The organism is Legionella gratiana, assembly GCF_001467695.1.
GTDB lineage: Bacteria > Pseudomonadota > Gammaproteobacteria > Legionellales > Legionellaceae > Legionella > Legionella gratiana.
Map to the genome: position 1 here is coordinate 7,118 of NZ_LNYE01000029.1, position 52,774 is coordinate 59,891.

A 52,774-nucleotide genomic window follows, 5' to 3' on the forward strand; every position below is an offset into this window, starting at 1 on the left:
CGATCGGGATGCTAATGCATTGGAAAATGACTTATTACAAGCAGTAAAGCTTCAACCCAGAAAAATAATAGTTTTGACTCATGTTCCTCCCTTCAAGGAGGCTTGTCAGCATATGGGGCAGGTCAGTGATGAGAACTATCTACCCTATTTCAGCTCTAAAGCTATCGGTGATGTACTGATGCCTTATGCTCTTGAGAATCCTTCAATCGATTTTTTGGTGCTTTGTGGGCACACGCATAGTGATGCTGAATATCAGCCTCGGACTAATCTAGTTGTGAAAGTTGGTAACGCTGAATATTACAAACCTGCGATACAAGAAATAATAACTTTATAAAAAAATTAATGATGTTGATCGAACGCTATCAAAATGAGCTAAACAGGGAGATGTATGGTAATTTTTAATTATATTGTTGGTCTTAGTTCTGTCATAGCCTTATATATAACTTATCGTTCAGCCAAACGTACAAAAACAAGGAAGATTAATTGTCACTCCTTATTAAATTTAGATGACGGTGCTCGTGCCATAATTAAGATTACAAATACGGGAGCTCCAAATATTACAATTGAAAATATTGCCTTATCTTTAATAAGCTGGGAAAACAAACCTTGGTTTCAGTTGAGAGGTTTAAATGCAATTCTTCAATTAATTGAAAAAATATGGAATTATCAACAAGATCATTTTTATGTTAGTCAAAGCAAAATACTAAAACCATCAATAGAAACTTTTCCAATAACTTTAACAGAATCACAGTATGTTGAAATTTCTATTGATCTAATTGATACCATTAATGCATTTAAAAGGCATTGCGATTTTTTAGATAGAAAAAATTATATTTGGCGTATGTTCTATAGTTTGGCCATTGATGTTGTATGTACACACAAGACATACAAGTTAAAGCCTCATAGAGAAATTTGGCATTATATGCTTTCACAATATAGATCCATTTTTCAATGAAAATATAGTCTCAATCAAGAAATGAAAATGGTATTGCCCAGAGATTATCTCCAAATGACAAACATTTATCTCCATTATAGAGAACGATCCCGCTTACCCAATTTTCATCAGCTAAACTGGCCAGTTTCCTCAAACCACGGAAATCTTGATTAAGAATAGTTTGACTTGCTTTAACTTCAATACCAATAATCTTGCGTGCATGATTTTCAAGAATAAAATCCACTTCTACTTGGTCTTTGTCACGATAATAATAAATATTCCATGGCTCATTTGCTAGAGTGCACATTTTCAGTAATTCGCTATATACCCAAGTTTCTAGCAAAGCTCCAAAAGAAGATTTATCTTTTTCAATGCTTTCGATGGTAACTCTGTTCAGGCATGCCAAAAGACCACTATCAATAAAATGAATTTTGGGTGTTTTAACTATCCTGCTTAAGGTATTGCCATGCCAAGGTCTTAATTGATGCACTAAAAATAGTGTTTCCAGTAACCCGACATACTTCTGCGCTGTTTTGGTATCTAAATTTAATTGCCCACCAATTTGAGTAAAATTGGTTAATTTTCCTGATTGTTGAGCCAGTACCTCCAGTAATCGCGGCATTTCCACTAATTTTTCTATTGATGAGATATCTTTTACGTCTCGTTCTACTATTGCTTTGATATAAGATTTAGCCCAAGCATTTCGTCTTTCAAAAGTTGGTCTCGTTAACATTTCGGGATATCCACCAGTCAGAGCCTGTGAAATAATGTCTGATTGCTCTGAACGTGTTGCTTGATTTGGCCAGGATTGATCTAAGGCATATTTTATAAAGTGATTTTCTCTACGTTGGATTTCAGCCAGAGAAAGTGGAAATAAGGTTAATATTTCCATTCGACCAGCCAAGCTATCTCCAATTTGAGGTAATGCTAGTAAATTGGCTGATCCAGTTAATAAAAAGCGACCGGGCTGTCTATTTTCGTCAATTGAACGTTTTATCGCACGTAGTAATTCTGGAGCGCGTTGAATTTCATCTATGATTGCTGTATCGATTCGATTAACAAAGCCTACAGGATCTTGCTTTACTGCATTAAGAATATTGTCATCATCCAATGTGTAGTAGGGTAAGGATGGCGAGTATTCTTTGACTAAAGTGGTCTTCCCTGATTGCCGAGGCCCGTTAATTAAAACAACGGGTGTATCCTTCATGGCAATTTCCATTCGACCTTTAAGTTGTCTTGGAAAATTATTTTTTTTCGTATTCAAGAAGGTGTCCTAAGTTTCGTCTAATATGGATTATGAGTTCGTCCATTATGGATTATACGTCCGTCCAAAATGGATTGCATCTCCGTCTATTATGGAATATAGCCTCGTCCAAAATGGAATGCAAATGAATTTTTCCGATTTATTTAATGCTCATTGGTAGACATATAAAAATATCCGGGACTAATGGGACAGATGGGGCATCCATGTGATTACTGGGCTAAACTCGTCCCTAGCTTATTTGGAACTTTGGGACGTATGGGACACGGATAATTCCTGCACTTAAGTAATAAAACTAAAAGTTATGATAAATTCGCGATTCGCGAATTGCGAATTTATGACATGTTATATTTCATTTTTAGTATCAATCAATATCCTTCGATAACACCTCTTTGAAATTGATCTTTTGTGCTTGACATCCTTTGAGGGAATACGAGATACTTTTTCCAAGCTTAAGGAGTAAGCCCGATGTTCCAACAAAATGTAGGCCGTTGGAAGTCAAAGGATTAGGAGAAAAGAATATCAATCAATTGTTCAGGGTGATACTGGATGATGCGTTGAGTTCTGTTCAAGGAAGATACATCTCGGCATTTGGCTGAGGTGTAAATAACTGAGGAATTTCCTATGACTTTGAAAAAACCATCCCGTTTACATCTATTAAACGAATTTGAATCTGCGCCACATTCTGCGCTTTTTAATCAACAAACAATCGCCGCGGTATTAAGCTGCTCCACCCAGTTACTTGAACGTAACCGTTGGGCTGGTGGTGGTGTTCCCTATTTAAAAATTGGTCGCAAGGTATTGTACCGAAAAAGCGATGTGTTGAATTTTCTCCAACAACAAAAAATTTATTACTCAACCAGTGACGAAGGTCAGTTACAGCTCATTGAGAACGCATAAATTTAAAATTCGTCAGATTGAATTTGCTTCACTCTGATAGTTTGACTGTTGTTTGGAGAATAATGTATGTCACAAAATCATGTTATTGAATTACCCCATACACAAAAGCAGCGTCCAGTTTTTTGCGACTATGCTGGTGGTCGTTTTCGATTAACTACTGAGGGGTTAACCTTTATCGGTATTGATAAGGATGGAAACCCATTGCCACCTCGGTGGATATGCGCGCCATTGTATGTTGTTGCAAAGACTCGAGATGCCCAGAGTGGTGAATGGGGTCGTTTGCTGGAATGGCAAGATGATGATGGAATCACGCATCAATGGGCGATGCCATTGGCTTTGTTGCAAGGTGATGCCTCTGATGTGAGACGAGAGCTGGCACGATTGGGACTGAGTATTTCACCTAATAGGACTGCTCGCGATTTGTTAGCCTCCTATTTACAAGTCTTTCCAGTAGACGCACGTGCACGATGTGTTGATAAACTGGGTTGGCATGGTGATGTCTTTGTAACAGCATCCCAATGTATCGGACAATCAACAGAGAAGATTGTTTTCCAGAATACCAATGCCATTGAATCAGCAACGTCTATCAAGGGAAGCGTTGAAGAGTGGTGCGACTCAATAGGCCGTCTGGCATCAGGTAACTCAAGACTGGTCTTTGCCATATCTGTTGCTCTTGCGCCTGTACTGGCAAAGATTGTAGGTGAGGACTCAGGAGGTTTTCATTTCAGGGGTGCATCGTCATCAGGGAAAAGCACTGCATTGAGTCTCGCTGCCTCAGTTTGGGGAAACCCACAATCTTATTGCCGTTTATGGCGCAGCACCACCAATGGGCTTGAAGGCTTGGCGTCATTACACAATGATGGATTGCTGATTCTTGATGAACTCAGCCAAATGGATCCAAGAGAAGCAGGGGAGGCAGCTTATTTGCTAGCCAATGGTCAGGGAAAAACACGTGCCTCTCGTACAGGTACAGTCAAGCAATCTTCACGATGGTCTTTATTTTTCTTATCTGCTGGTGAAGAGTCATTGACGGCACTGATGGCAAAATCAGGACAGCGCATTAACGCAGGTCAGGAAATCAGGCTTGCTGATATCGAAGCAGATGCGGGCTGTGGGATGGGGATCTTTGAGACAATTCATGATCAACTCAGTCCCGCCAGCATGGCCTTATCGCTTAAGAAATACAGCAGCCGATATCATGGTGCAATCGGTATGGCTTGGTTGAATCAAGTAGTTGCTAATCCACAAACCATCAGCCGATATATTACCGATACCATTCATACTTTTGTAGATGCAGTCATCCAACCCGATGCAACAGGTCAGATCATTCGTGTTGCCAGACGCTTTGCATTAGTTGCTGCTGCCGGAGAGCTGGCCAGTCAATTTGGCCTCACAGGATGGCAAAAAGGCGAATCGTTCCATGCTGCCAAGACTTGTTTCATTGCATGGCAGGATGCTTTTGGAGTTGATGGCCAGCGCGAAGATCGCGCCATTATGGCGCAGGTACGCGCATTCTTTGAATCTCATGGTGCCAGCCGATTTGATAACGTCAATTCACCCAACAATGACAAGATCCTCAACCGAGCAGGATTTTACCATACAGATGGCGAAGGGTTTCGAATCTACATGGTGTTAACCGAGACGTACAAAAATGAACTGTGCAAAGGCTTTGAACAACGCACAGTGACAAAAGTTTTATTACAAGCTGGTTGGTTGAAACCCGCCTCTGATGGTAAAGCCTCACACAAGCCAAGAATCAAAGGGGTTGGCACGCCAAGATTGTATGTTTTTACCGGTAAAATTTGGGGAGGTGAATAAAATTGCCTATACCATCGGTTTTTACGTTGAGCACCGAAGGTGCGAATAAGACTCGTGAAGTTTGGCAACCAGCTCGCTGGTTAGCTAACTTCACCTATCTTGCCCTGTATTTTGAAATTTATTTTGGAACTGCATTTTGGTAATTATTCGTAATTGTTCGTTATATAACGATTAGTGACGAAAATAATCACGAATAAACAAAAATAAATAATAAATTACCGAAAGTTACCAAAAAGGGCGTAGCTAGGTACCTAAAAGGGCGAAAATAAATAGAAATAAACATAAATACCTCTCCCTACGCCCCGCTGCTTGTCCGCGGGGTCCAGAGATCTTGAATAGGGCATATGGATCCTGCGGACAAGCCACAGGACGTAGAAGTTGAGTGAGTAGTTACAAATAAACAATAAACCACAAAGGATTGAATAACCATTTTACGGAGAATCGATAATGAAAAAATCCTTAATAGAAACAGGCATAATTAGGGAACAGAGCCCTAAAAGAACCAAAAGCAAAGTGGAATTTCTAGCCTTGCGAGAAGAAATTTCCGAAGCCTTGGAAAAAGACCATCATATGGGAAACGCTCAGGGATGAGGGATGTTTCACAGCAACTTACAATACGTTCAGGTTATACGTATTGAAATACCTGAATAGTCAATGAATAATACTGAATATTTAAATTTTTTTGTGTTGGGTGAAAAAGCCAACTTTGATAAACAATTATTGAAAAATCTGGGATTGACATTATGAGAGACGTATGGAGTAGACTATTAAATTTTCAGTCACATGATTTAATTAAAAAATTGTATAAAATTAAACATAATAGAACACTTAATGCAAATAAAATCAAACAAATTTCATCGAATTTTATTCAAGCACGAGAATATTTTAGAAATTATGAACAGGCTTCTTATTCTGTTCAACCATTGCTTTTATATTATGGAATTTTAAGTCTTTCAAGGGGGCTGATTCTTTTTTTAGGAGATGGCATAACAGAAGCTGCTATGAAGCAAGGACATGGATTGAATACAATTCAATGGAGTGAAATCTTGTCTAATGGATTAAAAAGCATCGAGAAATTAGAAGTAAAAACTTGTGGTGGAACTTTTTTGGAGTTAATAGAAGCAACTACTAATAAAAGTTATCTTAGACATAATTCTAGCGGTGTGAATAACCATCAACAATACTCATCTCCAAGTGTAGGCCAAATTTTAAATTTAGATGGATTATTAAGAACCGTACCTGATTTGATGGAAGAATACTCTGGGTGGCGGGGTACTCCGCCACTTCTATTTCCTATCTCAGAACTAAAGGATGAAGGTGCTGAATTAAATATTAAAATACCAAATCGAAAATACATCACGGAAGAAAACTTGATGAAACTCTTTGGGCATAATGCACGCATCACAAGCCCGGATCAAAAAAATAATTATTTTACTGTTTCTACTTCAAATAAAAATTTGTATTTGACGCAGAAGTTCATTGATAACTTTCATATTGGTCAAGTATTTATAGGTCAAGGTGTTACAAAGGAGGCTAATTTATCTGTATTATGCACGTTTTTTTGTTTGTCCTACTACTTAGGTATGTTATGTCGATATTTTCCCTCCATTTGGCTTTCATCAGAGCAAACGACACAAGGCGACAGTGTTTATCCTTTAATAAAAAAATCACTTAGCCTAATGTTTAATTATTATCCGATTTTAATAAATGATTTCTTAAATACAGAGCCTTATGAATTTGAGATTTAACTTTTTATACTTAAAAAGTAAAACGATTTTCTAATGTCCATGACTATATAGGGGCAGTTTGATCTGCATATCTTTTCATAACGGACTTGTCAATCCAATAATAAAAAGGATATCTCCAACCGCTCATTTACATATTACCCTTCCAAATATAAAGATTTTTGTGATCGTTTGGCTTTGTGCCAGAATAATAGAGCCCTATTTAATATATCGAACAGTTATTTGTCCCTTATGCCCCACCGTCAATTGATAATTTAGGGATACATGTGTCCCTTTATATATGCGGGTCCCTAGTTGTCCCGCTTGTCCCTTGTAATTTTTATATTTTTTCATTTCTTCAAATAAATTATTATTTTGTTTAGGAACGATGGTTCGATTTACCGTTTGCAAGCAAAGGGTCTACTTCCTGCATAAATAAGTTTTTTGATTGAAGATTAATTTGTAAGGTTGCTAACAGCCGGGCTATGCTGCTGAAAGGTTAAAGGAAAAATCTAACCCAATTTATTCTTGTTATTTTTCCCTAAAATAATAATTTCAGGTTTGATTTTTGTTTCAGAGGATATTTCAAAGTACTTCATTAAAATTTCCGAAGGATTAAAAATTTCTTCTTGACTCAATATAAATGCTGGATAATTGAACTCCAAAGTTTTAAGTTGCTCAACTAACCGGCTTAACTCTTCACACCCCTTTTTTAAAAAAGATGAAAAAAAGACAAAATCAACTTTTAATTGATTTCCAATTGTAATTAAGCTTTTAATTTGTTCACTTTGAAATGCCATATTTGACTTACACTCAGCGATTCCAATTTTACTTCCAACCTTTATAAAGAGATCAATATCTGTTAATTCTTGAGTAGTATGAGCTAATTCATCGAATACTAATATATTGCTCAAGAATTCATTATTTGGGCAACTTATTTCATTTATATAATTCATTAGCAATAATGTTGATACTTGACCTTGGTCAAAAGCACGTACAACTAAATTGTTTAGTTTGAAATAATCTGTTTGGTTATTTGCGTTTATGGGGATTGAAACAGGCATATCACAATCAGGGCAGTAATTTTTTCTTTTTATTCCTTCTAGAGGAAGCCATATCATTCCTGAGCAATGGCTACAAGAAAAATACTTACCTCTGAGTAAAATCTTATTTTTATATAGAGAAGTTAATGTTTGAAAAAACTTTTCTTTTGTTGATTCCGCTGACTTAAGGGATAACAATTGATCTATTGTTTTTATTGTTGGTGTGCGTTCAATAATTCTATTTTCCTCCATATTACCTATTATTGAATTCATCTGATCTAAGTCTTTTTGAATATCAGTTGATTTACTCTTATCATGCTCTAATGACTTTTTAATAGCTTGTTCGACTCTTTTGATTGGTGATAGTTTTTTTATTAGATTGTGAATCTCCTGATTACATATTAATTTTATATTCCCGATACCTTCTAGAGTATTAATTAACTGTTTAAGTAAATAGGACTTATCTGTTTTTTTAAAAATTAACTTAGAGTCTTGAAAAATTTTATTTGCTACCTGTTCAAACGTTATATCGTAAAATTCTGTATAAATGTTCGAGGAAAATGGATTGAATGGAAATGTTGCTATACTTAAAATATTTTGACTAACTCTCATATATTCATGATTATAAAATCCTTCTTTTTCACCATGATGAGAGAAAATTGAGCCTAAACAATACCTCTTGGGTAGATTCCACCATCCTCTCACTTCAATAATACATGGCGAGTTCATGCCTATATCACTAAATGATTTAAATGAAGGATGATTAACCAAGAATGTATTATCACTTTTTGTGATATACGTTTCATGTTCAAATGATTTCCACCTACTTATTCTTTCATTAAAATACAGGCGATTTAGTTTAAAAAGATCAGTGGTCGATTTTTTTTCTCCTATAATTTTTTGTATAGAGTCTCTGATCTCCTCTGTAATATAAATAATTTTATAAGATTTTTTAATTATTGAAGAAAAGTCTGAAAGAAGTTCAATGGGTATCCAGATTAAATCATCATGACTGTATGTTGCTCTAGTATTCCAAAAATATATAAGTGATTGCAGATCTCTCTCGTTTGATACAAATATATGTATTCCTTGTTTAAAATATCCTTCCTTATTAAAATTTTCATGATAAATACTAGAACTTCCTGTAGTAATATCCAAGTGGTTGGTTATAAGACAGAATTTATTATTTTTCTTTAGTAATTGTTTTCTTATATCAGACAAATTTTGGATGGGCTTTAAGTTAATATCTTTAAAAATAGAGCAACTTAAATCCAAGTCTTCCTTATCTTTTTTATACCCAAAATTAATTGAGGCCATAAGGGACAATGGTTCCCAACCTAATTGGCTCGAATAAAAAATTTCTTTAGGAAGAAACTCATCAGATTTGTTAAGCAAAAATGGTTTAGTTGTAAAAGTCCTGATTTTGGTTCCATATTTGCTTAATTTAAAATTATCAGTTTTTGCATTAACCGTTTCTATTTCAAAATGATCTTTAATTAAAGCATCTTCTAGGTTTGAAAAATTAATAATAAAATCAGGATCATGTCTTTTCACAAACTCTATGTTAATCGAAGACCAGATTTCTTTATCATTTAATAAAAAAATATTTTTAAATCCATCGATTTCATCTGAAAGTTCTTCAACTATTGTTTCAAAATGAAGAGTTGAATCTGTGTCTATAATAAATAATTTTCTAATTGGTCTTATTTTGGAAGTTATTAATTCCATTTTCATCAATACAGTTCCCTCTTAAGTTTAATATGTCAAACTATATTAACTATAAGATAAATACGGATTTATACCAAAGGATCTGGAATCGGGAATTAAATATCCTTCGTAATAATCTTTAAGTTTTATTTGAAGACTCAATTACATGCTAAAAATATAGAATTTTTTAGAAAGTATGAAGAACAGACAACAAAAGTTTTTTTGTCATGATGATCTATCTGTTAGCTTATTTGAAGCTACTAAAGAGTACAGCAAAGAAAATTGTTTATTGAATTATTTAAAGTATTTAAAAAGGATTGAAGCCTTTCAATCTGTCTACATTACGTCTACACGACTTTTTCAAACTTTCTAAAACTACTCGTAACTACTTGATTTTATTGGTGGGCCCACTAGGACTTGAACCTAGGACCAACGGATTATGAGCCCCCAGCCTTAAGATTAACTCGTTGATTTTAAAGTAATAATATGTCGCGAGATACCACTACAAATGTCGTACAAAGTATAACAGTGTCGTACTCAAACACGCAAATCTCACGCAAGGATAAATTGGTTAAATCAAACGATTCCGCGTTCGCCTTTATTTTTGTTGTGGAGGCTCTATATGAATCACGTGGGTGGTCTGGTAATTGAACTTTCAGCTGCCATATAATCCAAGGATTCAAAATTAATTTTTATTGATTGAGCTATCAAGATCACTTGATCAAATTAAATGATTCTACTATTCTAGAAGTATGGACATAAAAGAATCTCTAAAAATATTTGATACTCTTTCGCAAGAAACCCGGTTGCAAGTATTTCGATTACTTGTTCAGGCGGGGCCTGAAGGGTTATCAGCAAGCGTAATTGGCGATGAATTAGGTATCCTACACAATACCTTGTCATTTCATTTAAGCCATTTGTCTAATGCTGGGATTGTAACTTCTTGCCGTAAAGGGCGTTATGTTTTTTATTCAGCTAATTTTGAGCTAATGCGCGATTTTATCGCGTTCATGGTTCAGGATTGCTGCAGTAAACAACAAGTAAAAATTCACCAACCTGATACAACAAATTGTCTGGTTATTGAATTAAATAGTTGTTGTCCTTCTACAAAGGAGTAAATCATGAAACGTTTTCATATTCATATTGGCGTTGATAACCTTACTGATAGCATCCGTTTTTATAATGCCCTGTTTGGAACCGAGCCTGCAAAAGTAAAATCAGATTATGCCAAATGGATGTTGGAAGATCCGCGCATCAATTTTGCCATTTCAACACGTGCTGGCAAGCATGGGGTAGAGCACTTGGGTATTCAAGTAGATGATGCTGATGAGTTAGAGACATTAAGGAAACAATTTTCAGAGGCCAACATTTCAACTCATAGCGATGGTGAAACAACCTGTTGTTATGCTAAATCAGAAAAATCCTGGATCAATGATCCAAGTGGAATTGCATGGGAGGCCTATCATACTATGGAGGATGCCCAATTTTTTTCTGGTGAAAACGCAACAGAAGGTTCTTGTTGTATGTTAGAAAAAACCACAGCAACCCCGTGCTGTGATACAAAATCAAAAACAACTGGATGTTGTGGCTGATGAATAACAAGCCGATGAGATTATTATTTCTTTGTACTGGTAATTCCTGTCGGTCTATTATGGCTGAAGCTATAACCAATCATTACTCTAATGGGCGCTATCTGGCTTTTAGCGCAGGTAGCGTTCCGACTGGAAGAGTGCATCCCAAAGCAGTTGAAACGCTTGCCAGGCATGGTATAAAACCAAAAGCACCTCGTAGTAAATCCTGGAATGAATTTAAGTCAGATTCTATTGACTTAGTAATTACAGTCTGTGACCAGGCAGCTCAAGAAAGTTGCCCTATTTTCCCCGGACACCCGAAGAAACTCCATTGGAGTATTCTTGATCCTGCTAAAGTAAACGGCTCTGAAATGCAAATTAATACGGCATTTGAAGAAGTGTTTAGTCAACTGAAATACCGAATAGAAAAGGAGTTGTTGTCATGAGCAGTTGCAGCACCCGAAGACTTTCTTTTTTAGATAAGTATTTAACCTTCTGGATTTTCCTGACCATGGCTACAGGTGTTGGGATCGGTTCACTCTTTACTGGAACACCACAATTTATCAACTCATTATCTATTGGCTCCACCAATATTCCCATTGCACTGGGATTGATTTTAATGATGTATCCTCCCTTGGCACGGGTAAAATATGAAGAATTACCGCTCGTTTTTAAAGATTGGGGCATCTTGGTGTTGTCTTTAATTCAAAATTGGCTTATTGGTCCATTTCTCATGTTTGGGCTTGCTGCTTTATTTTTACATGGTTATCCCGAATACATGACTGGGCTTATTCTCATTGGTTTGGCGCGGTGCATTGCCATGGTGATTGTCTGGAATCAGCTTGCTGAGGGAGATAATCAGTATGTTGCAGCCTTGGTGGCTTTTAATAGCATTTTTCAACTGGTGTTTTTTAGTATTTATGCATGGTTCTTTCTTACAATCTTACCACCACTGGTGGGCATGTCTGGGCAAATAGTTCACATCGATTTTATGACCATTGCAGAAAGTGTCTTTATTTATCTTGGTATTCCTTTTTTTGCTGGATTTCTAACTCGCCTTGTATTGATAAAGCAAAAAGGACTGGATTGGTATGAAACCTATTTTTTACCAAAAATTTCCCCTATTACCCTAGTTGCTCTGCTGTTTACAATTCTGGCTATGTTTTTTTTGAAAGGGGCTATGGTTTTACAACTTCCATCAGATGTGATTCGCATAGCTATTCCATTAACGCTTTATTTTATTGTAATGTTCTTTATCAGTTTTGCGATGGGCAAGCTCATTGGTGTTAACTATGAAAAAACAACCGCAGCGTCTTTTACAGCAGCCAGTAATAATTTTGAATTGGCTATTGCCGTAGCAATTGCGACTTTCGGACTTAATTCTGCCATTGCTTTTACGACTGTCATTGGGCCTCTTGTTGAAGTACCAGTGCTTATTTTGTTAGTCAATGTTGCATTTTGGTTAAGGAAACGCTTGTTTTCAGAAAAATTAATTCAGTAAAAATAATAATTTAAAGATTCTATTCCTAGGACGCAAATTCCCCGCAATTGATTTTTACGGTAATTTTAATATTGAAACCCATTTGACGTTATTGGGTTTTAATATTAAAATTATAAGTATGAAACTAAATAATGAAATTACATTGAAAGATCTGTTTGCAAGACCAGTCTTTTACGCCGCAGAGGCACGTGAAGCAGGTATCCATCCCAGCCGGCTCAGTTATTATGTAAAAACTAATCGGATTGAACGCATTGGTCACGGCGTTTATCGCGGTGTTGAATCCTCTGTTGATGCAGATTTTCAATGGGAAGATCTGATTATTATCGCCAAAAGTATTCCACAAGGCATAGTCTGCCTAGTCTCCGCTCTGGTTCTGTATGAGTTGACGGATGAAATGCCACGAGATCATTGGATGGCAGTTCCTCATTCTACTACGGCACCAAAACGAGATCATACCCGTATTGTTAGAATGCGTGATATGGAAACAGGTAAAACACTGTACCAAATAGGGCGGGAAACAGTTGTCATTTTTGACAGAGAAAGAACGATAATAGACACTTTTCGCTATCTCAGTAAAGAAATTGCCATTAAAGCGCTTAAAGCAGCTGTGAGTGGTAGAGCGACAAAAAAATTGGATATTAAAAAGCTTCAGCAGTATGCGAAAAAATTTGGACTTAATCTTGAGCCTTATATTTTGACGGTGACAACATGAATGAACAAGCCTTAAAAGCACGATTAAAACATATTGGCAAAGAAAAAGGTAAGAGTTTTAATGAGGTCTGGAAGCTATTAGTTCTAGAGCGATTTTTAGCCAGGCTTTCGCGTTCTGAATATTCTGATAAATTCATATTCAAAGGCGGGTTGCTATTATCCTATTACCTGACTATTGGCAGAGAAACCATTGATATTGATCTACTAGCCAGACGGCTAAATGCAGAAAAATCCAATGTGGAATTAGTCATGCAAGAAATCTGTTTACTCAATCTGGATGATGGGTTTCAGATGCAGTTCATCAATCTTGATGATTTAGATCACCAACATACGAATTACCCTGGGTTTCAAGTAGGGATTGCCGTTCAATTTGGGGTGATGAACGATAAATTTTTTGTAGACATTGGTGTAGGGGATGTTGTTGAGCCAGTATTACTAGAGTGGCCATCCTTTAATTACAAAGAAAAGCCATTGTTTGAAGATCCTATTTCGCTGGAAGTATATCCAGTGGAAACTATTTTTGCCGAAAAACTGGAAACCCTCATTTCTCGTGGCGCAGCCAACAGCCGTATGAAAGACTATCATGATCTACTATTAGTATGCCGAGAGAGTAAGCTGATTGATAAAATCCGATTAAAGGATAATATTATCCAAACATTCCAAAATAGGGGAACAGTATTTTTTCTTCCAGTCCAGTTTCAGTCTGATGAAATAGAACGAATGCAGCTTCTTTGGTCTGGGCATTTACGTGTTTTAGGTGTTGATCGAGTACAGGCGATTGGTTTGCCAGAAAAGATAGGTACAGTTATTCATGAACTAAATCAGTGGCTGCTAACAATTTGGCCAGGTTGATTTTCTGGAAAAAAAATATATATAAGCAAAAAATTAATTAAACGGATATTCTAAGTATGGTTAACGTCAATTATGAGGATAGGGCTATATTATTTGTTGATATTCTTGGATGGACAGAGGCGCTAAAAAGAAAATCTGCGAATGAAATTCACTGCATTTTGTCTCCTTTCATCCAACAAGGTAACGAACATAATGAGCACAGATGTGAAGAGATACGACAGAGAGTTGCCGACGACGATGGATTGAGCTCAAATCCATTATACATGAGTGTTCAAGTTTCATTTTTTTCTGACTGCTTTGTTTGTAGTATGCCATCTGAATTTGCTTCGCAGTTATGTAATAGAGCTTCTCATATTATTCGAGATTTCTTATCTGCAGGCTTTTTAGTGCGCGGAGGCCTCTCAGCAGGTAAGCTGTATCATAAGGACCAAATAGTGTTTGGGCCTGCTCTTCTTAGAGCCTATGAAATAGAACATAAGGAAGCGATATTTCCTCGTGTTATTATAGATAGTCTTTTAATTAACTGTTTAAATGAGGATTTTGATGAGCCTGTTATCTTAAAAGACCAACTGGGTAATTATGTTGTTGATCCTTTTCCTATAATCTTTAGACTTTCAGATGCCATCCTGACAGACAACTATAAAATAGATAATATTATTGAGGTGATCAATAGCCATATCAAGAATGCTGAAAATTCTAAAGTACGTGATCTTTGGCGTTTTCAGGCGGCACTTTGTAACCTTTCCCTCAAGAAATATGGCAACCGAGAAATTAGACGGAGAAACCGCTTAAAACGAATTAGCGGATAAAGGAAGCACAGGATCGAGCAACAAATTGCCAGACTAAAGATCCTTGCTATCACTCACATAATTTTTCTTTAATCCAATTATTTTATTGATATTCTGCTATTTAATAGTCTTTATATTACTTTCATCAGCACTATTATTGGGCAATTTGTTGCTCGATCGTTTGCTAAAGATGGTTCTTTAAAAAATTTTCAAGCAGGGGACCAATAGCCCTGATCTTTTAAAATAACCAGTTGGTTTTAAAATAAAAATTTGCATCGGGATACCACTAAAAATGTCGTACTCAAACACGCAAAACTCACCCAAGAATATTTTAACTACTTTATCGGCATTTTATTGGGAAGGCGCGTCGGTTTTCATAAAAATGACTATTTATGAGGTAATGGTGAGTAAGATAAAATGCAAGTAACTCGATACAAATACCCGTTATTTATTTTTAAGTAACGAAATAATGTATCATAATTTAAACTTAATATTATTTGTTATTAGGAAATAAGGATTTTTTTCTTAATTCCGTTATTTGCCCAAATGTTGTTTTGTTAGTGAACTTGAATGTATTTACTCATTACTACCTAAAAAATAAATAGGATGAAGAGGTAAAAGGTTTTTTTGGTCGTCTCTCATTTTAGGATAATACTCAATCCATAGCTCAATAAGTCTATCGAAATCAATTAATTCAATATGTTCTCTGGAGTTAATTGCTTCCTTAATGGCTGGTTTTGAAAACTGACCAGATGTTACAAATATGCCTACATCTGTATTTCTCTTAAGTGTCCCTGAGAGTTTTTGTATGGCATCTGACGCAACTGAATCTAAAGGTCGATGTTTTACTTGTACGATAATTCTTGGCTGTTTAGTTCCTAAAGGATCCGTATAAGCAACTATATCTATCCCACCGTCAGGTCCTCGTTCAGTGATATGAGAAATATGATAACCCATTGCATCTAAAAGAGCTGCGACCAAATCTTGAAATTCATATGGGTTTTTTTTGTAAATAAATTCTCTAATTCCTGCATTAGCGTTTTCTTCATATTGGTCTAAAAGGGCTTTTTGCAGTTGTCCTGTATCTATGCTTACTTGTTCGATTTCTTCAATTTCAGACTCATGATTTTCTGTTTTTCTTACTGCATCCCATTGGCGATAAATTTTGTTAGCGCTATTGAGAAGGTATTCGGGGCCTAATTTAATTGCATCAGCCCCTTCGTTAGTTAAAATCCAGAGCCCTTTATTTTTTCTTAAGTAGCCTGCTTTCATGCAGTCAATTGTATAAAAATGGAGAATTGATTCCCACCTTACATAACCTGTTTTTTCATAAATGTGTTTTTCATAGTCATCAAATTCGACAGTTTCACGAATTTTATCAATAACTTCCTTACCTCTTAACTCACCTCCGGCATTTTTAAGTATGTTGAATGCTGCAAAAATAGTTTTTTCTGCGATTTTTCTGGTCCGTGATTTGGCCATGCTCGTCCATATTTAACTAATTCTTTTTAAATAATAGAAGTAATAGATCTAATGGTCAAAATTGGCGTTGAATTGAAAACATTATATATTCTGCATTGCGAAGGTGTATTTTGCCTTAATTTGGCCAAAACAACTGATGGGTTTCGAATAGCAAATAGCCCGGTTGCTTGCAACTGGGCTAGCTACACTTCCTACAGCGATCCAAGCTCATAGAAACTAAGATGGTTGTTGGTAAGATTCTATACGATTAGCCAAGGCGATCACATCTGCACGTAATTGCTGACTGAATTCTGGATTAGCGCACTCAAGTTCTCTGGTAAAGGTGCTGTCATACCACTTTATTTTATAAACAAACCCTGTTTCTTTACTGCCCTTAACCAGAACTATACTTGGTTTATTTTGGACATCATAGGTAACAAGTTCTTTTATTAACTCAACGCCGCTATGTGCGAGCTTTCTATTGTGTTCGGTGAACGCACAACTACCGATGCTATCTTTTTCAAAGAATTGAACCGCACCATCCCATCCGTCGCCATCATCGCCATTTTTTACAGATTTGTAAGCACCATAAGGAGCTACACCTATGTTTATCGTCATTTCTTCCTTAGGAGCGCCGACAAAAGTATAGGCTAGCTTGAGTTCGTTACTATATGGTCTTATATGAGTGCTTTCAGGGGATAGAACACCTTTATATTTTTTAATTTGATATGATGCAACATGCTTTAAATCCATTAGCTCTTTTGCTCGTGGGTCGTTGTCTTTAACATAGCCATTTTTTTGTTGTTCTTCATTCATAGCCAGATATTCTTTAATTTTTTTTGCCATATGAGCATCATTTGCATTTTGTTTTATGTCTTTGCTATCTATATAAGTGCTGGCAGAAACAATATTAATTTCGTTGTATTCAGGTATTGAAATGCCTGATTTAGCAAGAATCGCTTTATTCCTCTGATTAATTTCTTCTTTTGTTAAAGGTTTCTGATCATTTGCCAAGGTATTAAGTGAAAATAAAGCAGATATTCCTGCAACTAATAACGTCTTTTTCATTTGATTATTCCTTTATTACTTAAGTCTTTTAATAATCCCACCATCCATTATAAATACTGCAATCACCCACATAAGTTGAATCAAATGGGACTCTTCCATTGCCGTAATCGCTGAGATAATGATAACCAGAAACTGTCCAACGATGATCATTCAATGGAGCCTCTCCCCAATGCACTGCCGCCTGTCTCCACGTTACAGCATACCCCGTATCTATATAGTGATAACCCCCATAAATATTGTTATGAAAGCTTTGTACTCGCCAATCATAAGAATGACCAAGCCACCAAGTTATAGACTCGTTATTATAACAATTAGCTCTACTATGGACAGTTGTCGATACCAATCCGGCATGAGAATTTATTGAAACAACTAATGCCATCAAAAACAATGCTCTATTCATCCAATCACTCCATTTCCATTACCTCTAAAAAGCGAAGGCGAATCTACTGAAAAGAAGATTACAAGTCAAATGGTTATTGTTATTCCTTATCCTCAATTGGATTTTTTCCAGTATAGATAGCCATACTGGATAATTAAGTTGATAAAAATGAGAAGTCCCAATCTGGGACAACTCTTTTTGCGTTCTGAATAAATACAGGACTTATTTACAAAACAATAAGAGAAGCATACAAGAGGCAGCAAAAAATGTGGCTGATGATACCAATGCAAATCGACTAAATTTTTGCGTCTTTTGAGTTAAGGAGTGAACATCAATTAATGAATCCGAGATCAATTTCTTCATAGTTTGAACTGATTCTCTAGTAGATTCTTGCAGTAATCTAGTTATAGCTTCTTTACTACTAGCTAATGCGACATTGAGAACCTTTTCAGCTTTTCCCTTGGCATCATCTTTCCATTGAGAGGAAATACTTTCCATTTCTTCTCGGAACTGCATCAGCAAATTTTGTTGGGCTTTTCGATTTTCCTCAATCAGTTGTTCATTCATGGTCTGAAGAATTAGGATTGGATCGTCTTTACCCAAAAGTACACCATGTTTGATGCTGATGTTTTGAATGATTTTATCAAGATTTTCTGACATTAGATTACCTTGGCGCTATCTAGCTGCCCAAAGAGTTGATCGCGGACGATTTTTAAGCGTTGACGGGTCATAATGCTTTTTTCTGGTGTATCCAAAATTTCATCGAAGGTCAGTTTCTGTTGAAGCATCTCGGTTAGATCTCGGCCATATGTTTCTTTTTTCAGATCGGGGATTTGAATTAAGGCTGATATTCTGTCCTTGTTATCTCGATAGGCTTTCAGTTGTTCAAAGGATTTGCCTTCATGTTCTATGGCTCCCCAGTAGGGGTTGAGCCAAACAACAAATTGCGCTTCATTTGCAAATTGGTCAACCAGCTGTGCAAAGCCATTAATGGTATCGAATAAGGCCTGGCCGCCGGTAACGACAGTATGAATCAGCATTTCATGGCCTAATTCCTTTAACAAAGCTGGAACTTGGTTACTGATGAGGTAATGCGACAGAGGTACAAAGGAGCTGGCACCGTTGTCAATGACAACATCATTAGTTGTTGAGGCAATTTTTTCGATGAGGGCATCGAAGAGTCGGGGATTGATTTCATCACCACTCATGACCTGAATATGGTCCACGTTTAAGGCCTTAAAGCCATGAAAGGTTGAGTTGATAGGGTCGGTGTCAATACACAGTGGGGTTTGGCCTTTGTGTTGTTTGTATTGTGCAGTTGTTGCTGAAATAAATGATTTGCCGACACCGCCTTTGCCTTGCAGTGTGATATGTATTTTTGCCATTACAAGAGTTCCTCCAGGTTGGGTTTTGGATTAAAAGTAAAGCCGCGAATTTCAGTTTTTGCCTTACTTTTAGCCTGTTTATCTTCCTTGATGTTCTCCTGAGATGGCCTTTTTTCTGCAGCAATTGAACGTGCTACATAGCCACAAAATGTTTTATATGAAAATGAGATTTTGCCTTCTTCAACTAAAGTTTCCCAGACCAACTTTATGGACCAGCCGTCAGCCAATGCCGCATCTATATCCGGCTTTTGCGCAAGAAAAGCGGCTTTATTGACTGATTTATCAGAGCATTTCCTGGTCATCTGCTTGGCTGCGATTCGTTCGCTGAGGGAGTTTTCCACGTCATACCGTCACTTTATTATTGTTCTTTTCGATGTTATGAAATATTGCGTTGTACTGCAATAGGTTATGTAATTTTCCTTCCCTTTTGCGTAATTAAATAAGCCATTAAGTGTACTTAAGTGTAATTTATCGTAATTAATTGTAATTATCAGTAATTAATAGGGCGTTACAAAAAATAACCTTGAAAGTACATAAAATTACCTGATAGTATCCCATTTAATGAACTTAAAACGCAGGGCAAGATAGGTGAAGTTAGCTAACCAGCACGCTGGCTACCAAACCTCACGAGTCTTATTCGCACCTTCGGTGCTCAACGAAAAAACTGTGTTTTGAGTTCAAATCGATACTCAAAGGATTGCATAACCACTTAATTAAGAGGTCGGCATCCTTATGGACGAGAAACTTAAAACACCCACCAGAAAAAATGGTCGTCATCTTCGCGTACCTGTTTTGCCTTCCGAAGAAATTCAAATTAAATCGAATGCAGCCACTGCTGGCCTTTCAATTGCCGAGTACTTAAGGCGGATCAGTCTCGGTTATCAAATTCAAAGTAGTGTTGATAAGGATTACATACTGCAACTAACCAAAATCAATGGGGACTTAGGACGGCTTGGCGGACTGTTAAAATTATGGCTGACTCAGGATAAACGTGTTGCGCACTTTGACCTCCAAACAATAAGAACATTGTTAAGTCGTATTCAAACCACGCAGGATACGATGTTTGAAGTGGTGAAAAAACTATGATTATTCGCCATATTCCTATGAAAAAAACAAGACTTAGTAGTTTTTCAGGGCTTGTTCAGTATCTTTGTAATACACAAAACAAGAAGGAACGTGTGGGCAAAGTCAGACTATCAAACTGTAATAGTATCGATCCCATTTGGGCTGTTCGGGAGGTATTAGCAACACAGGCTAAAAACCAGAGAGCGTCGGGCGATAAAACCTACCATATGCTCATTTCTTTTGCTCCAGGAGAAAACCCTTCATCTCAAGTTTTACAGGAAATTGAAGACAGAGTGGCATCGTCGATTGGATTTAAAGAACATCAAAGAATCTCTGTTGTTCATCATGACACAGACAATCTCCATATTCATGTTGCGATTAATAAAATTCATCCCCAAACCTTTAATATGATTGAACCTTATAGGGCATATAAGACCTTTGCCGAGGTTGCATCCATGCTCGAAATTGAATTAGGTCTCCAAACAACCAATCATCAAACTCGTAAAAGCCGTTCGGAAAATCGTGCGGACGATATGGAGCTCTATTCAGGTATTGAGAGCCTGATTAACTGGATGAAGCGCAATTGTAGAGAGCAAATCGAAGCGGCCCAAAATTGGAGCGACTTACATAAGGTTTTAGCGAAACACCATATGAGAATACTAATCAGGGCTAATGGCTTTATTTTTTGTGATGAGGATGGTCTTACAGTCAAAGCAAGTTCTATATCCAGAAATTTTTCAAAACAACGTCTTGAATCAAAGCTTGGTGAGTTTGAACCATTGCTTTCAATAACTAATCTATCATCATCCAATGTTTATCGGTATGAACCACTAAACAAAACTATTATCAGTAGTGAACTCTATGCCCAATACCAGCATGAAAAAGCACAAATCCAAAATTTACGTTCAACAAAACTAAAACACTTGCGCGTAGCTAGAGCCAAATTGATTGATAAGGCCAAAAAAAGGGGACGAATGAAACGAACCGCTTTAAAGTTAATGAACCTTCCAAGAATGAGCAAAAAGTTTCTTTATCAGCAAATCAATAAAACCCTCCTGCACGACATTGAGAGCATCAGGAAAAATTATACGCATGTTCGTCACAGTTTAATGGAAAATTATCAAAATAAGACCTGGGCTGATTGGCTACAAAAAAAAGCACAAAGTGGTGACCAGGATGCTTTAATGGCAATGCGTTATCGTAACCGAAAAAACAAAAGTAATTACACGATATCAGGCACCGACTCAGTTTTTCCCTCTTTTAATTTTGGACAAATCGACTCTGTTACTAAAGAAGGTACTGAGATTTATAAAAAGGATAACGCCATCATCAGAGACAATGGAAAAGAAATTGTAATTTCTAAAGGTGGTTCTATTCCTGCGCTTAAAAAAGCCTTGGAAATGGCAAGGCAGCGCTATGGTGACTGTATTTGTGTAAACGGGTCTCCACTATTTAAAAAAATTATCTTGCAAATTGTCAGTCAATATCAAATGCCAATCACTTTTGCTGATTTAGATTTGGAAAGTCAACGTCGAAAACTAAATTTTGAACAGGAGAAATCTCATGATCAATCAAGATCAAACCGACAAAGCTATCGAGGAAGAACTTCAGGAGGCCATGAGGCTGCTGGAACAGCCACTGGAAATAGAAGGGGCAGTACAAAGCCCCACTCTTTCAGCATTAGACAAGGCTCGCCAGCCAAAGATCACGACAGCTTGCGAAACTTGTCCAAACTCCATCTGGTTCAGTTCACCGGAGGAGGTCAAGTGCTATTGCCGGATAATGCACATGATCACATGGAGCGGAAAGGATTCAAACCTGATAACCATGTGCGACGGGAAGTTTCTGGAGTAAAAAAGAAAGGAAAAAATCTTAAATAACACATAAAATCAACCGTCATAACGATGAAACCTGATCAGAACTAATTCTAGTAAAATCATTAGAGTACTATCATGTATGGTACTGATGTTATAAAATGAATTTCTTCTCACTAATCAAGGCATGGAAACCGTGAATTTAGAAAAGGTACAATTCAAGACGATAGATTTATCTGACCCTTTTTTTGATTCGTTGAAGTCTGATTACTTGGAATTTCCAAATTGGTTTAAAAAAAAATCAGAAGAATTTGCTTATATATTTAGAAATGATAGCGGTCTTATTGATGGATTTTTGTACTTAAAGCAAGAAAGTGAAGCTATCCCTGATGTTATTCCCCCATTGCCTCCAAAACAGAGGATTAAAGTTGGAACAATGAAAATAAATGCTCATGGAACAAAATTGGGTGAGAGGTTCTTAAAAAAAATTTTTGACCACGCTATCTTTGAAAGTGTAAGTGAGATTTATGTCACCGTGTTTCCGCATCATACCAATTTAGTGACTTTATTCGAACGTTATGGTTTTAATTGCACAGCTGAAAAAATCACACAAAATGGCAAGGAGTTAGTTTTAATAAAAAAAATGTTTGGGCCATACGCAGATATAATCTCAAATTATCCCCTCATTAATATTGCAGGTCAGAAAATATATTTGCTTTCTTTGTATCCCAAATGGCATACACGCTTGTTACCAGATTCAATCTTAAAGGGTGAAAATAGTAATGTGGTACAGGATATATCATACACTAATAGCATTCATAAAGTTTATTTAGCCTCCATGAAAGGAATGGATAATTTAAAAAAAGGAGATGTGCTGGTTATTTATCGTACAAATGATAATAAAGGGCCCGCTCGATATCGGTCTGTAGTAACCTCTATTTGTGTATTAGAAGAATATAAATCAATTTACGAATTTAAAGAGCTAGAGCAGTTTCTGGCTTATTGCGATCCATACAGTGTTTTCGAGAAATCTGAATTAGAAGATTTTTGGAAAAATAAAAAATATACTCATATCATTAGATTTACCTACAACTTGGCTCTAAGAAAGAGAATAATTCGTGACGATCTGATTAACCAGATTGGATTAAATGAACATGATTATTGGGGATTTAAGCCACTAACTAACGAACAATTTTTAGAAATCATCAAAAGGGGCGAAATAGATGAAAGTCTTATTGTCCATTAAACCAGAATATGCAGAAAAAATATTAAATGGAAAAAAGAAATTTGAATTTCGTAAGGTTATACCTAAAGCAGGAGCCAAAACGGTTCTTCTTTATGCGACTAAACCAATAGGTAAAATTGTTGGTGAATTTGAAGTTGATTCATTTTTATCAGAAAAACCAAATAAATTATGGGATCTAACTTCTGATTTTTCAGGGATATCTGAGTGCTTTTTTTATAAATATTTTGAAGGCTATGAAACTGCACATGCTTTCAAGATTAGCAAAGTATACAGATATAAAGAACCAGTAGATATTAAAGCTGTTTTAGCTAGTGGAGTTATTCCTCAATCCTTTTGTTATTTAAAATAGCCTTGCACTCCAGTATTAACTGAAAATTTTATGGCGGGCAGAATTAAAATATTATTATTTTGCCTGCCATAATCTGCTTCAATCTTATGCCAAGCTAACTACATTGTTCTTTATTGACCTGCGTAGCCAGCTGTATCGTTTAGCAATTTTTTCAACTTTAGGCTTAATCTGACGCCCAACCCCTTCAATGCCTAACTTGCTATGATTCGCCAAGTCATTAAAATCACTGAATTGTCTAGGGTTTGACGACTGCTCACCTGGTGCAAAGGTCGGTATAACAATAAAGCCATTGACAGCATCGGCGGCTTCACCAGCTTTTTCTTTGCCGGGGTTTATACCTTTTGATTGTTCTAGGTGCTTGTCATCATCAGCAGCCATGATAATCGGGGTATGGGGATATTTTTCATGTATTGCCTTTGCCACCGATTTAAGATTTCCTGCATCAAAGGCAGAAACAACCGCTGGCAGATCAGTGGCCTCTTTTATCGTTGCTGCTGTTGCGTAATCCTCAGTAATAACAATGACAGGTGAGTCAGCAAGCTTTTCTATGCTACCACCTAATACATGAAAGCAACCTTCCTTTCTGGAGTCTTTGGCAAAATTTTTAGTGCCGTCATCGCCGATATATTGAATACTCCAGATTTTGCCATCAATATCCATTGCTGGAATGCAGGTCATTTTGTGAGCAGGGCTAGTGTAAACACCAGGGTGAACCTGAATACCTTTTGATTTCATGTATAGGGTTTGTTCGGTTGCCTCTTTCATTTTAGATAGCCTAAGCTTTAGTTTGAGTGCGGTACTTTCATGCTTTTCATCAAGCTCAAGCTCCCGATTTTTCTGATTTTCAAGCGCTTGGGCTTTAAGGGCTGATTTTTGCTCATCGGTTAATACATAACCTTTGCATTTCCATTTTAATTCTCTACCTGTACGGTTATTTTTGATATAGCCAGCGGGAATACCATCTAAATGAGCCACATAAAATCCAGCTTTTTCACCATGCTTATCATCATGCATTTGTATACGATGGGGTTTGTCATCCATGATGGGGTGATCGCCTGTTACTATGGCGCCTAAGCTGATTAATGCTTCTTTAAATTCATCAGTAGGTGATAGGGCTTTATCTTCTGGTGAAATTTGGTTTTCCGGAAGCCATTTTTTGATTTTTTCAACAGAGACACATGGGTTTGCATACCAGCATTTTTGTTCTTTATCCCAGGCAATGCCAGGTGTGCCATCGGCTAGCTTACCTGCCATAGATTTTGCTTTGTCTTTTTCTTTGTATGGGATGCTAAGCCAGATTTTCTCAGATATGGATTGTTCATCCCTGATTTTAATGGACTGCTCAAGATTTAAGTCTTGAACCTGTTCCAATGCGCATATGTGATTAACAATTTTTTCAGCATCAGCTGATGCTCTGAATATTTCCAGTGAGTCATCTTCTAAAACCCGTATCCATGATTTGATATAAGCGGTGTGTTGAGAGGGGGCATGACCTATACCAAGTTCGGCACCTAAAAGCATACTGGCGATTTCAGCGCGCAGTTCTTCTTTGGCATAGGATTCAGACCCGAAAGGGTTTCCTAAATCCCTGTTAAGCCTGGAAGGATGACCGCTCCAATGCCCTAGTTCATGCAGGGCAGTAGCATAATAGTTCGCTGCGGATTTAAATTGCTCTTTTGGTGGAAGATGGATGCTATCCGTTGATAATCTGTAAAAAGCTCTATCCGCCTCAGAATGAATAATGGTAGCACCAGAGTTATGCAATAGTTTTTCTGCTCTTTCAATTAAGGACCAGTCCGGCTCTTTTGGAATGAGTTCAGGCATATTATCAATTTGAGATGCATGAAATACCGTTGCATAAAACACCTTGGGTCGTTCAAGATTCACCTGCACTTTTAATGAATTACCTTGCGCATCGAGTACAGGGTTACCAGCATCATCATGTTTGGTTTGTTCTTCATGAAATTTCCAATATTGGATTGTGGTTCCTTTTTCTCCCTTACGAACCTGAGCATCCATGCTTTGTGCTTGTTTGTAGGTTAACCAGCGGTTGTCATCACTTTGGTTCAGCATTAAGTACAATGCATTAATCCCGCGATAACGTTTACCTGTTATCGGATTATAAGGAACTTGACCATTACCTGTGCCTGGTTCCCATGGTTTTAGCCAAGGTGCTGTTCCTGCTTTCAGGCTTTCAATAATTTGATTGGCAACGACTTGATGGTAAGGCATTTTAGTCATAAATGGCCTCCATCGCATCTTCTTCATTGAGTGCATCTTCAACAAAAGCTCCCATGAGGTCAGCTTCTATCGGGCTGACTTCGACAAGAAAGCCAGGGATTACTAAATCTTCGAATTTTTCTGAAATCACATCCATTAACTCGATTTCGTGACTCATGTGGTTTTCTCCCGTTTATTAATTACCCATATGGGTGTGATCATTCCCTTGATTTGTCTTGTGTGAACAAGACCATAATATCGACCATCGAATGACCATTCGCTTTGACTGGTCATGGTCATCACTTCATTTTCTTTAAGCGGATAATCTAAGATCCTCCATTGAGGTAATGTTCGGTTAATTCCATCTTTTAACTTTGGTTTTGAAAAGGGAAGCAACGTTTGATTTACCAAGACCCCTTCAGGTGTCACAGAAAGAATATCGCCAGATACCGCGACCACTTTTTTCATTAAATAACCATATCCACCACAATTAAGACCATGGTCTAAATAGCCTCTGTTCTTGGCTAACCTAAACGACTTCCTGTCATCAGGACAAAAAATTACATAAGCATTTTTGAGAGACTCTGCACTGGTGATGCGATATAAGCCTATAGGAATGGATTCAGTCAGGTTTATCCTAAAATCCATAGCATGGAACAGTGCGCCTAAAGTAATAAGACTTATCAAAAAAATAGAGATGAAGACGGACAATTTTTTCATAACTTGATGATCTCATCGTCACTTAAACGAGCACGCAAAATATCTGAGTGTACTGGTGCCTCGACAGATGCTCTGGCTAAGAAAACCGGATCGTTAAAATAAAGCGGCTGTTTCCCATAAATCGCGGGAAAACCAGCGACATAAACCACCATATCACCAGCCTCTCGTATCAAACCATCGGCATCTTTTTTCGGTCCTGGCATACGCAAACACTCATCAACGGTTAAGAGAGGTCTTGATACTTCCTGCACGGTTTTGGAGATTTGATTTAAAAAGGTTGATAAGCGTTTGCCGCTGGTGGTGATGTGTTCTTTAACAATCGTCGTTTGACCTGTCAGCTTAGAAAGATGTTCTGCTGTTTCAACTCGGTTAGGTGGATAAGCATTTTGAATATGGCAATTAGACGTGATGGTTTCATCAGGACCATAACCACGTTCACGGCTTTTGAGCTGATTAATGTCCTGACAAATTAAGTAAAACTTTAAACCATAACCCGCAACAAACGCTAATGACTCTTGCAGAATATCGAGTTTTCCAAGACTTGGAAACTCATCGATCATGCAAAGCAATCGATGCTTATACGTTTTTTTCGTTCTGACATAAGATAAACCTTTGTCATCAGATAAACGCTCAAACTCCATTTTGTCAGCCAATAACCTCACTATCATATTAATCATGACCCTAACCAGAGGCTGAAGCCTTGCTTTGTCATTGGGTTGAGTAACGATATAAAGGCTTACAGGACTTTCATGGTTCATCAAATCACGGATGCAAAAATCAGAGGCGGAGACATTATGTGCTACTACCGGATCGCGGTATAACGCCAGATAAGATTTTAAGGTGGATAACACAGAACCAGCTTCTTCTTCGGGACGGTCTATCATGTCACGGGCAGAGGCAGAAATAACAGGATGGGTTTTGCCTTCAATATGCGGGTATTGGGTCATTTCAATGAGTAGATCAGCAATATTAATATTGGGATCAACCAGCATACGATCAATGTTGGGAAATGTGGCGGGTTCCCCCTGGTTGTTCAATTTGTAAATCGCATGCAGAATAAAACCAACCAAAAGGGCTTGCGATGTTTTCTGCCAGTGCGTTTCTAACCCTTTGCCATCAGGATCAACCACAAGCGTTGCCAAATTTTGTACGTCACCCACCTCTGATTCTGTACCTACTCTGATTTCATCAAGCGGATTCCAACGGGCTGAGCCAGTTAATGTTGCTGGTTCAAAGCGAATCACTTTATTGTTGGCATGCTTTTGTCTCCAGCCGGAAGTCATTGCCCAAAGCTCACCTTTTAAATCGGTAATAACACAGGAATGCTTCCACGATAAAAGGGTTGGAATCACAAGACCAACCCCCTTTCCCGAGCGCGTTGGCGCATAGGTTAAAACATGCTCCGGTCCATTATGGCGCAAATAGTGAATCTCTCCCTGCTGATCTTCAATAGCTCCAACATAAACACCTTCCTCTTGGGAAAGCAAACCAGCATCGTTTAAATCATCCATATTCGCCCATCGGGCTGACCCATGAAGGTATTCGCTGATGTTTTCTTTTTTTAAATGGCGACTCACGAACATCAGCATCATTAAAAAAAGACAGTTACTCATCACCACCATGCCAAATGCGGCATTAAAATATTCGGGATGGTAATGAAGATAGTTCATGCCCCACCAAAGCAGTTGCCAGGGTAGATAAACATGCCCAAAGGATAAGCCTAAACTGTCGTGATAATGAAACTTATAAGCCACATATTGTGTGCCAATTTCTAGACTGATTAAAAACCCCAGAATGATCATTCCAATGAGTCGTATGGTTTTCTTTTTATCTTGTTTTTGCCTTACCTGTGGGCCAATAGATTTATTAGGCTTATTCAGATTCATAGGCTGTCTCCGGAAGCTTTGCGATTGACAAAATGGCTGACTTCATCGTCATTTTCTCCAGAGCTAAAGCTTCCTTCTGGGACACCTATGGAGGTAATATTTTGAAATGCTGAATCCTGATGTTCCGATAGTGATAAATCATTTTGTGATTCCACCCGTTGATGAATTGCATCGGCAATTTTCCCACCGGTAGTTTCGGCCACTGTAGCCGCGATTGCCTCCTTTACAGCACTTGCCTTTTCACGAGCCACATCAAATGTCCCTGATGCCAAATACGACCCGAACGAGCCTGCAAATTTGGAAGCCTGTCCCATTGCTTGTGCCAAACTGCCTGTTTTAGAACTTACACTCCCCTCTGATGCAGAACTTAAATCACCGGGGCTCATACTTTGGGAAGCCGCTTTGAATGCCGCATGAAGAGCGGATAATCCTCCTGCACTTTGAGCACTGACAGCTCCTGCGCTGCTGGCCAAAGCGGCACCTGCAATGCTGGCAGCACCTAAAGCGCCACCCAAGCCAATACCACCGCTGCCTCCGCTGCCACCACCAGATACAATGTTGGCAAGAACAGGAGGGATTTTATTAATCAATATCAACAAAAGAATTGCGACAACGAGCATCACAAACATTTCTTTTAACAGAATATCTTTTGCCATAGCGGCATAATATTGATCGACAAAAGACTTACCGATACCAATAATCAAAATCATGGCAAATGCTTGTAATGCAATACCAAGCACCGTTTTGTAGTATTGAATCGCGATATCGCAAGTCCAGCGTCCACCACCAAACCCTAATAAGATGATGCCGCCATAGGTTAAAATCCAGGCAGTAATCAGAATAATTAGCATGTTAATACTGACCAGTGCCAAAACGACTAGAATCACTCCTGCAACGATCAATCCCACCGTTGTTGCCGCAGGGGACCAGAGGGAGGAGTTATCAATTGCTTTGGAGACAATATCAAAGCCTACGTCAATAATGTCAGAGGGGGAAATGTGCGTATCAATGCCGGAAGCCTTAGCTGCGAGTTGTCGCATGGAATCGATGATTGCGGTTGCAATGGCAGGTCCATTGTCTAAAATCCAATAGAAAAAACCGACAACCACTAAAAATCGCACTGTTTCAGCCATAAACTCCTGAATATCCGCTCTTCGTAATGACATAAGCCCATAGGTCCATACCATGCTGATTAATGCCAGAGACCAAAAAAGGTATCGTGCATAACTTAATATGGTTTGGCTCCATGTAGAGGCTGTAGTGGAAAAACGATACAGAATATTATCCAGCAAATCCCTGCTGTCCATGCCGCCTTGAGCATGGGCGGACACGCAAAACCCAATTAAAAAGAATACAATTAAATAAGTGATTGTCTTTTTTTTCATAGGATTACCATTTTGTGCCTGAACTTTTGGAGTAACTTCCGCCTTTAAAACAGGCATCAGCTATTGCCTGCAGCTCATCGGCTGTCCGATTCACTTTTGAACTGTTACACGTTAATGATGCGAGATGCTTTGCCTTTTTTCTTGCTTTCATTTCAGTGCTGTCACAGCCTGTAAGTAGGAATGCTAAAAGTGCTATGTATAATCCTAATCGTTTCATTGTTGTCTTCCTCTTGTTATAAATGAGTTACCATTTTTTACCTGAGCTTTTATGGTAGCTGCCCGATCTAAAACGTTCATCACCAGCGGTTTGTATGGCTTCTTTATTCGCAGCTGCTGCATCTTTTGTGGTTTGTGCGCTTTGTTGCGCTAACAAAAGTCCTCTTATTTGGAGCAATTGGTGGGATTGTTGGCTTGCCAACTGCGAGGCGGCCTGGAGTGCTTGTTTTTGCCCCTGGGCAGTTTGAGCCTGAGTTTGCAAGGTGCGCAGTTTTACCGAATCATCTTTTAAACTTTGCTGCTGTTTATCAATTCCCTTGAGCATGGCATCATTGGCCCGTTTTTGAGCAACAGAAGCTGATATTTTACTTTGCCTTATTTTCTGGATTTCTTCGGGGCTACACTGGTTGCTGCCATTAAAGCAGGGTGTTTTTTGATAGTATTCCTGACTTTGATACCTATCCAGGTAACCTTGAAGGCTACCTGCTTCCTGTTTGTAATAATCAATCGTATCGGTCGATTCAAGCAGATTATCTATTACCCCATTGGCATTGTCCCACTGAAACGATGTGAGTGATTTGGTGTTATCCAGCATGTTTTGATATTGCTGAATCTGGTTGTTGTATTGATCAACCTGAGTTTTATACTCTTTAATCTGATTCAGTAGCATTTTTCCATTTTGTACGTAATTGGGTAAATCAAACACGGGCATATTGGAGCAGGCATTAAATGTCCATAAATAAACAAACAGGATTCGAAGTTTCATCACAGTTCCTCTTTTTTGTTATCTGAACTGCCGGTAGGGCTTTCTAAAAGTTAAATCTTTTACGACAATGATGTTGAATCGATAACCCGGACGAATGTTTAGAGTCGGTGCTACATTCAGATTTTTTGCCACCAGTTGTGACGTTACTTCGCCTAGCTGTTGACCCAATGCCTGACTTAATACACTGCCCGCTGTAGGGGGGCTAAATCCATACTGATTGGACTGATTACTGTTTTGACTGTAACTGATTCCCCCAACGATACCGGACATCAAGAGAGCTGAACCATAAATTCGTAAGTAATGATTATTAATTTGATCACGAAAGCCTGCGAAACCTGCGCTATCAGCTCCTGGCATGGAGCCAATATCCAAAGCTTTTCCATCTGGAAAAGTAAGGCGTTGCCAGGCTACCAGCACCGAACTCTGACCAAAGCTCACCTCACTGGAATAAAGACCAAAAATCTTTGTACCTTGTGGGATTAAAAGATACTTACCGGTCGCCGTATCATAAACGTTCTGGGAGACTTGACCGATGATTTGCCCAGGCAGTTCAGAAGAAATACCGCTTACCATCACTCCAGGAATAACACTTCCGGCTCTTAACTCGTATTTACTGTTGGGATTCTCGAGTCGTGAATTTAAATGCCAGCGCATTTCATTTTCCTCACCGCCCAAGGTTTGCGGCATGGGTCTAGCATTTTGTCGTCCCTCGAGCAGTTGAAGTGGCTCTTTAAAGGAACTGCCGCCATCGACATCGAATGGTGCAACAGAATTGGCTCTGTGTGTATTGATACGTTCTCTGGTATTCAGGTGAGGATTATCAACCATAATTGATGTTTTTGCTTTGACCGCTTCTTCAAACGCTTGAGTTTTTTCCTGACGAATTCGTTCCAGCTCCGTATCTGATACATTTTGACTATCCATGTCTTGTTTTTGAAGGAAGTTTTGCTCCACAGGTAACTCAAGTACTGGCTCATGATTGATGATGAGTGCCTCAGGCATCACACCGGTTTTGTGATTCCCAACGATTTCACTGGCCAGATTCATGTTATTTTTCTTCTGTCCCGTGACTTTTATGACCTCTGGAGCTTGGTTTTGTGCATTAGCCCTTTTATGGGCAACAAACACGATTAACACGACAAAAAGGATCAACACGCCAATGGTTATCACTAAAGGGAGATTATTCACACGCTTGACTCCTGTTGTTTTGAGTTTTTGAGGTGAACTATTCGGTGATAAAAAATCGATGTTTTGGTTCATTTTGTTACTCCTTGTGTGACCATGGGCTGGCTGGAGCGATTTGTTCTTTAGTTTTGACATAGACTCTGCTTAATGTTTGCGAGCCGACATACAGACTGACTCGATAAAAAGAGCCTTTTCGAACCTCATCTACCACATAAAACAAATTTGCTTTTTGTCTTAGTTGGACGCTTTCAATCACCCCGTAGCCTTTGTTTCGCATTTCATGAATCAAATTAATGCCGAAGCCATCATTGACTTTTGGGCTGATATAAAAAGTATTTTGCGCTGGCGGATAAATATGTGTGAGTTGTGACGCGGCATCTTTAGCCAAATAAATATCTTTACTCTGAGAGGCAACTGTAAAATTTCCATACTGCATGCTTGCGCAGCTCGACAAAACAATTACCAACAATAAAACACTTAATTTCCTCATCTCTAGCACCTCGTAATGGTAATTTTTTCTTGAGAAGAGCCACTTCCGATAATCAGTATTGCCTTGTCGAACACACTATCAACAATATATCGGCAGCCCTGCAGGCGATAATTGACCATCACCGATTCTGGTTTTTTAAACAAACCACCATTTCTTAAGACCAGTAGTGCAGGAGCTTCGCTTTCAGACATGCTTCCAGGCATTTCAATAATGGTTTTCACACCATTGTTATAAACCCGAACCGGTTTCAATCGGAAATTGCCTTGTATCCTGTAATTGAAATTAAGATCGCCTAAATATTCGTTGGTTTCTGTGAAGGTATTGGCTTTTCGCCTTTCTGCTTGCATGTGCTGAATCAAACGCCATTTTGCTTTTACATCATCTGGATAAGTAAAAGAGACATAGGGCATAAAATCGTTTTGATCGGACTTCAACCTAAAATGATAGGTTCTTCTGTCTGTAGTAACGACTAGAGAAGTATCTAGCCCAACATCTTTGGGTTTAATTAACAAGTGAATTTGTTGCTCCATACCTGAACCCGTAATAGAAGGCTCAACGAGAAAACGTGGATCGCCGACATTCATATCGTTAAGCTGCTCACCAGACTGCAACGCAATGTCGCAAACCTGTAATGGTGCGCATACCACCCTGATTTGACCTGAACCATAAACAAAACTAATTGCGCCATCGGAAGAGTGGAATGGTTTGCTGGTTTTGTCACCTTTCTGCCATTCTTCTGCAATGCTTAAAGCCTGCTTTTCCTGATTCGTGAGTACCGGAATGGTTTTGGAAAAATAAAAATTAGCAAGCTCTGTGTTGTCCACAGCAAAGCTTGTCAAAGGGAGTACTAAACTGAAGGTAAGAATTATTTTTTTCATGCATTTTCTCCATGCTGAAGATCATAAGACCAGTTGAAATCGCGGACATAAATCAGATGAGGGTTTTTTAAAATTGATTCATTGGATGCATCATTAAGTTCATTGTCCTGATACATGGTCACCATGGCTTTCATCCGGGCGGGCTTTTCTTTGAGCGTTCCGTCACGGTTTCTTACTGTCTCGACCCAATCAACCTGCCAGGTATCGGCAGACTCCTGCAGGACTGAACGAATCTCAATACTGACGATTTCATGAGCTGCACGGTCAAATGGATTGGAGTGTTGTTTGTCACTGTAAAATTCCTGAACTTTGGTCAATGCCGCATCGTTTTGGTTCAAATAGGAATAAACTTGAAATACAGCCTTTTTCTGCAGTGCGACATCCACACTGACCATCCGGATGTTTTCAATGAAATGGGCTGCAGCTGCTCGGTAATCATCGATACTTGCCTCACCAACTTTATCAGCGCGAGTGACTGATAGCGTATTGCCGCTTGCATCCTGCTGAAATACCAAGGGGATAAATTTGGACTGACTTCCAATCGTTATGAGTCCGCCAATAGCAGCCAAGGTGATTAAAAGACTACCTAGACTTACCAATTGCCATATCTGTAATGATTTCATAAGACCAGCAGTATGAAAATTCCAGGCTCTTTTGGCATTGAGATAAGGATTATCTGTTAAGTTGTTTTTTTTCTTTTTAAGGCTTAGTTTTTGTTTTATTTGGTTCACGCTGCTTCTCCAAATTGATTCATTGTGATTCCTTTTTCTAAAAGCCAATATGAAACCCACTCAGCGCCATGTTGAGCCTCAAGCTGTTTCATTCGCTCGATGGAGTCAGGATCTGTGGCACCCACAAAGGCCAACGCCATTGGACCTAAAGCCAATTGATAAAGGCGCTGTCCTTTGCTACTTACGTAGTAGTAATCACGCTTGGGTTGAGCTGATGCAATGATGTCAATCTGACGTGGGTTTAACCCCATGCGTTCATAGATCAGGCGTGTTTCAGAATCTCGTGCATACAGATTAGGTAAAAAGATTTTTGTGGCGGTTGATTCAACAATGATGTCTAAAATTCCAGAATTCGCGGCATGCGATAAGTGTTGTGTTGCCATGAATACCACGCAATTTTTCTTGGCCATGGAATCAAGCCATTCAGCAATTTTGTTTTTAAATACTGGGTGCGCCAACATCAGCCATGCTTCATCGAGTAAAATCAGAGTTGGCCTGCCATCCAGTGATGTTTCAATGCGTCGAAACAGATACAGCAATACTGGCAAAGCAAATTTCTCACCCAGCCCCATAAGATGTTCAATTTCAAAGGTCATAAATGAGGACAGCCCTAGACCATCGGTTTCGGCATCCAATAAATGGCCCATCAATCCATCGATCGTGTACTGCTTCAGGGTTTCACGGATGGGTTCATCTTGAATGGTCATGACTAATTCAGATACGGTTTTAGAACCACTCTGATGCATGCTCATGATGGCATGGCCAATCTCATTGCGTTGGGCTGGTGTGGTATTTAATCCGTTTAAGGCAAGAATCGTATCTATCCATTCCATAGCCCAAGCTTTATCTGCTTTTGTCGCTAAAAACTGTAGTGGTGCAAATGAAAGAACGGAGTTTTTATCAGCAATGGTGTAATGTTCTCCACCACTGGCCTTACACGTTGGATACATGGACATGCCCTTATCAAACGAATAAATGCGTGCATCCTTGTATCGTCGCCAGGATAGTGCGATTAAGCCAAGGTGAGTGGATTTCCCAGAGCGTGTTGGACCAAACATAATACCGTGGCCTAAGTCTCTAACATGAAGATTCAGGCGAAAGGGCGTATTACCATTGGTGACACAATGCATCAATGGAGGGGATAACGGCGGAAACAGTGGGCAAGGGGATTTGTTTTCGCCTGTCCATATGCTGGAAGTAGGTAACAAGTCAGCCAAATTCATGGTATTCACTAAAGGCCGTCTTATATTTTCAACACCATGTCCTGGAAGACTGCCCATAAAGGCATCCATTGTATTAATGGTTTCTGTTCTTGCCGTAAATCCCAAGGCATTGATGTTTTTTTCAATCAAAAGTGCTGCTTTTTCAACTAAATCACGGTCTTCGTTCATCAAAATGACAACCGAGGTGTAATAGCCTTGACCCACCATTCCTGAATTGGTTTCAGCAATGGCTGATTGTGCGTCATTCACCATATTGAGCGCGTCTTCATCAATCACACCTGAATTGGTGTTAAAAACCTGGTCGAAAAATCCCCTGACTTTTTGTTTCCACTTTTTACGGTATTTGGTGAAATGCGCCACCGCTTCATGTGGATCCATAAAAATAAATCGAGAACTCCAACGATATTCAACTGGCAATTGAGTTAGGGCTGTTAGAATCCCTGGGTGGGACTCCATTGGAAAACCTTCAATTGCCACACATTGAATAAATTTCCGCCCAATTTTGGGTGTAATACCCGGTGTTAATTCCTGACCACCAATTAACGCATCAAGGTAAATCGGGTTTTTAGGAAGATTGACCGGATGGTTAAGTCCTGTGACACAATACTGAAGATGCCTTAAGAAGTTATCCTGAAGCACGTTATTGTTATATTCATCACGATGTTGTTCAGCGTTCAGTCGTTCGAGGTTAAGGGCTGAACTTAGTCGTGATTCAAAGGTTTTGCAGGCTTGTTTGAATTCCTCTATCAGTTGATGCGTCTTTGCCTTTTGGCTTAGATTCAGTCCTTCGTCATCAAACATCAATTCCACAAAACGCTTTTGAGCAATCACCGGTGGATACCAGGTCAACGTAATCACAAAATACCCTTCAAATAGGGTTTCCATATGTTCAAACAATTGCCTTCTTTCCTCATCAACCGCTAAAGAAATTGCGTCTGGGAAATGAGATTGAGCTCGTTCACTATAACCTGGAGCCGCTCGTCTTATAGCATCTACATGAACCATCCAGCCATTGCCCATGGCAGACATTGCCTGATTGATTCGAAACGAGACCATCTCACGAGCCTTATCCGTGGTATTGGCATTGTCTTCCCCCTGGTATAGCCAGGCTGCCATAAAGGAGCCGTTTTTACCGACAATCACGCCATCATCAACTACTGAGGCATAATTGAGTAAATCAGCAGTACCTCCTGAATTATGGCGATGCTTTTTTAAATGGTATTTACGGCTTTTCAGGCGAATTTCCCAAAAGAGGCAGCTCAAAAATAAAAGTCCTGTGGTGCTAATTAAAAAAGTGGTTAATGCAATCATAGATAACCTCTTTTATTTACTCTGAAAGGAGTTGAACGGGCGGAATAATAAGCCTGGTAACGTCTTTGCCTAAGATATATGGCTCTCATATAAGGGTCGGATTTGGCCATTAAACGAAGCCCCTTCAAAGATAGAAACCATATGACTAGGCCTGCGAAAGCTGCTAGCCAGTCTTGAGCTGCAAAGATTAGGATGGCTGATAACAGCCCTGAAAACATGACCAGCTCACGGTCACCGCCCATAAAGAGACTTGCGCGGTTTCCGCATCGACGTATGGGGATGGTACGAAGACTCATGGCTGAGACTCCGTTGCTTTGACCCCAACAGATGGCTTAGAAATTTCAGCGCCTTTGCCAGTAATTGCCGTCATGGTATTTTGAGCTGCTACCAGAAAGGAGAGTACCAACACAAAAAAGACAAGGGATCGCATAAATCCGTTTAATTCACCGCCAAAAATAAGCGTCGCACCTGCTGCAACCAATCCGATAATGGCAGCACTAAAGGCAAAAGGGCCTGTAATGGATTTTTGAATTTTAGTCAGCCATGAGTCGAAGGGAAGTCCTCCGCCTGCAGAGGAGGCAGCTGCTGGATGGGTGATTAACAACAAAAGTAAAACGATTAATCCCATTATCCAGTAGTTCTTTTGATTAAACAGAGTTGTTTGATTCATTCATTTTCTCCTAAATAAGTTTTTCGATGATGTAATGACCGTCTTCATAACCATGAACTTTGATGATTTCTTGAATTTGTCGTCCCTGTGGGGTTCTTGAGATATGTACGACACAATGGACAGCCTCCCCAATTAAAGGTTCGATTTCAGCAGGGGAGGCAGGGTTTCTAGTAATGAGTGATTTCAATCGATGAAGCCCTGCAAGACAGTTATTCGCATGCACAGTAGCTGTTCCTCCCTCATGTCCCGTGTTCCATGCATCCAGCAAGTCAAGCGCCTCGCTACCGCGAACCTCACCGACAATGATTCGATCGGGGCGCATCCTCAGTGTGGTTTTTAAAAGCTGGGTCATACTGACTTCAAGCGTGGTGTGGTATTGAACACAATTTTTGGCTGCACACTGGATTTCCCCTGTATCTTCAATAATAAAAATGCGTTCTTCAGGCGCGTGAATAACCATTTCATTGATGATGGCATTCACCAATGTAGTTTTTCCTGATCCTGTGCCACCAATGACTAAAATGTTTCGGTGTGAAGAAACGGCTTGTTTAATAACCTCGCACTGTGGTTCGGTCATAATTCCTGACTGAACATAGTCATTGAGTGTAAAAACCGATAAAGCTTTTTTGCGAATGGCAAAGGTTGGACTTGAAACAACCGGTGGCAGTTGTCCGGCGAAACGTGAGCCATCCAGAGGCAGCTCTCCTTCCAGTAAAGGCTTCATGCGCGTTACTTCTTTTCCATGAAAACCGGCAACAGTTTTGATGATGGATTCAGCACGAGCTTCAGTGATACTCCCTATACAACGCATGGTTTCTCCAAGGCATTCCTGCCAAAGCTTGCCATCCGCATTGAGCATGATTTCAACGGTTTTAGGATCCCTTAGAGCTTGTTCAATCATGCCGCCCAAGTCACGTCTTAGCTTTTCACAGGCTCGGTCTTTAACCGTTATCGCTTGTTCTTCTTGTGCTTTCATACGGTATAATCCTCAATTACTTGATGCTTTTTAAGCAGACTTCAATTCGTGCTTGAATTTGCTAATTAAGCGGTCAACAATGCTATCCTTATTGGGAGGAGAGTCATTGAACCATTGATCTTTCTGACGTTCCCGATAAATGCGTCTTTGAATTTCATCACGGTGAATCGGAATTGATTGAGGGGCATCAAACCCAAGGCGAACTTCACCATCACGATAACCCACAACAGTGCAGTAAATTTCTTCACTGATAACAACGGATTCCCCTACTTTTCTTGTTAAAACCAACATATTGTTTTTCCTTCTGCTATTTAAATAAAAAGGCTTTGCACTGTCTGATATTCTCATCAACCACTTCTTTACTGGCTGGTTGATATTTTTCGAGTGCGACATAAAAAGCATTTCGCTTTTTAATATCACGACAAAAACCGATCATTTGTGGCAGGGTAGGAGGCATTTCGCAATGATCGCGACAATCAATAATGACCTGATTCAAAATCTCATTACTGAATTGACTTAAACCTTCGAGCCACTCCTTCTTGGCAAACTCCAAGAAACCATCACTTTTAAACTGACTGCGCCATAAATGTCCGTAGAAGACCGCGAAGCGCGTAAAAAGATTCTCAATACACTTTTTTCTACTTTCGGTAGCATTGCAGGTTGACGACATTTGATTGCTGGTATTCGTCTTCACTGGTGATTGCCGCGTCTCCTGTTTCTGGATTCCAGAATGGATCAATGGCTCTGTCCTTAGTATTTGGGCCGCACTTCTCATTCCTTTTCTCCTGCGTTAATTCAATTTTGACTTCATCTTCCCAACATCTTTGAGATAACCAGTTGGCTGGAAACTTCCATGCCGGAACCCATTCTCCATGCGCTTCTTTTTCTGTACGGGCTTTGATTTGCTGATCAAGAGATTGCAACATGCTTTGGAGTAAAGGCTCATCGGGATTGATTTGTTTAAATATTTCAAAGGCACGCTCACGTGACTTTTTCTCAGGGTACATACGCCAGAAGTGGTCGAAGCGTTGTAATAAATAAATATAATTATTTTCTATTATTAGAGGTGTGTCGGCTTTTATGATTTTATCTGTGTCGGCTTTTACCTCTGTATCTCCAGAATCTCTTGTATAAACAAGAGGTTTTGTGTGCGGCTTTGTGTCTACTTGCTGTGTCGGGTTTGTGTCGGGTTTATTTTGGACACAATAACGGATATCCGCTAAAAGGCATTTTAAAATAAGATGTTTATCGAAAGACTGAATAGCAATAAGCCCTGACCGCTCAAGCCCTTTAATGGCTCGGCGAATTTGCTGACGGCTAGGACTCCCTGATTCTGTAATGCCTTGATGGGGTTCAATATAAAGCACTTCTGCTAGCGATTGGTAACTAATTCGTCGCTTAATTCCTACTATGAGTGTATTGCGATCCATGTAAGGTCGAATTCCTCTTAAGTAGGTAATTTGCTGTATATATGAGAGCCCACAGAGCGCATCCAATTCCTGATCATTCACTGTAAAGTACATAAATAATCCGTTATTCCTTAACTTAAAGTCTTAGCGACCAATGAAACATGTGGTACCATTTTGAGAATAAAAGGCTAAAAATGGCTCTTAATGAGCTTAATTACTCGAAAAGAGTAATTAATGGATCTCAAAATAACACATAATGAGTAATAGTCAATGGGTAAATGAATTAATTTATTTGCCAAATACCGTGGAATGGATATGAAAATCAAAGAGAAAATCGGTCAAAGAATCATGAGTGAACGAAAGGCCAAAGGATTGACGAGAAAGGCATTGGCTGAGTTGACAGGTGAATTAAAAATCTCTCGTATTAATAATTATGAACGAGGGGACCGTACACCTGGCCCCACTGAGATAAAATTATTGGCCGACGTGCTGGAAGTATCTGCTTCATATTTGATGTGTTTAACTGATAATCGTGAAGGGAAGATGACGAAATCCCTTGGCATGGGGGCATTGATTCCCGTCTTAGATTACAAACAAGCAATTGATCCAGCTGCTTTGATCCAGAAAATTAAAGAGGATGTTGATACTAAAGTTGAATTTGTTCCTGTAAGTTCAGTTGTCAGTGACAGTATTAGCAAAAATGCTTTCGCATTGCGTATTCAAGATGAAAGTATGATACCGGAGTTTCGGATTAATGATGTCCTCATCGTAGATCCTGATACAAGCCCTAAACCTGGCGATTTCGTTGTGGCCTTGATCGAAGGAGAGCATGAAGTCATTGTTCGCAAATATAAACAATTATCGGCTTCTAAGGAAGCTCAGCAGTTTGAGTTAATTGCACTTAATGAAGATTGGGCTGACATTCGTGTGGGTTCTAGTGAAATGCAAGCCAAGATTATTGGATGTGGTGTTAGTTTGGTTAGAGGATTAAAAAGCTAAATATTTAGGAATTTGCCACCGCAATCCCGATAGTCATTGCCATGACATGTTAAAAGTATAATTTGATGTTTTTTAGATGCACGGTGCAGAATTTGTTTCATTTTCTCGCGCCTGATATCATCGGAATTAACCAGGGCATCATCGAGTATGACTGGAACAGAAGCCCCTTTTTCGGCCAATAAATCGGCATATGCCAATCGTAATAAAATTGCGAGTTGTTCTCGGGTACCAATACTTAAATTTTCGAATGGCTCTCGAATACCATCTCTTAAAATATGTTGAAGACAAAACTCTTCATCAATAATAGGTTCAGAGTTAGGGAATAAAATTTTCAGATAGGGAGTCATTGCTTCAGTTAGGGGTTTAACCAGCAGCTCTTTTGCAGATTGAATATTTTCTCTAATCAGTAGACACAATAAGTTTAAAGAGCCAACGTGCATTTCCAGACGTTGGACTTCATTGCATAATTCTTTTAGCTCCTGTTCAGCTTGCTCTTTTTCTTCTGCCAGTCCTCGGTGACCACTGGTTTGAAGTTCGATGGTTAAATCTCTTATCGTTTGCTTTAAATCAGCCATTCTTTTTTTAGTATTATCTAAAACTTGTTGACGTCTCTCTACTTCTGATGCTGCTCCTACATAATCAAGCGATAGCAAAGTATTCTCAAGCTCACTCAGCTTTTCTCTGAGCATTTGTTTTTCATGTGCTATCTTTTTCTCTATGTTTTTCAGCTGTTCATCAGTATTATCATTTCTTGTTTTTTCTATTTTTTTTATTAGTAGAACCAAATTTTCTTTTGTTGATGATAGGGCTATTTTAGCGTGTTTAAGTGCTTCCTGTTTTTTTACTAGCTGGTCATGAACTTGACGTTCATTATCACTACACTTAGTAAGTTCTTTAGAGGCAGAATTTTCAAGAGCTTCAGCCTCATCTATTGAAATCTGATCAGAATCACCCAGTTGCTTAATTAATATATTTTCTTCTGTTTGATGATCTGTTAATTGTTGCTTCAATGATTCAATACCGTTGGGTGAAATAAGTTGAACTTGTGCTTGTAATGAGTCTATCTCGGTTGAAAGAGTTTTTTTCTTGTCGAACAGTTCCTCTGCTTCAGATAAGGAAGCTATATGATGTTGTTCAAATTGATTAATAAGAAGTTTTTTAGCATCATCTAATTTCGTTTGGATTGCACTTAATTCTTCTCCCCCCGGGATAATACAAATTTTGTTACTTCCGAAGGTTATTATTGACTTATCAGATATGAATACTTCTCCCTCACCAGCAATAATATCATCATTCAATTTTACTGAGTCTTCATTAATCAAATATTTAATTCGAGTAGCCACAGCATCAAATTTTGCTTGTAATGAGTTAACTTGTTCCTTAAGCTTTCTTAGATCAGCTAAAGTTGAAGAATCTATTAATATCTCTGATAAGCTATGTTGTTTCTGTTTGATTTCATCATTTAGGGTTTGCGCTTTGTTGAGCTGTTCTTCAATATGTTTAATATTTTTTTGAACTTCAGTTAATTTTTGATAAGACCTTGCTTTTTTTAGGGTCAACTGACTTCGCTCATGGCAATCTTTTGCTTTTGATAAACTCTCTGTGGCAATTTTAAAGTTTTTTTCAAATTGTTCAACTTCAGTTTCTAATTCTTTTATTTTTGTCTGAGCTGATTTTTCGTTTGCTGTTTCTATTTGTAGGTTCTCGATTAAATCTAAACGCTCTTTCAGAGCTTTTTGGGCACTTTCATGTTTTAGCTCAATCAATTCTACATCTGTCTTAGTTTTTTTATGTTGCTCATTAATTTCCTCAGCATGTCTAAGATGTTTTTGAGCTGTTTCAAGTTGTTCTTTATCTTTTTCTTCAACTTGATGATCAACAAGGGTAGCTAAGTCACGTTGATATTCGGATAGTTGATCGACTCTTTTTTGGTAATTACTTAACTCATCTTGTAAATTTTCTAATTTTTGTTTAGCAGCCTCTTTACTATCAAGTTTTTCTTTAAATACTCCTTTGGGCTTGCCGGTTTTTTCTGTTTGATATTCATTAAGCTCATCACTAAATCTTTTTAGTAGGCTTTCACCTTTCCCTTGGCTAAGCATATCTGTTAATTCATGATTGAGTACGCTTTGAATTGCCTGACTAGCTTTAAGGTTATTTGATACGGAGACTTGTTGCCATGCACTGCCTTGTTCAACCCATAATACTCCATAAATTCCTTGTTGCTCGGACTTGGTAAGTCCTCTTTCAATCGTATCGAATTTTAATAATTCAGCCAAATGTATTTCGGCTTCTGTTCCTGTCCATTTTATGCCTTGTTCATTAGTTAATATGGCACGACCTTCTTTTTTCTTAGAGAATATTTTTTCAAGAGTGTAGCTATTTCCACCAAGATCAAATTGAATTTTTACTTCAGGACAACCTCCATTATATCCAACGAAATCTTCTGCACCTTTACCATTAAATCTATCAAATAATATGGCTCGCAATGCTCGTAAAAGGGTTGATTTTCCAGCTTCATTGTTGCCATAAATTACATTTATACCTGCAGAAAGTCCTTTTAGTTCAAAAGGCTTGTCATATTGCTGGAAATTTTGAATGGAAATTGAAGTTAGCAACATAATTTAATTTGCCTTTTTATTTGATTGCAATTCTTGCCATAACATTTGTATAGCTCGTTCGGCATAGGGATGCTGTTCGTGTGAATTATTGTCTCTGATGGCCAATAGTTTCTCCAATATATTGCTTAAAAAGCCAATAGAGTGAAAATCCTGTAAGTCCTCTTCCGAAGGGCTTAATTTTAGATTTTGATCATTCGCTTCCAGCATAGCAAATTTAGCTTTCCAACCATCAAGAAATTGCTCCAATTGTTGGCGATTTTCTAGTGATAAATTGCCCTCAAGGCTGAGTGAAATAACTTGATTTTCAGTAGGGTTAAACTTTTTGAAATAATCATCTAATACATCTATGTCATTTTTCTCGAATAAGCTAAAGTTGGTTCGATGCCATTGGTATTTTCCTGTATTTAAAGATTCAACTTTCGGCACAGTTTCTTTTTTGTCCAGGGTTACCAATAAAGCTTTACCTGGTTCGTTATCATGGAAGCGATCTTGTTCCGGAGTTCCTGCGTACCATGCTTTTGCTGAGACTTTAAGTTGGCCATGCCAGTCACCTAGTGCGAGATAATCTAAACCTGCTGTTTCTGTTCGTTGGAAAGAAATCATATTATGTACTTCAGCAGATTCAGGTAGAAAACCCTCAATGGAACCATGAGCTAATCCGACTTTGAAAGCGGGGGAGGGGGCTTGATATCCATCATACCATTCAGTTAAGTCTCTATATTCATGACGCAATTTTAAAGGTGCAGGCAATATATGAAGCTTATCATTTGCAATCAAAATTGGTTCAGGATTTAAAGCTAATATTATGTTTTCTGTCTTTTCTGGTAAATCTTTCATTCGAGTCCAAACACTTTGCGCTAAAGTAGGATCATGATTACCTGGTAATAATATCCATGGCCCTTTATATTCTTTCATGGTATTAAGTGTTTTTCTGATGGTGGTATCACTGACTTCGTTAGCGTCAAACACATCGCCAGCAACCAGAATAGCATCTGCCTTATGTTGATTTGCAAGATTGGCAAGCGTTTTAATGACATCGAATCTTGACTCGCGAAGGAAAGCTGCAATATCTCCTTTGATGTTGGAGAATTGTTTTCCGATTTGCCAGTCGGCTGTATGGATAAAGGATATTTTCATATTATTTGTCTTATCAGTTATTCGATTCAAAAATTGTATTCCTTTTAGCTTGGATTAATCTGCTTTATCATTATGCTTCCTGAAGCACGACTCAACAAGTGAGCATAGAGTGTTTAATTTTTCTTCATCGATTTGATTAGTTGAGTAATAGAAAAGCACATGTTGTGGTTTCCTATGTGCATTACCTGGTGCTGGTAATGATAGACAGCTCTCCAAATCTTTTTCTATTTTTTGAATTTCAATTGTGAAGTTATTTCGTGAATCATTTATAAGTTTATTTATTTCAGCATGATGATCTTTTTCAGAATCATCATCATAGATAACAGAATGTTTTATTCCCATAAATCCGAGAAGGCTCATAAACCTATGGAAATTAAACTTTCCCATAGCGTCAAGCACATAAGTACCATGAGGTAGATTGAGCTTTCCATCATCTATAAGTTTTGAAAATAAACTAGCCTCGCTTGGGCCTTCAACAAGAAGTACATAATTTGCAAAAAATATACTTGATCTATCAGAGTTCAACCATAGGAAATACTTTATAATTTCCATATCAGGCTTTAAATCATCAGATTGTAATGTTTTTTTTAATTTAGGAAACTTTTTAACGATATCGTTTATCACTTGATTTGAATCAATCAAAGAATCCCATCTTTCAGCATCTATTTGGAAAGTTTTAACTATTCCTGATTCGCGTTGTGCTCGTATGATAGCTGGGATTTTGTCGGTGCTTTTACTTACAAAATGTGATGAGTGGGTGGAACATATTACTTGCCAACCCACAGATTTATTTAAGGTCATCAAATTTTTTGCAAGATAATTTTGTTGTGGAGGGTGTAAAAATGCTTCGGGTTCTTCAAAAAGGAGAATAGTAAATTTTGGTTTGAAATCCTTTGATTTATCAGTCACCTTGCTGGGAGCATATTTTGACTTTAAATTAATTAACGAATAGATAAAGTGCCTTTGAAAACCTGAGCCAAAATACTCAATGTTATGTGATGCCTCGTGATGAATATCCTGGATATCGTAGCTTAGCATTGATTTGATAATCTCAGCTGTAGATGGAGTTGAAAATTTTAATTGAAACTTAGTTTGCCAGGGGGAAAGCATCTCATTTAAATCATCTTCAAACCCTTTTAAAGATAGATTATCGTCTGTTTCAATAGTAGTAATTTCTTCTGCGAAAGTTGTTACATTATCATGAAGCTTTGCATATGAATCACTGCTATCAACCACACTTGACATCACATTGGTAATTAAATCACGTAATGCTGATGGACCGCTAAGCTTAGCGTGGTCATCAACCTTACTAACGGCTGGGATATAAATCAAATCTCCAAACTTCCCACTTTGAACATTTTTCGCTCCATAAAATGGATTTTCAGAAAGTTTATTAGAGGAGTCATAAGCAAAGATTGACCCTTCTTTATTTTTTAGCGAGGTAAGAAAGTATTTTCTGACCCTTAATTTATTATTGGGTAGTCTATACTCTTCTTTCAATGACTGACTTTCTGTTTTTGTTAATTTAAACAGCAATTCAATCCATGATTCTTCATCAGTATTACCTTTAAGAGGGAAATGATCTTTCTTATTGAATTTAAAGCCATCTTTCTCATAAAATGCCCGCAAAGCATCAAAGATGGTAGTTTTTCCAGCGTTATTTGATCCAACTATTAATGAGTAGTTTTGTAAATGAATACTTGTGTCAATTATCCCTCTGAAATTATGAATTACAATTTGTTTTAAATACATTACTCTCTCTTATCAATAGGTACCATTCGTATTATTTTGTGGCAAGCCCAGCAAGCACTTCCCTGAAACTGTTGAGCCCCGCTTCCAGATTTTCAATGATTTCTTCAGCGATATCATCAGGTTCAGGTAGATTATCCAGATCAGTCAAACTTTTGTCCTTCAACCAGAAAATATCAAGGCTAGTTTTGTCGCGTGCAATCAGCTCTTCATAGCTGTACTTGCGCCAACGCCCCTCTGGGTTCTTTTCAGGGTGCCAAGTTTCTTTGCGTTCACCTGGATTCTTGGGGTTGTAACACTCTATGAAATCAGCGAAATCCTCAAAGCGCACTGGTTTTTTCTTGAGGGTATGATGGATGTTAGTACGGTAATCATAAAACCAGACCTCCTTGGTCCAGGCATTTGGACTAGCTGGTTGGTTGTCAAAAAATAGAACGTTTGCTTTAACGCCTTGAGCGTAAAAAATACCTGTTGGTAAACGTAAAATGGTATGCAAAGTGGTATTTTCAAGCAGCTTTTTCCGGATAGTCTCACCGGCGCCGCCTTCAAATAATACGTTATCTGGTACCACGACTGCTGCCTTGCCAGTGGTTTTCAACATACTGCGAATATGCTGCACAAAGTTAAGCTGCTTGTTTGAGGTGGTCGCCCAGAAATCTTGGCGGTTGTAAGTCAGATCGTCTGTTTCCTGTTCTCCCTCTTCGTTGGTAAAACTCATTGAGCTTTTCTTACCAAAGGGTGGATTCGCCAGTACATAATCGAAACTGATAGAACTTGCTGCTACCAATGCATCATTCGGCGAAATCAGGCTATCACCATCAATTTCTCCAATGTTATGCAAAAACATATTCATCAAGCATAAACGACGAGTGTTAGCGACAATTTCATTGCCATAAAAGGTACCGTGCTTCAAAAAATGTTTTTGCTCTTTGTCGAGCGAATAGTTTTCTGGGTTTATCAAAAAATCATAGGCTGCAAGAAAGAATCCACCCGTACCGCAAGCTGGATCGGCAATTGTTTTGCCCGGCTCTGGCTGCACGCACTCAACCATTGCGCGAATCAATGCTCTCGGGGTGAAATATTGGCCTGCCCCAGATTTGGTATCTTCTGCATTCTTTTCTAACAATCCTTCGTAAATATCACCTTTAACATCCGCACCCATCATAATCCACTGAGTGCTGTCTATCATGTCTATTAAGCGATATAACTTGGCTGGATCTTGAATTTTATTTTGGGCTTTCGTAAAAATTTGCCCTAGCATACCCTTTTGCTTGCCAAGCTCGCGCAACAACTCAACATAAAGTACTTCAAGTTCTGGGCCTTTTTTAGAAGTGAGTGCTTGCCAGTTATACTTTTCCGGGATGCCCACATCACGGTTGTAGGGGGGCCTGGAATACTCATCCGCCATCTTCAGGAAGATCAGATATGTGAGCTGTTCAAGATAATCTCCGTATCCTACACCATCATCACGCAGGGTGGTGCAGAAGCTCCAGACGCGGGAGATAATTGAAGCGGTATTCATAGGAGTTACTCCTTGTACGCAAGTAATTACTTGCATAAATTAGTTGATTTGTATTTTTACAAATGACTTCGAGACATGTCGAAATAGTTTTTTCAGTCAAACTGGAAGTTCTAAGTCATGCTGCCTCCATTTCAGAATCTTCTTCACCCATCATCATTTTGTAATGAGCAAGATGACCAGATTGCTCAAATATCTCTTTAAATATCCGAAGATAGGTTTCTGTAGTAGTGTCACCATTTGATACATAAAGATCATCATGCACCGAGTGTGACCCATCATTAACCCATGAAAATAGAGATTTGCAGACAAGCTTATTTTTTCCCTCAAATTTTTCACAGATGTCGTCTGGATTAATTCCACCCAAAATCTTGAAGTAATTTTCTATGATACGACGTAATGTATTTTGAATGGTTAGATTAGGGGTAGATTTCGCTTTTACGTCTATCCACAATAATTCATAAGAAGTTTTGATTGGGTTTGAGTCATGTTTGATTATTTTGGATAACAAACCATCTTTTCTTATTATCCAAAATGTTTCTTCTGTTAACAATTGAGAACTAGGTCGCTTAGTATTGAAGCTAACCTCCTTATGAAAATAGACATTATGTGTGAGCACAAAGATTTGCTTAATATAACCATTTCCGTCTCTGACATCATTAAATAAGCCCTTTATTAAGCTGCTGACGATAAACAGAATATCACTGTCGAGACTAGATACTGGATCATCAAATACAACCACACGGTTATCGGTAATACCACTTTCGAAGTTGCTTCCCTTCAGCAAATGATAAAAGTACAGGAATGTAACAAAGGTGCGTTCACCTTCGCTCAACGTCGTTTTGGCGTCCTCCCCATCCTCTCTAATGAGCTTATAGTTCTGTTCTCCTTCTGCAGGTGCAAGTGAAAATCCATGAAAGCCAAAGGACTTTAACAACCCATTGATATCATCTATTGTTGGCTGAATACTTGTGGCTTGTTTTTCTAGTTCCCTGATTTCCTGGGCTTTTTGCTCCTTTTCCATTTGTTTTCTATTAATTTGGCTGTTCAGTGAGGTAATTGCTGAAATCAAGTTATTTTTCTTATTCTCGTAGTCAGAAAGATCAGCCTTCAGCTCTTCCAGTAAAAACTTCCACACTTGTTTCGTTAATGTTTCACTCTCTTGTGTTATGTTGTCAACTGTGGAGTTGTGCTTAGTAATGCTGGTATTAGCTGACTCAATTAATGTTTCAATTTCTTTGATAATATTGGCGATGGTATCTAGCTCAATGAGCTGGCTTGGCTCTTTCTTTTTATTCGCAAGCTTCTGGAGATTTCCAGCAATGGTGGAATCAAGTAGTTGTTTTTCTAGTTTCAGCTTTTCTATATCTAAAAATCGGGCAGGCTTGGAAATAATCTCGTCAATTTTTCGCTGGAGGCGGGCTGCTTCTGACTGGTAATTCACCTCTAAATCAGCTATCGATTTAATATCCATCTCAAAAGTTTCGTCAAAATACTCAGCAAGACTCTTGGCAAAACCTTCATTCGTTTCTTGCTGGCAGAAAGGGCAAATGCCTTCATTCGTTTCATAAAATCTTCGGCCTTGACGGACCCAGTCGCTATTACCTAACTTTTTGATTATGCTTGCAATATCAACATCCTCTTTACCTAGAACTCGTTTACAGAGTACAGGATTTGTCTCGTATTCTATTAAATAAGTCACATTTATTCTCGGAACCAATAACTCTATATTCAGTGCTTCTCCGAATATTGTCTCCGCACGCTTTTCCAAATCGGCTAATGGCACTAATGTCGCTGTATTATTTTCCAACTCCTGAACAACTTTGTTCTTGAATTTATCTGCGTTATTGCGGTAGCCCTCAAATGCACCTTTCAGCTTGATATCGTATTTTTGCTTTTGCGCCCAGCATTTATTTTTTAGGGTTTCCTCAAGTGTTTTTAATTCCTCATTCTTGCCGCTATTACCATCCTCACCATTCAAGGTTTTTTGTAAGCCTTTTATTTGGTTTTCCAAGTCTTCTAGATCTGATTTTGCTTTAACAATTTTCTTTTGTGTCTCAATGTTTTCTTCACCTAGCGTAAATACACCCTTGATTTCTGACGATTGATTGAAATTGGCATCAACAAAATCACGATTGTAGACTAAAGTATGTAGCTTAGTGCCCCCATCCCAATTTACTTTACAATACTCATGCATTTCCGTTTCTGCGATCACTCTGCTGAGAGTTGTTTTCCCCGTACCATTTGAACCGAATATAAAATTGAACTTCGACAATCCAGAAAGTACCTCCGGCGGATCGCCATAGGTGGCTATTTTTGAAATGGATAGGGATTCAATCATAACAATTATCCTTGGTTTACTTGCTTTTTATTGATAGTCTTACTTGAACTCTGCACTGCTTTTCTTACCTTTGCGCGTTCAAGCAATTTGCTAGCAGGTTCATCGCTTGAGTCTTGTAAAACAAGCTGCCCCGCGAGCGCTTTTGTTAAGATAGATTGGCGGAGAATTTCTGATTTTTTCAGTGATTCCTCTATCTCCTTTTCTTGCTCTTCAATTACAGATAATTGTTCATCTAAGATGTCAATAATAGCTGACTGTTCAGCTTGTGAAAAAAGAGGTATACATAGTTTTTCAACATCCCCAACTCTTAGATGTTTTACACCTGTGCCTACTGCAGATGAGTTCATTCGTGACTGGAATCCAGGTTCCATCATTGAATAAAGAAGATATTTTGATGCTAAATGACTTGAAGGTCGAAGTAACATCATTCTTTGCCCCATACAAATTTTACTATTTTCAGGAACAATACCTACTTCTCCCATTGGTGCTTCGCGAGTGAATATAATGTCGCCTGGTTTGGGAGGACAACGCTTTGTCCAATATTCATATGTTTCTTCAGATATGAATCTTGCTTCTTCGTTTAAGAGTATTTTGCCATCTTTAACACATGGCGTTCTGATGAGCCATATTCCTTTATTCTCATAGGGTGCTGTTTTGTTATGGCAGTCAACGATGAAGTTGCAAATCTCAATTAACGAAACCCATTTTGCATTGAGGGGTAACTTTTTTTCCGGGTGATTAACTTTCACTTGCGCTAATTTTTTTAGATAGCGTTTTGCTTCATTATCTCCGTTATTGACAAGTTCTTGAAGTTTTGTCTGTCGTTCTTTTTGAATGTGAGAAAGTAGTTGCTCTTGTGTTTCCAGTTTGCCGGCATTTTCTTCACGCAACTTGGTGGTGAGTTTACCTTCAAAGGCATGTTTGAGTATGGCTTGGCGGTAAACTTTGAGTTGTTCGCGTGCAGTTTTGAGAGCGGCAATGCCGTTGTCTAGCTCGGAAAAAAGTTCTTCGATTTTGGCGACAATGCGTTTTTGTTCAGGGAGAGGGGGGAGTGAAATATCCAATCGATAGGCATCATTTCTGTTTAGTCCTGGTATGGCCGTAGATGTCTCAAATTGATTGAGGCGTAAGCTTTTTAGGAGGTAATATGAAAATTTTGAGTCTACGACATTAATGTTATTTATAAAATATGTTGTGTCTATTGGCCAGCAGTTATCATTGCAATAGTGAACAGCCCCTGCGGCGCCTTTCCGACCAACAATTACCTTCGGACCCGTTGCAACATATTCATCATGAAAACCAACGATACCACTAGAACCATACACAGGAAATGGTCCATTTTCTTTTCTATCTTTTTTTACCAATCCTTTGCCATATGCAAACTCAAAAATTTCGCCAACCTTTGTTCTTACCCACCCTTTAGGGAGTTGATTCAACTTAGTTTCAGACTCCATCATGCTACTAACTCCCGATTCAATTCATCCATCACCCAATTCATGCGATCACCAAACAGGTTATACATTCTCCCTAATCCTCCTTTAGCATCAAAAGGTGCCATATCCAGGTCATCACGCTCAAAGTGACAGGAGCTAGCGATGTGATCTCTGATTAGATGCAACCAAGCCATTTGTTGTTCGTTAAATTTGTCACTTTTACCGGAATGATACTTCATAATCCAATTCTGGAAATTCTTTCTAACAATTTTGTTAAAAGGGATGATGCGGCTATCAATACCACAAACACGGCGGATCAGTGCTACCAAGGCTGTCAGTTCGCTTATGGGGTTATCCCCCTGATAGTTGTCAAGGTGTGCATAAGCTTGCCAGATACGCAACGGGGCAAGTTTTGGTCTATCTAGCTTGAGCTGTTCCAGGACGGCTTTGATTTGCGGATAAGTGATCTCAGCGCGTCGTGCAGGTGTATGAAAATAAATGCTCAAAGCGTCGATTTTACTGGCTTGATCCTTAAGGTATTCAGTAAACTCCAGGGTTAAGACTTTAGCATTTTCGGTTGTTTCACCTGCCCATTCGGCTTTGAGTACAGTGTCTAAATCATCGTGAACAATAGTTTGTTCTTTGTCGCGGCGGATCGAGTCAATCAGCTCGATTAATTCACCATTAAACACATTGGCTACTTGGCTCACCAATTCCTTTTGTGCTTGGTCACGGGCAGTTTCTCCGGGATCGGAACCCACCGGTTGGTTTGTGATTTCCCGTGCCTTTTGCTCCACTCGGTCGCCATCAATGGCATTAATCAGTTCGCCGACAATCATCAACAGTGGTGTGCCTCCAGCTTTTTCGGCAATGCGAGCACGCTCTTTATCGTCCAGCTGTTTATCAAGTCGTGCCAAGCGACCAGCAAGCGAAGACACTGTATCGCTGTCACTGGCTCCCATCATGACCCCCATCGCCAAATCTTTGAGTGATACCCCCGGTTTGGTAATCAAGGGTTGGCTGGCGGTTTTCAGTGATTGGGTGACGCCAATGGCATCGACAATCACGTAATGAGTTTTTGCACTTTTTGCCGAGGGTGTAACTTTTTGCAGGCTGTCTTTATCCAGCGTACGGGTGCCGCGACCTTTCATCTGCTCGAAGTAGTTTCTGCTTTTTACATCGCGCATAAACAGCAGACATTCTAATGGTTTCACATCAGTACCGGTTGCAATCATATCGACTGTGACGGCAATACGAGGGTAGTAGTCGTTACGGAACTGGGCCAACACCGATTTTGGGTCTTCACCTTTTTCTATGATATTTCCATCAGCA

The 52,774-nt window shown here is 38.6% G+C and carries 50 protein-coding genes and 1 pseudogene; 18 read left to right on the forward strand and 33 right to left on the reverse strand.

Annotated features, from left to right (window positions below; all coding sequences use genetic code 11):
• Positions 1–334, forward strand: a pseudogene (locus Lgra_RS12975) (metallophosphoesterase); the annotation flags it as partial.
• Positions 335–388: 54 nt separating this feature from the next.
• Positions 389–955, forward strand: a complete 567-nt coding sequence (locus Lgra_RS12980; protein ID WP_058499700.1) for a hypothetical protein — start codon at positions 389–391, stop codon at positions 953–955.
• 10 nt (positions 956–965) lie between these two features.
• Here the strand turns inward: Lgra_RS12980 and Lgra_RS12985 are convergent, their stop codons facing one another.
• A complete protein-coding gene (locus Lgra_RS12985; RefSeq protein ID WP_172468384.1) occupies positions 966–2,198 on the reverse strand; it encodes an ATP-binding protein in 1,233 nt (410 codons plus the stop codon).
• Positions 2,199–2,819: 621 nt separating this feature from the next.
• On the opposite strand from Lgra_RS12985, the gene Lgra_RS12990 reads away from it, so the two are divergent.
• The 4 genes from Lgra_RS12990 to Lgra_RS13000 all read left to right on the forward strand — a co-directional run bounded on the left by Lgra_RS12990 (position 2,820) and on the right by Lgra_RS13000 (position 6,661).
• Entirely contained in the window at positions 2,820–3,095 is a 276-nt protein-coding gene (locus tag Lgra_RS12990) for a MerR family transcriptional regulator (RefSeq protein ID WP_058499701.1), read from the forward strand.
• 66 nt (positions 3,096–3,161) lie between these two features.
• Positions 3,162–4,913, forward strand: coding sequence for a DUF927 domain-containing protein (locus Lgra_RS12995; protein ID WP_058499702.1), 1,752 nt, complete (start codon positions 3,162–3,164; stop codon positions 4,911–4,913).
• A 447-nt stretch (positions 4,914–5,360) separates the two neighbouring features.
• Positions 5,361–5,504: a hypothetical protein gene (locus tag Lgra_RS17570; RefSeq protein WP_274519571.1), complete on the forward strand. Its 144-nt coding sequence runs from the start codon at positions 5,361–5,363 to the stop codon at positions 5,502–5,504.
• A 209-nt stretch (positions 5,505–5,713) separates the two neighbouring features.
• Positions 5,714–6,661, forward strand: a complete 948-nt coding sequence (locus tag Lgra_RS13000) for a YaaC family protein (RefSeq protein WP_162264326.1) — start codon at positions 5,714–5,716, stop codon at positions 6,659–6,661.
• A gap of 488 nt (positions 6,662–7,149) precedes the next feature.
• Here the strand turns inward: Lgra_RS13000 and Lgra_RS13005 are convergent, their stop codons facing one another.
• Positions 7,150–9,414 (reverse strand): hypothetical protein, encoded by a 2,265-nt coding sequence (locus tag Lgra_RS13005; protein ID WP_058499704.1) that lies wholly within the window; start codon positions 9,412–9,414, stop codon positions 7,150–7,152.
• 725 nt (positions 9,415–10,139) lie between these two features.
• On the opposite strand from Lgra_RS13005, the gene Lgra_RS13010 reads away from it, so the two are divergent.
• The 7 genes from Lgra_RS13010 (at position 10,140) to Lgra_RS13040 (ending at position 14,831) form a co-directional block, all read left to right on the forward strand.
• Positions 10,140–10,505 (forward strand): ArsR/SmtB family transcription factor, encoded by a 366-nt coding sequence (locus tag Lgra_RS13010; RefSeq protein WP_058499705.1) that lies wholly within the window; start codon positions 10,140–10,142, stop codon positions 10,503–10,505.
• 3 nt (positions 10,506–10,508) lie between these two features.
• Positions 10,509–10,979 carry an ArsI/CadI family heavy metal resistance metalloenzyme gene (locus Lgra_RS13015; RefSeq protein ID WP_058499706.1) on the forward strand — a complete coding sequence of 157 codons (471 nt, stop codon included), beginning with the start codon at positions 10,509–10,511 and terminating at the stop codon, positions 10,977–10,979.
• Positions 10,979–11,404, forward strand: a complete 426-nt coding sequence (locus tag Lgra_RS13020; RefSeq protein ID WP_083502910.1) for an arsenate reductase ArsC — start codon at positions 10,979–10,981, stop codon at positions 11,402–11,404. Before Lgra_RS13015 ends, Lgra_RS13020 begins: the two co-directional genes overlap by 1 nt.
• Complete coding sequence (gene arsB, locus Lgra_RS13025; protein WP_058499707.1) at positions 11,401–12,459, forward strand: ACR3 family arsenite efflux transporter; 1,059 nt, start codon at positions 11,401–11,403, stop codon at positions 12,457–12,459. Before Lgra_RS13020 ends, arsB begins: the two co-directional genes overlap by 4 nt.
• A gap of 118 nt (positions 12,460–12,577) precedes the next feature.
• The gene (locus tag Lgra_RS13030; protein WP_058499708.1) at positions 12,578–13,171 is read left to right on the forward strand and encodes a type IV toxin-antitoxin system AbiEi family antitoxin domain-containing protein; all 594 of its coding nucleotides are present in this window, start codon (positions 12,578–12,580) and stop codon (positions 13,169–13,171) included.
• Positions 13,168–14,022 (forward strand): nucleotidyl transferase AbiEii/AbiGii toxin family protein, encoded by an 855-nt coding sequence (locus tag Lgra_RS13035; RefSeq protein WP_058499709.1) that lies wholly within the window; start codon positions 13,168–13,170, stop codon positions 14,020–14,022. Before Lgra_RS13030 ends, Lgra_RS13035 begins: the two co-directional genes overlap by 4 nt.
• A 56-nt stretch (positions 14,023–14,078) precedes the next feature.
• Positions 14,079–14,831 carry a hypothetical protein gene (locus Lgra_RS13040; protein ID WP_058499710.1) on the forward strand — a complete coding sequence of 251 codons (753 nt, stop codon included), beginning with the start codon at positions 14,079–14,081 and terminating at the stop codon, positions 14,829–14,831.
• A 555-nt stretch (positions 14,832–15,386) separates the two neighbouring features.
• Here the strand turns inward: Lgra_RS13040 and Lgra_RS13045 are convergent.
• The 6 genes from Lgra_RS13045 to Lgra_RS13070 form a co-directional block, all read right to left on the reverse strand.
• Entirely contained in the window at positions 15,387–16,292 is a 906-nt protein-coding gene (locus Lgra_RS13045; protein ID WP_058499711.1) for a restriction endonuclease, read from the reverse strand.
• Positions 16,293–16,508: 216 nt separating this feature from the next.
• The gene (locus Lgra_RS13050) at positions 16,509–17,339 is read right to left on the reverse strand and encodes a hypothetical protein (protein ID WP_058499712.1); all 831 of its coding nucleotides are present in this window, start codon (positions 17,337–17,339) and stop codon (positions 16,509–16,511) included.
• Between the two features lie 28 nt (positions 17,340–17,367).
• Positions 17,368–17,739 carry a hypothetical protein gene (locus Lgra_RS13055; RefSeq protein WP_058499713.1) on the reverse strand — a complete coding sequence of 124 codons (372 nt, stop codon included), beginning with the start codon at positions 17,737–17,739 and terminating at the stop codon, positions 17,368–17,370.
• Positions 17,740–17,940: 201 nt separating this feature from the next.
• The gene (locus Lgra_RS13060; RefSeq protein WP_058499714.1) at positions 17,941–18,378 is read right to left on the reverse strand and encodes a conjugal transfer protein TraM; all 438 of its coding nucleotides are present in this window, start codon (positions 18,376–18,378) and stop codon (positions 17,941–17,943) included.
• A complete protein-coding gene (locus Lgra_RS13065; RefSeq protein ID WP_058499715.1) occupies positions 18,378–19,103 on the reverse strand; it encodes an ArsA-related P-loop ATPase in 726 nt (241 codons plus the stop codon). Before Lgra_RS13065 ends, Lgra_RS13060 begins: the two co-directional genes overlap by 1 nt.
• Positions 19,103–19,444, reverse strand: a complete 342-nt coding sequence (locus tag Lgra_RS13070) for a TraK family protein (RefSeq protein WP_058499716.1) — start codon at positions 19,442–19,444, stop codon at positions 19,103–19,105. Before Lgra_RS13070 ends, Lgra_RS13065 begins: the two co-directional genes overlap by 1 nt.
• 391 nt (positions 19,445–19,835) lie before the next feature.
• On the opposite strand from Lgra_RS13070, the gene traJ reads away from it, so the two are divergent.
• The 4 genes from traJ (at position 19,836) to Lgra_RS13090 (ending at position 23,577) form a co-directional block, all read left to right on the forward strand.
• Positions 19,836–20,189, forward strand: a complete 354-nt coding sequence (traJ, locus tag Lgra_RS13075; RefSeq protein WP_058499717.1) for a conjugal transfer transcriptional regulator TraJ — start codon at positions 19,836–19,838, stop codon at positions 20,187–20,189.
• Positions 20,186–22,048: a TraI/MobA(P) family conjugative relaxase gene (gene traI, locus Lgra_RS13080; protein ID WP_058499718.1), complete on the forward strand. Its 1,863-nt coding sequence runs from the start codon at positions 20,186–20,188 to the stop codon at positions 22,046–22,048. Before traJ ends, traI begins: the two co-directional genes overlap by 4 nt.
• A gap of 121 nt (positions 22,049–22,169) precedes the next feature.
• Positions 22,170–23,228 carry a hypothetical protein gene (locus Lgra_RS13085; RefSeq protein WP_058499719.1) on the forward strand — a complete coding sequence of 353 codons (1,059 nt, stop codon included), beginning with the start codon at positions 22,170–22,172 and terminating at the stop codon, positions 23,226–23,228.
• Positions 23,206–23,577, forward strand: coding sequence for an ASCH domain-containing protein (locus Lgra_RS13090; protein ID WP_058499720.1), 372 nt, complete (start codon positions 23,206–23,208; stop codon positions 23,575–23,577). The genes Lgra_RS13085 and Lgra_RS13090 overlap by 23 nt, the downstream gene beginning before the upstream one ends.
• An 84-nt stretch (positions 23,578–23,661) precedes the next feature.
• Here the strand turns inward: Lgra_RS13090 and Lgra_RS13095 are convergent, their stop codons facing one another.
• Genes Lgra_RS13095 through Lgra_RS13175 form a run of 18 tightly spaced genes read right to left on the reverse strand, consistent with a single transcriptional unit; the run spans position 23,662 to position 39,757 of the window.
• Complete coding sequence (locus tag Lgra_RS13095) at positions 23,662–25,818, reverse strand: zincin-like metallopeptidase domain-containing protein (RefSeq protein ID WP_058499721.1); 2,157 nt, start codon at positions 25,816–25,818, stop codon at positions 23,662–23,664.
• A complete protein-coding gene (locus tag Lgra_RS18010) occupies positions 25,811–25,975 on the reverse strand; it encodes a hypothetical protein (RefSeq protein ID WP_058499722.1) in 165 nt (54 codons plus the stop codon). The genes Lgra_RS13095 and Lgra_RS18010 overlap by 8 nt, the downstream gene beginning before the upstream one ends.
• The gene (gene traF, locus Lgra_RS13105) at positions 25,972–26,517 is read right to left on the reverse strand and encodes a conjugative transfer signal peptidase TraF (RefSeq protein WP_058499723.1); all 546 of its coding nucleotides are present in this window, start codon (positions 26,515–26,517) and stop codon (positions 25,972–25,974) included. Before traF ends, Lgra_RS18010 begins: the two co-directional genes overlap by 4 nt.
• Positions 26,514–28,403 (reverse strand): type IV secretory system conjugative DNA transfer family protein, encoded by a 1,890-nt coding sequence (locus Lgra_RS13110; protein ID WP_058499724.1) that lies wholly within the window; start codon positions 28,401–28,403, stop codon positions 26,514–26,516. The genes traF and Lgra_RS13110 overlap by 4 nt, the downstream gene beginning before the upstream one ends.
• Entirely contained in the window at positions 28,400–29,788 is a 1,389-nt protein-coding gene (trbL, locus tag Lgra_RS13115) for a P-type conjugative transfer protein TrbL (protein WP_058500328.1), read from the reverse strand. Before trbL ends, Lgra_RS13110 begins: the two co-directional genes overlap by 4 nt.
• Before the next feature lie 4 nt (positions 29,789–29,792).
• Positions 29,793–30,005: a hypothetical protein gene (locus tag Lgra_RS17575; protein ID WP_083502911.1), complete on the reverse strand. Its 213-nt coding sequence runs from the start codon at positions 30,003–30,005 to the stop codon at positions 29,793–29,795.
• 27 nt (positions 30,006–30,032) lie between these two features.
• Complete coding sequence (gene trbJ, locus Lgra_RS13120; RefSeq protein WP_058499725.1) at positions 30,033–30,770, reverse strand: P-type conjugative transfer protein TrbJ; 738 nt, start codon at positions 30,768–30,770, stop codon at positions 30,033–30,035.
• An 18-nt stretch (positions 30,771–30,788) separates the two neighbouring features.
• Positions 30,789–32,030: a TrbI/VirB10 family protein gene (locus Lgra_RS13125; RefSeq protein WP_058499726.1), complete on the reverse strand. Its 1,242-nt coding sequence runs from the start codon at positions 32,028–32,030 to the stop codon at positions 30,789–30,791.
• 4 nt (positions 32,031–32,034) lie between these two features.
• Positions 32,035–32,445 (reverse strand): conjugal transfer protein TrbH, encoded by a 411-nt coding sequence (locus Lgra_RS13130; protein ID WP_058499727.1) that lies wholly within the window; start codon positions 32,443–32,445, stop codon positions 32,035–32,037.
• Positions 32,446–32,447: 2 nt separating this feature from the next.
• Complete coding sequence (trbG, locus tag Lgra_RS13135) at positions 32,448–33,323, reverse strand: P-type conjugative transfer protein TrbG (RefSeq protein WP_058499728.1); 876 nt, start codon at positions 33,321–33,323, stop codon at positions 32,448–32,450.
• Entirely contained in the window at positions 33,320–34,054 is a 735-nt protein-coding gene (locus Lgra_RS13140; protein WP_058499729.1) for a conjugal transfer protein TrbF, read from the reverse strand. The genes trbG and Lgra_RS13140 overlap by 4 nt, the downstream gene beginning before the upstream one ends.
• Positions 34,051–36,588: a VirB4 family type IV secretion/conjugal transfer ATPase gene (locus Lgra_RS13145; RefSeq protein ID WP_058499730.1), complete on the reverse strand. Its 2,538-nt coding sequence runs from the start codon at positions 36,586–36,588 to the stop codon at positions 34,051–34,053. Before Lgra_RS13145 ends, Lgra_RS13140 begins: the two co-directional genes overlap by 4 nt.
• The gene (locus Lgra_RS13150) at positions 36,585–36,884 is read right to left on the reverse strand and encodes a conjugal transfer protein TrbD (RefSeq protein ID WP_058499731.1); all 300 of its coding nucleotides are present in this window, start codon (positions 36,882–36,884) and stop codon (positions 36,585–36,587) included. Before Lgra_RS13150 ends, Lgra_RS13145 begins: the two co-directional genes overlap by 4 nt.
• Positions 36,881–37,258, reverse strand: a complete 378-nt coding sequence (locus tag Lgra_RS13155; protein WP_058499732.1) for a TrbC/VirB2 family protein — start codon at positions 37,256–37,258, stop codon at positions 36,881–36,883. Before Lgra_RS13155 ends, Lgra_RS13150 begins: the two co-directional genes overlap by 4 nt.
• Before the next feature lie 10 nt (positions 37,259–37,268).
• Positions 37,269–38,234: a P-type conjugative transfer ATPase TrbB gene (trbB, locus tag Lgra_RS13160; protein WP_058499733.1), complete on the reverse strand. Its 966-nt coding sequence runs from the start codon at positions 38,232–38,234 to the stop codon at positions 37,269–37,271.
• A 30-nt stretch (positions 38,235–38,264) separates the two neighbouring features.
• Entirely contained in the window at positions 38,265–38,525 is a 261-nt protein-coding gene (gene csrA / locus Lgra_RS13165) for a carbon storage regulator CsrA (protein ID WP_058499734.1), read from the reverse strand.
• A 16-nt stretch (positions 38,526–38,541) separates the two neighbouring features.
• Positions 38,542–38,904, reverse strand: coding sequence for a hypothetical protein (locus Lgra_RS13170; protein WP_058499735.1), 363 nt, complete (start codon positions 38,902–38,904; stop codon positions 38,542–38,544).
• Positions 38,873–39,757, reverse strand: coding sequence for a hypothetical protein (locus Lgra_RS13175; RefSeq protein WP_058499736.1), 885 nt, complete (start codon positions 39,755–39,757; stop codon positions 38,873–38,875). Before Lgra_RS13175 ends, Lgra_RS13170 begins: the two co-directional genes overlap by 32 nt.
• 201 nt (positions 39,758–39,958) lie before the next feature.
• Between Lgra_RS13175 and Lgra_RS13180 the strand changes: the two genes are divergently transcribed.
• Positions 39,959–40,642: a LexA family protein gene (locus Lgra_RS13180; RefSeq protein ID WP_058499737.1), complete on the forward strand. Its 684-nt coding sequence runs from the start codon at positions 39,959–39,961 to the stop codon at positions 40,640–40,642.
• On the opposite strand, the gene Lgra_RS13185 is transcribed toward Lgra_RS13180, so the two are convergent.
• From Lgra_RS13185 to Lgra_RS17260, 7 genes are all read right to left on the reverse strand, one after another.
• Positions 40,639–43,263, reverse strand: coding sequence for an AAA family ATPase (locus Lgra_RS13185; protein ID WP_058499738.1), 2,625 nt, complete (start codon positions 43,261–43,263; stop codon positions 40,639–40,641). The genes Lgra_RS13180 and Lgra_RS13185 overlap by 4 nt on opposite strands.
• Positions 43,264–43,266: 3 nt before the next feature.
• Complete coding sequence (locus Lgra_RS13190; RefSeq protein ID WP_058499739.1) at positions 43,267–44,430, reverse strand: metallophosphoesterase family protein; 1,164 nt, start codon at positions 44,428–44,430, stop codon at positions 43,267–43,269.
• 24 nt (positions 44,431–44,454) lie between these two features.
• A complete protein-coding gene (locus tag Lgra_RS13195) occupies positions 44,455–46,152 on the reverse strand; it encodes an ATP-dependent nuclease (protein ID WP_058499740.1) in 1,698 nt (565 codons plus the stop codon).
• Between the two features lie 31 nt (positions 46,153–46,183).
• The gene (locus Lgra_RS13200; RefSeq protein WP_058499741.1) at positions 46,184–47,671 is read right to left on the reverse strand and encodes a class I SAM-dependent DNA methyltransferase; all 1,488 of its coding nucleotides are present in this window, start codon (positions 47,669–47,671) and stop codon (positions 46,184–46,186) included.
• Between the two features lie 115 nt (positions 47,672–47,786).
• A complete protein-coding gene (locus Lgra_RS13205; protein ID WP_058499742.1) occupies positions 47,787–50,009 on the reverse strand; it encodes an AAA family ATPase in 2,223 nt (740 codons plus the stop codon).
• A 5-nt stretch (positions 50,010–50,014) separates the two neighbouring features.
• Positions 50,015–51,466: a restriction endonuclease subunit S gene (locus tag Lgra_RS13210; RefSeq protein ID WP_058499743.1), complete on the reverse strand. Its 1,452-nt coding sequence runs from the start codon at positions 51,464–51,466 to the stop codon at positions 50,015–50,017.
• Positions 51,463–52,774, reverse strand: a 1,312-nt coding sequence (locus Lgra_RS17260; protein WP_202967176.1) for a type I restriction-modification enzyme R subunit C-terminal domain-containing protein, incomplete at its 5' end; no start/stop codon positions are given. The genes Lgra_RS13210 and Lgra_RS17260, both read right to left, overlap by 4 nt.

Excerpts from the sequence above, each read along its gene's own strand:
- Lgra_RS12980 (WP_058499700.1), top strand. The coding sequence starts at position 389 with ATGGTAATTTTTAATTATATTGTTGGTCTTAGTTCTGTCATAGCCTTA.
- Lgra_RS12990 (WP_058499701.1), top strand. The coding sequence starts at position 2,820 with ATGACTTTGAAAAAACCATCCCGTTTACATCTATTAAACGAATTTGAA.
- Lgra_RS12995 (WP_058499702.1), top strand. The coding sequence starts at position 3,162 with ATGTCACAAAATCATGTTATTGAATTACCCCATACACAAAAGCAGCGT.
- Lgra_RS17570 (WP_274519571.1), top strand. The coding sequence starts at position 5,361 with ATGAAAAAATCCTTAATAGAAACAGGCATAATTAGGGAACAGAGCCCT.
- Lgra_RS13005 (WP_058499704.1), bottom strand. The coding sequence starts at position 9,414 with ATGAAAATGGAATTAATAACTTCCAAAATAAGACCAATTAGAAAATTA.
- Lgra_RS13010 (WP_058499705.1), top strand. The coding sequence starts at position 10,140 with ATGGACATAAAAGAATCTCTAAAAATATTTGATACTCTTTCGCAAGAA.
- Lgra_RS13015 (WP_058499706.1), top strand. The coding sequence starts at position 10,509 with ATGAAACGTTTTCATATTCATATTGGCGTTGATAACCTTACTGATAGC.
- Lgra_RS13020 (WP_083502910.1), top strand. The coding sequence starts at position 10,979 with ATGAATAACAAGCCGATGAGATTATTATTTCTTTGTACTGGTAATTCC.
- arsB (WP_058499707.1), top strand. The coding sequence starts at position 11,401 with ATGAGCAGTTGCAGCACCCGAAGACTTTCTTTTTTAGATAAGTATTTA.
- Lgra_RS13030 (WP_058499708.1), top strand. The coding sequence starts at position 12,578 with ATGAAACTAAATAATGAAATTACATTGAAAGATCTGTTTGCAAGACCA.
- Lgra_RS13035 (WP_058499709.1), top strand. The coding sequence starts at position 13,168 with ATGAATGAACAAGCCTTAAAAGCACGATTAAAACATATTGGCAAAGAA.
- Lgra_RS13040 (WP_058499710.1), top strand. The coding sequence starts at position 14,079 with ATGGTTAACGTCAATTATGAGGATAGGGCTATATTATTTGTTGATATT.
- Lgra_RS13045 (WP_058499711.1), bottom strand. The coding sequence starts at position 16,292 with ATGGCCAAATCACGGACCAGAAAAATCGCAGAAAAAACTATTTTTGCA.
- Lgra_RS13050 (WP_058499712.1), bottom strand. The coding sequence starts at position 17,339 with ATGAAAAAGACGTTATTAGTTGCAGGAATATCTGCTTTATTTTCACTT.
- Lgra_RS13055 (WP_058499713.1), bottom strand. The coding sequence starts at position 17,739 with ATGAATAGAGCATTGTTTTTGATGGCATTAGTTGTTTCAATAAATTCT.
- Lgra_RS13060 (WP_058499714.1), bottom strand. The coding sequence starts at position 18,378 with ATGTCAGAAAATCTTGATAAAATCATTCAAAACATCAGCATCAAACAT.
- Lgra_RS13065 (WP_058499715.1), bottom strand. The coding sequence starts at position 19,103 with ATGGCAAAAATACATATCACACTGCAAGGCAAAGGCGGTGTCGGCAAA.
- traJ (WP_058499717.1), top strand. The coding sequence starts at position 19,836 with ATGGACGAGAAACTTAAAACACCCACCAGAAAAAATGGTCGTCATCTT.
- traI (WP_058499718.1), top strand. The coding sequence starts at position 20,186 with ATGATTATTCGCCATATTCCTATGAAAAAAACAAGACTTAGTAGTTTT.
- Lgra_RS13085 (WP_058499719.1), top strand. The coding sequence starts at position 22,170 with ATGGAAACCGTGAATTTAGAAAAGGTACAATTCAAGACGATAGATTTA.
- Lgra_RS13090 (WP_058499720.1), top strand. The coding sequence starts at position 23,206 with ATGAAAGTCTTATTGTCCATTAAACCAGAATATGCAGAAAAAATATTA.
- Lgra_RS13095 (WP_058499721.1), bottom strand. The coding sequence starts at position 25,818 with ATGACTAAAATGCCTTACCATCAAGTCGTTGCCAATCAAATTATTGAA.
- Lgra_RS18010 (WP_058499722.1), bottom strand. The coding sequence starts at position 25,975 with ATGAGTCACGAAATCGAGTTAATGGATGTGATTTCAGAAAAATTCGAA.
- traF (WP_058499723.1), bottom strand. The coding sequence starts at position 26,517 with ATGAAAAAATTGTCCGTCTTCATCTCTATTTTTTTGATAAGTCTTATT.
- Lgra_RS13110 (WP_058499724.1), bottom strand. The coding sequence starts at position 28,403 with ATGAATCTGAATAAGCCTAATAAATCTATTGGCCCACAGGTAAGGCAA.
- trbL (WP_058500328.1), bottom strand. The coding sequence starts at position 29,788 with ATGAAAAAAAAGACAATCACTTATTTAATTGTATTCTTTTTAATTGGG.
- Lgra_RS17575 (WP_083502911.1), bottom strand. The coding sequence starts at position 30,005 with ATGAAACGATTAGGATTATACATAGCACTTTTAGCATTCCTACTTACA.
- trbJ (WP_058499725.1), bottom strand. The coding sequence starts at position 30,770 with ATGAAACTTCGAATCCTGTTTGTTTATTTATGGACATTTAATGCCTGC.
- Lgra_RS13125 (WP_058499726.1), bottom strand. The coding sequence starts at position 32,030 with ATGAACCAAAACATCGATTTTTTATCACCGAATAGTTCACCTCAAAAA.
- Lgra_RS13130 (WP_058499727.1), bottom strand. The coding sequence starts at position 32,445 with ATGAGGAAATTAAGTGTTTTATTGTTGGTAATTGTTTTGTCGAGCTGC.
- trbG (WP_058499728.1), bottom strand. The coding sequence starts at position 33,323 with ATGAAAAAAATAATTCTTACCTTCAGTTTAGTACTCCCTTTGACAAGC.
- Lgra_RS13145 (WP_058499730.1), bottom strand. The coding sequence starts at position 36,588 with ATGATTGCATTAACCACTTTTTTAATTAGCACCACAGGACTTTTATTT.
- Lgra_RS13150 (WP_058499731.1), bottom strand. The coding sequence starts at position 36,884 with ATGAGTCTTCGTACCATCCCCATACGTCGATGCGGAAACCGCGCAAGT.
- Lgra_RS13155 (WP_058499732.1), bottom strand. The coding sequence starts at position 37,258 with ATGAATCAAACAACTCTGTTTAATCAAAAGAACTACTGGATAATGGGA.
- trbB (WP_058499733.1), bottom strand. The coding sequence starts at position 38,234 with ATGAAAGCACAAGAAGAACAAGCGATAACGGTTAAAGACCGAGCCTGT.
- csrA (WP_058499734.1), bottom strand. The coding sequence starts at position 38,525 with ATGTTGGTTTTAACAAGAAAAGTAGGGGAATCCGTTGTTATCAGTGAA.
- Lgra_RS13170 (WP_058499735.1), bottom strand. The coding sequence starts at position 38,904 with ATGTCGTCAACCTGCAATGCTACCGAAAGTAGAAAAAAGTGTATTGAG.
- Lgra_RS13175 (WP_058499736.1), bottom strand. The coding sequence starts at position 39,757 with ATGTACTTTACAGTGAATGATCAGGAATTGGATGCGCTCTGTGGGCTC.
- Lgra_RS13180 (WP_058499737.1), top strand. The coding sequence starts at position 39,959 with ATGAAAATCAAAGAGAAAATCGGTCAAAGAATCATGAGTGAACGAAAG.
- Lgra_RS13185 (WP_058499738.1), bottom strand. The coding sequence starts at position 43,263 with ATGTTGCTAACTTCAATTTCCATTCAAAATTTCCAGCAATATGACAAG.
- Lgra_RS13195 (WP_058499740.1), bottom strand. The coding sequence starts at position 46,152 with ATGTATTTAAAACAAATTGTAATTCATAATTTCAGAGGGATAATTGAC.
- Lgra_RS13200 (WP_058499741.1), bottom strand. The coding sequence starts at position 47,671 with ATGAATACCGCTTCAATTATCTCCCGCGTCTGGAGCTTCTGCACCACC.
- Lgra_RS13205 (WP_058499742.1), bottom strand. The coding sequence starts at position 50,009 with ATGATTGAATCCCTATCCATTTCAAAAATAGCCACCTATGGCGATCCG.
- Lgra_RS13210 (WP_058499743.1), bottom strand. The coding sequence starts at position 51,466 with ATGATGGAGTCTGAAACTAAGTTGAATCAACTCCCTAAAGGGTGGGTA.